This window comes from Citrobacter sp. CK206, from assembly GCF_030333125.1.
In the GTDB taxonomy this organism is placed as follows: Bacteria; Pseudomonadota; Gammaproteobacteria; order Enterobacterales; family Enterobacteriaceae; genus Citrobacter_B; species Citrobacter_B koseri.
This window is the reverse complement of sequence record NZ_JAOWGM010000026.1, coordinates 1-53,417: the sequence shown is the minus strand read 5'-3', so window position 1 is coordinate 53,417 and position 53,417 is coordinate 1. Positions and strand designations below refer to the sequence as shown.

69 protein-coding genes, 1 tRNA gene and 5 pseudogenes (1 of these 75 running past the window's edge) are annotated in these 53,417 nt (G+C 52.3%); 60 read left to right on the top strand and 15 right to left on the bottom strand.

What is annotated here, in order from left to right:
* From napA to OGX81_RS10380, 13 genes are all read left to right on the top strand, one after another.
* A protein-coding gene (gene napA, locus OGX81_RS10440) for a nitrate reductase catalytic subunit NapA (protein ID WP_012131548.1) crosses the window boundary here: on the top strand, positions 1 to 1,455 show its 3' portion. The gene continues 1,032 nt to the left of window position 1, outside the view; only the last 1,455 of its 2,487 coding nucleotides appear in the window; the start codon falls outside the window, past its left edge; the stop codon is at positions 1,453 to 1,455.
* A gap of 6 nt (positions 1,456 to 1,461) precedes the next feature.
* Complete coding sequence (gene napG, locus OGX81_RS10435) at positions 1,462 to 2,157, top strand: ferredoxin-type protein NapG (protein ID WP_058667724.1); 696 nt, start codon at positions 1,462 to 1,464, stop codon at positions 2,155 to 2,157.
* The gene (napH, locus tag OGX81_RS10430) at positions 2,144 to 3,007 is read left to right on the top strand and encodes a quinol dehydrogenase ferredoxin subunit NapH (RefSeq protein WP_047462425.1); all 864 of its coding nucleotides are present in this window, start codon (positions 2,144 to 2,146) and stop codon (positions 3,005 to 3,007) included. Before napG ends, napH begins: the two co-directional genes overlap by 14 nt.
* On the top strand, positions 3,004 to 3,453 hold the full coding sequence (napB, locus tag OGX81_RS10425) for a nitrate reductase cytochrome c-type subunit (protein WP_047462429.1): 450 nt from the start codon (positions 3,004 to 3,006) through the stop codon (positions 3,451 to 3,453). The genes napH and napB overlap by 4 nt, the downstream gene beginning before the upstream one ends.
* A gap of 9 nt (positions 3,454 to 3,462) precedes the next feature.
* Positions 3,463 to 4,065: a cytochrome c-type protein NapC gene (napC, locus tag OGX81_RS10420; protein WP_012131552.1), complete on the top strand. Its 603-nt coding sequence runs from the start codon at positions 3,463 to 3,465 to the stop codon at positions 4,063 to 4,065.
* 6 nt (positions 4,066 to 4,071) lie between these two features.
* Positions 4,072 to 4,698, top strand: coding sequence for a cytochrome c biogenesis heme-transporting ATPase CcmA (ccmA, locus tag OGX81_RS10415; protein WP_102949630.1), 627 nt, complete (start codon positions 4,072 to 4,074; stop codon positions 4,696 to 4,698).
* Complete coding sequence (gene ccmB, locus OGX81_RS10410; protein ID WP_012131555.1) at positions 4,695 to 5,354, top strand: heme exporter protein CcmB; 660 nt, start codon at positions 4,695 to 4,697, stop codon at positions 5,352 to 5,354. Before ccmA ends, ccmB begins: the two co-directional genes overlap by 4 nt.
* A gap of 144 nt (positions 5,355 to 5,498) precedes the next feature.
* Positions 5,499 to 6,236: a heme exporter protein CcmC gene (gene ccmC / locus OGX81_RS10405; protein WP_104868428.1), complete on the top strand. Its 738-nt coding sequence runs from the start codon at positions 5,499 to 5,501 to the stop codon at positions 6,234 to 6,236.
* Positions 6,233 to 6,445, top strand: a complete 213-nt coding sequence (ccmD, locus tag OGX81_RS10400; protein WP_012131557.1) for a heme exporter protein CcmD — start codon at positions 6,233 to 6,235, stop codon at positions 6,443 to 6,445. The genes ccmC and ccmD overlap by 4 nt, the downstream gene beginning before the upstream one ends.
* On the top strand, positions 6,442 to 6,921 hold the full coding sequence (ccmE, locus tag OGX81_RS10395) for a cytochrome c maturation protein CcmE (protein WP_012131559.1): 480 nt from the start codon (positions 6,442 to 6,444) through the stop codon (positions 6,919 to 6,921). The genes ccmD and ccmE overlap by 4 nt, the downstream gene beginning before the upstream one ends.
* Positions 6,918 to 8,861, top strand: a complete 1,944-nt coding sequence (locus OGX81_RS10390; RefSeq protein ID WP_104868429.1) for a heme lyase CcmF/NrfE family subunit — start codon at positions 6,918 to 6,920, stop codon at positions 8,859 to 8,861. Before ccmE ends, OGX81_RS10390 begins: the two co-directional genes overlap by 4 nt.
* Complete coding sequence (gene dsbE / locus OGX81_RS10385) at positions 8,858 to 9,415, top strand: thiol:disulfide interchange protein DsbE (protein WP_012131561.1); 558 nt, start codon at positions 8,858 to 8,860, stop codon at positions 9,413 to 9,415. Before OGX81_RS10390 ends, dsbE begins: the two co-directional genes overlap by 4 nt.
* Complete coding sequence (locus OGX81_RS10380; protein WP_104868430.1) at positions 9,412 to 10,461, top strand: cytochrome c-type biogenesis protein CcmH; 1,050 nt, start codon at positions 9,412 to 9,414, stop codon at positions 10,459 to 10,461. Before dsbE ends, OGX81_RS10380 begins: the two co-directional genes overlap by 4 nt.
* 78 nt (positions 10,462 to 10,539) lie before the next feature.
* On the opposite strand, the gene narP is transcribed toward OGX81_RS10380, so the two are convergent.
* The 6 genes and pseudogenes from narP to OGX81_RS10350 form a co-directional block, all read right to left on the bottom strand.
* On the bottom strand, positions 10,540 to 11,187 hold the full coding sequence (gene narP, locus OGX81_RS10375; RefSeq protein WP_012131563.1) for a nitrate/nitrite response regulator protein NarP: 648 nt from the start codon (positions 11,185 to 11,187) through the stop codon (positions 10,540 to 10,542).
* Between the two features lie 210 nt (positions 11,188 to 11,397).
* Positions 11,398 to 11,475, bottom strand: a tRNA-Pro gene (locus OGX81_RS10370).
* A gap of 100 nt (positions 11,476 to 11,575) precedes the next feature.
* Positions 11,576 to 12,754 carry a phage integrase Arm DNA-binding domain-containing protein gene (locus OGX81_RS10365; RefSeq protein WP_286487566.1) on the bottom strand — a complete coding sequence of 393 codons (1,179 nt, stop codon included), beginning with the start codon at positions 12,752 to 12,754 and terminating at the stop codon, positions 11,576 to 11,578.
* 2 nt (positions 12,755 to 12,756) lie between these two features.
* Entirely contained in the window at positions 12,757 to 12,966 is a 210-nt protein-coding gene (locus OGX81_RS10360) for a hypothetical protein (protein WP_058667717.1), read from the bottom strand.
* Between the two features lie 42 nt (positions 12,967 to 13,008).
* Positions 13,009 to 13,593 carry a hypothetical protein gene (locus OGX81_RS10355; RefSeq protein ID WP_286487565.1) on the bottom strand — a complete coding sequence of 195 codons (585 nt, stop codon included), beginning with the start codon at positions 13,591 to 13,593 and terminating at the stop codon, positions 13,009 to 13,011.
* Positions 13,594 to 13,599: 6 nt separating this feature from the next.
* Positions 13,600 to 13,872 (bottom strand): annotated as a pseudogene (locus OGX81_RS10350) (YfdP family phage-associated protein); the annotation flags it as partial.
* A gap of 1,180 nt (positions 13,873 to 15,052) precedes the next feature.
* Here OGX81_RS10350 and OGX81_RS10345 point away from each other — a divergent pair.
* A complete protein-coding gene (locus OGX81_RS10345; RefSeq protein WP_115609166.1) occupies positions 15,053 to 15,259 on the top strand; it encodes a hypothetical protein in 207 nt (68 codons plus the stop codon).
* Between the two features lie 27 nt (positions 15,260 to 15,286).
* Here the strand turns inward: OGX81_RS10345 and OGX81_RS10340 are convergent, their stop codons facing one another.
* The 5 genes from OGX81_RS10340 to OGX81_RS10320 all read right to left on the bottom strand — a co-directional run bounded on the left by OGX81_RS10340 (position 15,287) and on the right by OGX81_RS10320 (position 17,645).
* Complete coding sequence (locus tag OGX81_RS10340; protein ID WP_286487563.1) at positions 15,287 to 15,721, bottom strand: hypothetical protein; 435 nt, start codon at positions 15,719 to 15,721, stop codon at positions 15,287 to 15,289.
* A 2-nt stretch (positions 15,722 to 15,723) separates the two neighbouring features.
* Positions 15,724 to 16,359, bottom strand: a complete 636-nt coding sequence (locus tag OGX81_RS10335; protein WP_286487562.1) for a helix-turn-helix domain-containing protein — start codon at positions 16,357 to 16,359, stop codon at positions 15,724 to 15,726.
* Positions 16,356 to 16,640, bottom strand: a complete 285-nt coding sequence (locus tag OGX81_RS10330) for a type II toxin-antitoxin system HigB family toxin (RefSeq protein WP_200081062.1) — start codon at positions 16,638 to 16,640, stop codon at positions 16,356 to 16,358. Before OGX81_RS10330 ends, OGX81_RS10335 begins: the two co-directional genes overlap by 4 nt.
* 77 nt (positions 16,641 to 16,717) lie before the next feature.
* A complete protein-coding gene (locus OGX81_RS10325) occupies positions 16,718 to 16,873 on the bottom strand; it encodes a hypothetical protein (RefSeq protein ID WP_286487561.1) in 156 nt (51 codons plus the stop codon).
* Positions 16,874 to 16,883: 10 nt separating this feature from the next.
* Complete coding sequence (locus OGX81_RS10320; RefSeq protein ID WP_286487560.1) at positions 16,884 to 17,645, bottom strand: XRE family transcriptional regulator; 762 nt, start codon at positions 17,643 to 17,645, stop codon at positions 16,884 to 16,886.
* A gap of 49 nt (positions 17,646 to 17,694) precedes the next feature.
* Here OGX81_RS10320 and OGX81_RS10315 point away from each other — a divergent pair, with 49 nt between their 5' ends.
* The 18 genes and pseudogenes from OGX81_RS10315 to OGX81_RS10235 all read left to right on the top strand — a co-directional run bounded on the left by OGX81_RS10315 (position 17,695) and on the right by OGX81_RS10235 (position 28,845).
* Positions 17,695 to 17,958: a transcriptional regulator gene (locus OGX81_RS10315; protein ID WP_286487559.1), complete on the top strand. Its 264-nt coding sequence runs from the start codon at positions 17,695 to 17,697 to the stop codon at positions 17,956 to 17,958.
* 28 nt (positions 17,959 to 17,986) lie between these two features.
* Positions 17,987 to 18,538: pseudogene (locus tag OGX81_RS10310) on the top strand (YmfL family putative regulatory protein).
* 172 nt (positions 18,539 to 18,710) lie between these two features.
* Positions 18,711 to 18,890 carry a DUF4222 domain-containing protein gene (locus tag OGX81_RS10305; protein ID WP_174331056.1) on the top strand — a complete coding sequence of 60 codons (180 nt, stop codon included), beginning with the start codon at positions 18,711 to 18,713 and terminating at the stop codon, positions 18,888 to 18,890.
* Positions 18,880 to 19,746: a conserved phage C-terminal domain-containing protein gene (locus OGX81_RS10300; RefSeq protein ID WP_286487557.1), complete on the top strand. Its 867-nt coding sequence runs from the start codon at positions 18,880 to 18,882 to the stop codon at positions 19,744 to 19,746. The genes OGX81_RS10305 and OGX81_RS10300 overlap by 11 nt, the downstream gene beginning before the upstream one ends.
* Entirely contained in the window at positions 19,743 to 20,630 is an 888-nt protein-coding gene (locus tag OGX81_RS10295; RefSeq protein WP_286487556.1) for a phage N-6-adenine-methyltransferase, read from the top strand. Before OGX81_RS10300 ends, OGX81_RS10295 begins: the two co-directional genes overlap by 4 nt.
* Positions 20,623 to 22,557, top strand: a complete 1,935-nt coding sequence (locus OGX81_RS10290; RefSeq protein ID WP_286487555.1) for a DNA cytosine methyltransferase — start codon at positions 20,623 to 20,625, stop codon at positions 22,555 to 22,557. Before OGX81_RS10295 ends, OGX81_RS10290 begins: the two co-directional genes overlap by 8 nt.
* Positions 22,554 to 22,940: a RusA family crossover junction endodeoxyribonuclease gene (locus OGX81_RS10285; RefSeq protein WP_219936317.1), complete on the top strand. Its 387-nt coding sequence runs from the start codon at positions 22,554 to 22,556 to the stop codon at positions 22,938 to 22,940. The genes OGX81_RS10290 and OGX81_RS10285 overlap by 4 nt, the downstream gene beginning before the upstream one ends.
* A 13-nt stretch (positions 22,941 to 22,953) precedes the next feature.
* Positions 22,954 to 23,640, top strand: a complete 687-nt coding sequence (locus OGX81_RS10280; protein WP_286487554.1) for a phage antirepressor KilAC domain-containing protein — start codon at positions 22,954 to 22,956, stop codon at positions 23,638 to 23,640.
* Positions 23,637 to 24,632 carry a DUF968 domain-containing protein gene (locus OGX81_RS10275; protein ID WP_286487553.1) on the top strand — a complete coding sequence of 332 codons (996 nt, stop codon included), beginning with the start codon at positions 23,637 to 23,639 and terminating at the stop codon, positions 24,630 to 24,632. Before OGX81_RS10280 ends, OGX81_RS10275 begins: the two co-directional genes overlap by 4 nt.
* A gap of 21 nt (positions 24,633 to 24,653) precedes the next feature.
* Positions 24,654 to 25,343: a bacteriophage antitermination protein Q gene (locus OGX81_RS10270; protein WP_286487552.1), complete on the top strand. Its 690-nt coding sequence runs from the start codon at positions 24,654 to 24,656 to the stop codon at positions 25,341 to 25,343.
* 74 nt (positions 25,344 to 25,417) lie between these two features.
* A complete protein-coding gene (locus OGX81_RS10265; RefSeq protein WP_162720553.1) occupies positions 25,418 to 25,633 on the top strand; it encodes a hypothetical protein in 216 nt (71 codons plus the stop codon).
* Positions 25,584 to 25,775, top strand: a complete 192-nt coding sequence (locus OGX81_RS22060; RefSeq protein WP_353654433.1) for a TrmB family transcriptional regulator — start codon at positions 25,584 to 25,586, stop codon at positions 25,773 to 25,775. Before OGX81_RS10265 ends, OGX81_RS22060 begins: the two co-directional genes overlap by 50 nt.
* Before the next feature lie 150 nt (positions 25,776 to 25,925).
* Positions 25,926 to 26,978 (top strand): DNA-methyltransferase, encoded by a 1,053-nt coding sequence (locus tag OGX81_RS10260; RefSeq protein WP_286487550.1) that lies wholly within the window; start codon positions 25,926 to 25,928, stop codon positions 26,976 to 26,978.
* A gap of 146 nt (positions 26,979 to 27,124) precedes the next feature.
* Positions 27,125 to 27,517, top strand: coding sequence for a phage holin family protein (locus OGX81_RS10255; protein WP_200055805.1), 393 nt, complete (start codon positions 27,125 to 27,127; stop codon positions 27,515 to 27,517).
* On the top strand, positions 27,507 to 27,785 hold the full coding sequence (locus tag OGX81_RS10250) for a phage holin family protein (protein WP_286487549.1): 279 nt from the start codon (positions 27,507 to 27,509) through the stop codon (positions 27,783 to 27,785). Before OGX81_RS10255 ends, OGX81_RS10250 begins: the two co-directional genes overlap by 11 nt.
* Complete coding sequence (locus tag OGX81_RS10245) at positions 27,785 to 28,414, top strand: glycoside hydrolase family 19 protein (protein WP_286487548.1); 630 nt, start codon at positions 27,785 to 27,787, stop codon at positions 28,412 to 28,414. The genes OGX81_RS10250 and OGX81_RS10245 overlap by 1 nt, the downstream gene beginning before the upstream one ends.
* Before the next feature lie 7 nt (positions 28,415 to 28,421).
* A complete protein-coding gene (locus OGX81_RS10240; RefSeq protein WP_286462121.1) occupies positions 28,422 to 28,700 on the top strand; it encodes a hypothetical protein in 279 nt (92 codons plus the stop codon).
* Positions 28,648 to 28,845 (top strand): hypothetical protein, encoded by a 198-nt coding sequence (locus tag OGX81_RS10235; protein WP_286487547.1) that lies wholly within the window; start codon positions 28,648 to 28,650, stop codon positions 28,843 to 28,845. The genes OGX81_RS10240 and OGX81_RS10235 overlap by 53 nt, the downstream gene beginning before the upstream one ends.
* A 188-nt stretch (positions 28,846 to 29,033) precedes the next feature.
* Here OGX81_RS10235 and OGX81_RS10230 read toward each other — a convergent pair whose 3' ends face one another.
* Together OGX81_RS10230 and OGX81_RS10225 are read right to left on the bottom strand one after the other, a co-directional pair.
* Positions 29,034 to 29,246, bottom strand: coding sequence for a KTSC domain-containing protein (locus OGX81_RS10230; RefSeq protein WP_286462117.1), 213 nt, complete (start codon positions 29,244 to 29,246; stop codon positions 29,034 to 29,036).
* 190 nt (positions 29,247 to 29,436) lie between these two features.
* The gene (locus OGX81_RS10225) at positions 29,437 to 29,613 is read right to left on the bottom strand and encodes a YnfU family zinc-binding protein (protein ID WP_219936923.1); all 177 of its coding nucleotides are present in this window, start codon (positions 29,611 to 29,613) and stop codon (positions 29,437 to 29,439) included.
* Between the two features lie 548 nt (positions 29,614 to 30,161).
* Between OGX81_RS10225 and cspG the strand changes: the two genes are divergently transcribed.
* The 3 genes from cspG (at position 30,162) to OGX81_RS10210 (ending at position 30,875) form a co-directional block, all read left to right on the top strand.
* The gene (gene cspG / locus OGX81_RS10220) at positions 30,162 to 30,374 is read left to right on the top strand and encodes a cold shock protein CspG (RefSeq protein WP_286462115.1); all 213 of its coding nucleotides are present in this window, start codon (positions 30,162 to 30,164) and stop codon (positions 30,372 to 30,374) included.
* The gene (gene ymcF / locus OGX81_RS10215) at positions 30,358 to 30,573 is read left to right on the top strand and encodes a cold shock small protein YmcF (RefSeq protein ID WP_502873607.1); all 216 of its coding nucleotides are present in this window, start codon (positions 30,358 to 30,360) and stop codon (positions 30,571 to 30,573) included. The genes cspG and ymcF overlap by 17 nt, the downstream gene beginning before the upstream one ends.
* Positions 30,574 to 30,647: 74 nt before the next feature.
* Positions 30,648 to 30,875 carry a hypothetical protein gene (locus OGX81_RS10210; protein WP_275055781.1) on the top strand — a complete coding sequence of 76 codons (228 nt, stop codon included), beginning with the start codon at positions 30,648 to 30,650 and terminating at the stop codon, positions 30,873 to 30,875.
* Between the two features lie 638 nt (positions 30,876 to 31,513).
* Here the strand turns inward: OGX81_RS10210 and OGX81_RS22055 are convergent.
* A complete protein-coding gene (locus OGX81_RS22055; RefSeq protein WP_219936927.1) occupies positions 31,514 to 31,690 on the bottom strand; it encodes a YnfU family zinc-binding protein in 177 nt (58 codons plus the stop codon).
* 130 nt (positions 31,691 to 31,820) lie between these two features.
* On the opposite strand from OGX81_RS22055, the gene OGX81_RS22050 reads away from it, so the two are divergent.
* The 24 genes and pseudogenes from OGX81_RS22050 to OGX81_RS10095 all read left to right on the top strand — a co-directional run bounded on the left by OGX81_RS22050 (position 31,821) and on the right by OGX81_RS10095 (position 52,583).
* Complete coding sequence (locus OGX81_RS22050; RefSeq protein ID WP_219936929.1) at positions 31,821 to 31,985, top strand: YnfU family zinc-binding protein; 165 nt, start codon at positions 31,821 to 31,823, stop codon at positions 31,983 to 31,985.
* A gap of 317 nt (positions 31,986 to 32,302) precedes the next feature.
* Entirely contained in the window at positions 32,303 to 32,476 is a 174-nt protein-coding gene (locus OGX81_RS10205) for a GnsA/GnsB family addiction module toxin (RefSeq protein WP_114647475.1), read from the top strand.
* Between the two features lie 292 nt (positions 32,477 to 32,768).
* A complete protein-coding gene (locus OGX81_RS10200) occupies positions 32,769 to 33,314 on the top strand; it encodes a terminase small subunit (RefSeq protein WP_058667666.1) in 546 nt (181 codons plus the stop codon).
* Positions 33,289 to 35,211, top strand: coding sequence for a phage terminase large subunit family protein (locus OGX81_RS10195; protein WP_286487546.1), 1,923 nt, complete (start codon positions 33,289 to 33,291; stop codon positions 35,209 to 35,211). The genes OGX81_RS10200 and OGX81_RS10195 overlap by 26 nt, the downstream gene beginning before the upstream one ends.
* Positions 35,211 to 35,417, top strand: a complete 207-nt coding sequence (locus tag OGX81_RS10190; RefSeq protein WP_058667664.1) for a phage head-tail joining protein — start codon at positions 35,211 to 35,213, stop codon at positions 35,415 to 35,417. Before OGX81_RS10195 ends, OGX81_RS10190 begins: the two co-directional genes overlap by 1 nt.
* Positions 35,414 to 37,006, top strand: a complete 1,593-nt coding sequence (locus OGX81_RS10185; RefSeq protein ID WP_058667662.1) for a phage portal protein — start codon at positions 35,414 to 35,416, stop codon at positions 37,004 to 37,006. Before OGX81_RS10190 ends, OGX81_RS10185 begins: the two co-directional genes overlap by 4 nt.
* Positions 36,987 to 38,315 (top strand): S49 family peptidase, encoded by a 1,329-nt coding sequence (locus OGX81_RS10180; protein WP_286487545.1) that lies wholly within the window; start codon positions 36,987 to 36,989, stop codon positions 38,313 to 38,315. Before OGX81_RS10185 ends, OGX81_RS10180 begins: the two co-directional genes overlap by 20 nt.
* Positions 38,316 to 38,324: 9 nt before the next feature.
* Positions 38,325 to 38,657: a head decoration protein gene (locus OGX81_RS10175; protein ID WP_275055783.1), complete on the top strand. Its 333-nt coding sequence runs from the start codon at positions 38,325 to 38,327 to the stop codon at positions 38,655 to 38,657.
* A 67-nt stretch (positions 38,658 to 38,724) separates the two neighbouring features.
* The gene (locus OGX81_RS10170) at positions 38,725 to 39,750 is read left to right on the top strand and encodes a major capsid protein (protein ID WP_058667657.1); all 1,026 of its coding nucleotides are present in this window, start codon (positions 38,725 to 38,727) and stop codon (positions 39,748 to 39,750) included.
* A gap of 42 nt (positions 39,751 to 39,792) precedes the next feature.
* A complete protein-coding gene (gene gpFI / locus OGX81_RS10165) occupies positions 39,793 to 40,185 on the top strand; it encodes a DNA-packaging protein FI (protein WP_275055784.1) in 393 nt (130 codons plus the stop codon).
* A 10-nt stretch (positions 40,186 to 40,195) separates the two neighbouring features.
* On the top strand, positions 40,196 to 40,549 hold the full coding sequence (locus OGX81_RS10160) for a head-tail joining protein (RefSeq protein WP_275055785.1): 354 nt from the start codon (positions 40,196 to 40,198) through the stop codon (positions 40,547 to 40,549).
* A gap of 12 nt (positions 40,550 to 40,561) precedes the next feature.
* Positions 40,562 to 41,116 carry a phage tail protein gene (locus OGX81_RS10155; RefSeq protein WP_275055786.1) on the top strand — a complete coding sequence of 185 codons (555 nt, stop codon included), beginning with the start codon at positions 40,562 to 40,564 and terminating at the stop codon, positions 41,114 to 41,116.
* Positions 41,113 to 41,511 carry a phage minor tail U family protein gene (locus tag OGX81_RS10150; protein ID WP_275055787.1) on the top strand — a complete coding sequence of 133 codons (399 nt, stop codon included), beginning with the start codon at positions 41,113 to 41,115 and terminating at the stop codon, positions 41,509 to 41,511. Before OGX81_RS10155 ends, OGX81_RS10150 begins: the two co-directional genes overlap by 4 nt.
* Before the next feature lie 7 nt (positions 41,512 to 41,518).
* On the top strand, positions 41,519 to 42,256 hold the full coding sequence (locus OGX81_RS10145) for a phage tail protein (protein WP_275055788.1): 738 nt from the start codon (positions 41,519 to 41,521) through the stop codon (positions 42,254 to 42,256).
* 36 nt (positions 42,257 to 42,292) lie between these two features.
* Positions 42,293 to 42,706 carry a phage tail assembly chaperone G gene (gene gpG, locus OGX81_RS10140; RefSeq protein WP_275055789.1) on the top strand — a complete coding sequence of 138 codons (414 nt, stop codon included), beginning with the start codon at positions 42,293 to 42,295 and terminating at the stop codon, positions 42,704 to 42,706.
* A gap of 8 nt (positions 42,707 to 42,714) precedes the next feature.
* Positions 42,715 to 43,029, top strand: a pseudogene (locus OGX81_RS10135) (phage tail assembly protein T); the annotation flags it as partial.
* Positions 43,013 to 45,571, top strand: a pseudogene (locus OGX81_RS10130) (phage tail tape measure protein). The pseudogenes OGX81_RS10135 and OGX81_RS10130, both read left to right, overlap by 17 nt.
* Positions 45,572 to 45,573: 2 nt before the next feature.
* Positions 45,574 to 45,912 (top strand): phage tail protein, encoded by a 339-nt coding sequence (locus tag OGX81_RS10125; protein WP_219936296.1) that lies wholly within the window; start codon positions 45,574 to 45,576, stop codon positions 45,910 to 45,912.
* A gap of 55 nt (positions 45,913 to 45,967) precedes the next feature.
* A complete protein-coding gene (locus tag OGX81_RS10120; protein ID WP_275055791.1) occupies positions 45,968 to 46,705 on the top strand; it encodes a phage minor tail protein L in 738 nt (245 codons plus the stop codon).
* A 2-nt stretch (positions 46,706 to 46,707) separates the two neighbouring features.
* Positions 46,708 to 47,442 carry a C40 family peptidase gene (locus OGX81_RS10115; protein ID WP_275055888.1) on the top strand — a complete coding sequence of 245 codons (735 nt, stop codon included), beginning with the start codon at positions 46,708 to 46,710 and terminating at the stop codon, positions 47,440 to 47,442.
* Positions 47,420 to 48,037 (top strand): tail assembly protein, encoded by a 618-nt coding sequence (locus tag OGX81_RS10110; protein ID WP_275055792.1) that lies wholly within the window; start codon positions 47,420 to 47,422, stop codon positions 48,035 to 48,037. Before OGX81_RS10115 ends, OGX81_RS10110 begins: the two co-directional genes overlap by 23 nt.
* A 54-nt stretch (positions 48,038 to 48,091) precedes the next feature.
* Positions 48,092 to 51,574 carry a TipJ family phage tail tip protein gene (locus OGX81_RS10105; RefSeq protein ID WP_286487544.1) on the top strand — a complete coding sequence of 1,161 codons (3,483 nt, stop codon included), beginning with the start codon at positions 48,092 to 48,094 and terminating at the stop codon, positions 51,572 to 51,574.
* Positions 51,574 to 51,888: a hypothetical protein gene (locus OGX81_RS10100; protein WP_286487543.1), complete on the top strand. Its 315-nt coding sequence runs from the start codon at positions 51,574 to 51,576 to the stop codon at positions 51,886 to 51,888. The genes OGX81_RS10105 and OGX81_RS10100 overlap by 1 nt, the downstream gene beginning before the upstream one ends.
* Positions 51,888 to 52,583, top strand: a complete 696-nt coding sequence (locus tag OGX81_RS10095) for a DUF6453 family protein (protein ID WP_286487542.1) — start codon at positions 51,888 to 51,890, stop codon at positions 52,581 to 52,583. Before OGX81_RS10100 ends, OGX81_RS10095 begins: the two co-directional genes overlap by 1 nt.
* On the opposite strand, the gene cor is transcribed toward OGX81_RS10095, so the two are convergent.
* Positions 52,580 to 52,816, bottom strand: coding sequence for a phage exclusion lipoprotein Cor (gene cor, locus OGX81_RS10090; protein WP_219936288.1), 237 nt, complete (start codon positions 52,814 to 52,816; stop codon positions 52,580 to 52,582). The genes OGX81_RS10095 and cor overlap by 4 nt on opposite strands.
* Before the next feature lie 117 nt (positions 52,817 to 52,933).
* Between cor and OGX81_RS10085 the strand changes: the two are divergent.
* Positions 52,934 to 53,417 (top strand): annotated as a pseudogene (locus OGX81_RS10085) (phage tail fiber protein); the annotation flags it as partial.

Genomic DNA, 53,417 nt, shown 5'->3' with positions numbered 1-53,417 from the left:
ACCGGCGTGCCGAAAGATCAGCTGGAGCAGCTGGCGCAGCTGTATGCCGATCCGAAGAAAAAAGTGATCTCCTACTGGACGATGGGCTTTAACCAGCATACGCGTGGCGTATGGGCCAACAACCTGGTGTATAACCTGCACCTGTTGACCGGCAAGATCTCCCAGCCAGGCTGTGGTCCGTTCTCCCTGACCGGTCAGCCTTCCGCCTGTGGTACGGCGCGTGAAGTTGGGACATTCTCCCACCGCCTGCCTGCGGACATGGTGGTCACTAATGAAAAACACCGTGATATCTGCGAAAAACACTGGCAGATCCCAACGGGCACCATCCCGGCGAAAATCGGTCTGCACGCCGTAGCGCAGGATCGTGCGCTGAAAGACGGCAAGCTGAACGTCTACTGGGTGATGTGCAACAACAACATGCAGGCCGGGCCGAACATCAATGAAGAGCGTATGCCGGGCTGGCGCGATCCGCGTAACTTCGTCATCGTCTCCGATCCGTACCCGACCGTCAGCGCGCTGGCCGCTGACCTGATTCTGCCAACGGCGATGTGGGTGGAGAAAGAAGGGGCCTACGGTAACGCTGAGCGTCGTACCCAGTTCTGGCGTCAACAAATTAAAGCGCCGGGTGAAGCGAAATCAGACCTGTGGCAGCTGGTGCAGTTCGCTCGTCGTTTCAAAACGGAAGAGGTCTGGCCGGAAGATCTGCTGGCGCAAAAACCAGAACTGCGCGGCAAAACCCTCTACGACGTTCTGTTTGCCACGCCTGCGGTCAGCAAATTCCCTCTGACCGATCTGGCGGAAGACCAGCTGAACGATGAATCCCGTGAGCTGGGTTTCTACCTGCAAAAAGGGCTGTTTGAAGAGTACGCCTGGTTTGGTCGCGGACACGGCCACGATCTCGCGCCGTTCGATGATTATCACAAAGCGCGCGGTCTGCGCTGGCCGGTGGTTGATGGTAAAGAGACCCAGTGGCGTTACAGCGAAGGCCATGACCCGTATGTCAAAGCGGGAGAAGGCTACAAGTTTTACGGTAAGCCGGACGGCAAAGCGGTGATTTTCGCCCTGCCGTTTGAACCTGCCGCGGAAGCGCCGGATAAAGAGTATGACCTGTGGCTCTCTACCGGTCGCGTACTGGAGCACTGGCACACCGGCAGCATGACGCGCCGCGTGCCTGAGCTGCATCGCGCCTTCCCGGAAGCGGTGCTCTTTATTCATCCGCTGGACGCGAAAACGCGTGACCTGCGCCGTGGCGATAAGGTCAAAGTCATCTCCCGCCGTGGGGAAGTGATTTCGGTTGTTGAAACGCGCGGGCGTAACCGTCCGCCGCAGGGACTGGTGTACATGCCGTTCTTCGACGCCGCACAGCTGGTGAACAACCTGACGCTGGATGCGACGGACCCGCTCTCTAAAGAGACGGATTTCAAGAAGTGCGCCGTCAAACTGGCGAAGGTGTAACACACCATGTCCCGGTCAGCGAAACCCCAAAATGGCCGCCGCCGCTTTTTGCGCGATATGGTTCGCACGGCAGGCGGGCTGGCTGCCGTTGGCGTAGCGCTGGGGTTACAGCAGCAAACCGCTCGCGCAACGGGCGTGCGGTTGCGCCCGCCGGGGGCATTGGGTGAAGACGCGTTCGCCAGCGCCTGCGTGCGCTGCGGGCAGTGCGTTCAGGCATGTCCGTATGACACCCTGAAGCTGGCGACGCTGGCTTCGGGTTTGTCTGCCGGTACGCCTTACTTTGTCGCCCGCGATATTCCCTGCGAAATGTGTGAAGACATTCCATGCGCCAAAGTTTGCCCCAGCGGGGCGTTGGATCGAGAGATCGAATCTATTGACGATGCGCGCATGGGGCTGGCGGTTCTGCTGGACCAGGAGAACTGCCTTAACTTTCAGGGACTGCGCTGCGACGTTTGTTATCGCGAGTGCCCAAAAATCGATGAGGCGATCACGCTGGAGCTGGATCGCAATATGCGTACCGGCAAACATGCGCGCTTTCTTCCCACCGTTCACAGCGACGCCTGCACCGGCTGCGGTAAATGCGAAAAAGTCTGTGTGCTGGAACAACCGGCGATAAAAGTGTTGCCGCTGTCGCTGGCGAAAGGAGAGTTGGGGCACCACTACCGCTTCGGCTGGCTGGAGGGGAAAGATGGCAAATCGTAAACGCGATGCCGGGCGCGAAGCGCGAGCGAAAAAAGGCTGGTGGCGCAGCCATCGCTGGCTGGTTTTGCGGCGGATAAGTCAGTTTCTGGTGCTGGGAATGTTTCTCAGTGGCCCGTGGGCGGGCGTCTGGATTCTGCACGGTAACTACAGCAGTAGCTTGTTGCTGGATACCATTCCTTTAACCGACCCGCTGATAACGTTGCAAAGCCTTGCCAGCGGGCATTTACCTGCCGCCGTTGCGCTGACCGGCGCCGCCATTATTACGGTGCTGTATGCCCTGGCAGGAAAGCGATTATTTTGCAGTTGGGTCTGTCCGCTGAACCCAATTACCGATTTTGCGAACTGGCTACGCAGAAGGTTTGACCTGAATCAGTCCGCAACGATTCCGCGTCATATACGGTACGTCCTTCTGGTTGTCGTGCTGGTGGGATCGGCGCTAACCGGAACGCTACTGTGGGAATGGATAAACCCGGTTTCCCTGCTGGGGCGTAGCCTGGTGATGGGATTCGGTAGCGGCGCACTGCTGATTATCGCTCTGTTTTTATTTGATTTACTGGTCGTTGAACACGGCTGGTGCGGACATATCTGCCCTTTGGGCGCGTTGTATGGCGTGCTGGGAAGTAAAGGCGCGCTAACGGTGGCGGCGAAAGATCGCGAGAAATGTAACCGCTGTATGGATTGTTTTCATGTTTGCCCGGAACCGCACGTCCTGCGTGCGCCGGTGCTGGATGAGCAAAGCCCGGTGCAGGTCACCAGCCGCGATTGCATGACGTGCGGTCGCTGCGTGGATGTCTGTTCTGAGGACGTATTTACAATAACAACACGATGGAGTTCGGGAGCGAAATCATGAAAAGCCATGACCTGAAGAAAGCGCTGTGTCAATGGACGGCCCTGCTTGCCCTGGCGGTGAGTGGTGCGGTTTGGGCAGCAAACGGAGTGGATCTGAGCCAGTCGCCGGAAGTTTCGGGGACGCAGGAAGGGGCGATTCGCATGCCGAAAGAGCAGGAACGTATGCCGCTGAACTATGTTAATCAGCCGCCGATGATCCCGCATAGCGTTGAAGGTTATCAGGTAACGACCAATACCAACCGCTGCCTGCAATGTCATGGTGTGGAAAGCTACCGTACGACCGGCGCGCCGCGTATTAGCCCAACGCACTTTATGGACAGCGACGGCAAAGTTTTAGGCGAAGTCGCGCCGCGTCGTTACTTCTGTTTGCAGTGCCATGTGCCGCAGGCGGATGCCGCGCCGATCGTGGGTAATACCTTTACCCCGTCGAAAGGTTACGGGAAATAAGAGGTCACTATGGAAAATTCTAACCGTAAACCTGGCGTGATTAAGCGGGTCTGGCAATGGTGGCGTCGCCCCAGCCGCCTGGCGATCGGCACGTTGCTGTTAATCGGTTTTGTTGGCGGCATTATTTTCTGGGGCGGTTTCAACACCGGGATGGAAAAGGCCAACACCGAAGAGTTCTGTATCAGCTGCCACGAAATGCGCAACACCGTCTATCAGGAATACATGGAAACCGTGCACTACAACAACCGCAGCGGCGTTCGCGCCACCTGTCCTGACTGTCACGTTCCGCACGAGTGGGGCCCGAAAATGATCCGTAAGATCAAGGCCAGTAAAGAGCTGTACGGGAAGGTGTTCGGCATTATCGATACTCCGCAGAAGTTTGAAGATCACCGCCTGACAATGGCGCAGAGCGAGTGGCGACGGATGAAAGACACCAATTCGCGGGAGTGCCGTAACTGCCACAACTTCGAATTTATGGATCTCACCGCTCAGAAAGGCGTTGCCGCCAAAATGCACGACCAGGCAGTGAAAGAGGGGCAAACCTGTATCGACTGCCACAAAGGGATTGCGCATAAACTCCCGGATATGCGCGAAGTGAAACCGGGCTTTTAATAATGAGTGGGTATGCTTGAAGCCAGAGAACTGCTCTGCGAGCGGGATGACAGAATACTGTTCAGTGGGCTGTCGTTTCGCGTGAACGCAGGGGAATGGGTACAAATTACCGGGGGCAACGGCGCGGGGAAAACCACCCTTTTGCGGTTGCTCACCGGGCTGGCGCGCCCCGACGCAGGGGAAGTGTGCTGGCAAGAGCAGGCGTTGCACCGCGTGCGCGACAGCTACCATCAAAATCTGTTGTGGATTGGACATCAGCCGGGGATTAAAACCCGGCTTTCGGCGTTGGAGAACCTGCGCTTTTTCCACCATGACGGCGATACGGCGCAGTGTCTGGCCGCGCTGGCGCAGGCGGGGCTGGCCGGATACGAAGACATCCCCGTCAACCAGCTTTCCGCTGGACAGCAACGGCGCGTGGCACTGGCGCGTCTGTGGCTGACCCGCGCGACGCTCTGGATCCTCGACGAGCCGTTTACCGCCATTGATGTCAATGGCGTTGAGCGCCTGACACAGCGCATGGCTGAACATACACAGCAGGGCGGGATCGTCATCCTCACCACGCACCAGCCGCTGAATGTCGCGACTGACAAAATACGGCGCATCGCGCTGACCGGCGAGAGGGCAGCGCAATGATGTGGCAAATCTTTCGTCTTGAGCTGCGCGTGGCGTTTCGTCATAGCGCGGAAATCGCTAACCCGCTGTGGTTCTTTCTGATTGTTATCACGCTTTTCCCGCTGAGCATTGGCCCGGAGCCGCAGCTGCTGGCGCGTATTGTTCCCGGCATTATCTGGGTGGCGGCGTTGCTCTCTTCGCTGCTGGCGCTGGAACGTCTGTTTCGCGATGACTTACAGGACGGCAGCCTGGAGCAACTGATGCTCCTGCCGCTGCCGTTACCGGCGGTGGTGCTGGCGAAAGTGATGGCGCACTGGGTGGTGACCGGTCTGCCGTTGCTGATCCTCTCTCCGCTGGTGGCGTTATTGCTGGGAATGGATATGTACGGCTGGCAAATCATGGCGCTGACTCTGCTGCTTGGCACGCCGACCCTGAGTTTTCTTGGCGCGCCGGGCGTGGGGTTAACGGTGGGCCTGAAACGCGGCGGCGTATTGCTGAGCGTGCTGGTGCTGCCGCTGACCATTCCGTTACTGATTTTCGCCACTGCGGCGATGGATGCGGCCTCCATGCATTTGCCCGTTGAGGGATACATGGCGATTTTGGGCGCGTTGCTGGCGGGCAGCGCAACGTTAAGCCCTTTTGCTACGGCGGCAGCGTTACGTATCAGCATGCAGTAGCGCGGTCTTTGACTGGCGACAAACTGTAGGATGCCGGATGACGTTACGCTTATCAGGAAAGTCTGTAGGTCTGATAAGGCGTCTTTGCCATCATCCGGCATAACTGAAGTTTCATTCGTTTTGATTGAATCTGGTGACTGAACTATGTGGAAAACACTTCATCAACTGGCGATTCCCCCACGGCTTTATCAGATCTGTGGCTGGTTCATCCCGTGGCTGGCGATAGCCAGCGTGGTGGTGCTGGCGGTGGGCTGGGTCTGGGGGTTTGGCTTCGCGCCTGCGGATTATCAGCAGGGGCAAAGCTACCGCATCATCTACCTGCATGTCCCGGCGGCGATCTGGTCGATGGGGATTTACGCCTCGATGGCGGTCGCCGCATTCATCGGTCTGGTCTGGCAAATGAAAATGGCTAACCTGGCGGTGGCGGCGATGGCGCCTGTTGGCGCGGTGTTTACCTTTATCGCACTGGTTACTGGTTCCGCCTGGGGCAAACCGATGTGGGGAACCTGGTGGGTATGGGATGCGCGATTGACCTCTGAACTGGTGCTGCTGTTCCTGTACGTCGGGGCGATAGCGTTGTGGCACGCCTTTGACGATCGCCGCCTGGCGGGGCGCGCGGCGGGCATTCTGGTGCTGATTGGCGTCGTTAATTTGCCGATCATCCACTACTCGGTGGAGTGGTGGAATACGCTACATCAGGGATCAACTCGTATGCAGCAGAGCATTGACCCGGCGATGCGAGCGCCGCTGCGCCTGGCGATTATCGGTTATCTGCTGCTGTTTATCACGCTGGCGCTGATGCGGATGCGTAACCTGATTTTGTTAATGGAAAAACGTCGCCCGTGGGTGAGTGAACTGATTTTAAAAAGAGGCCGCCAATGACCAGCGCATTTGCATCCTGGAGTGATTTCTTTGCTATGGGCGGTTACGCCTTTTATGTCTGGCTGGCGGTTGTGATGACCGTGATCCCACTGGCGGCGCTGGTGGTGCATACCGCCATGCAGCACCGCGTGATTTTGCGCGGTGTGGCGCAGCAGCGAGCGCGTGAAGCGCGGATGCGTGCGGCGCAGGCGCAGCGGGAGGCGGCATGAATATCCGTCGTAAAAATCGTTTGTGGATAGCCTGCGCGGTGCTGGCCGGTTTGGCTCTGACTATCACGCTGGTACTTTATGCGCTGCGTTCCAATATCGACCTGTTCTATACGCCAGGCGAAATTCTCTACGGTAAACGCGAAACGCACCAACTGCCTGAAGTGGGGCAACGCCTGCGCGTCGGCGGCATGGTCATGCCCGGAAGCGTGAAGCGCGACCCGGATTCGCTGAAAGTGAATTTCAGCATCTACGACGCCGAAGGCGTGGTGGATGTGACGTACGAAGGCATTCTGCCGGATCTGTTCCGCGAAGGGCAGGGCGTGGTGGTGCAGGGGGAGCTGGGCGAGAAAAACCATGTGCAGGCGAAAGAGGTGCTCGCCAAACATGATGAAAACTATACCCCGCCGGAAGTTGAAAAAGCGATGCAGGAAAACCATCGTCGCCCGGAAAGCGTTTATAAGGATAAAGCATCATGATGCCTGAAATTGGCAACGCGCTGCTGTGTCTCGCACTCGGCGTGGCGCTGTTGCTGTCCGTTTATCCGCTGTGGGGCGTGGGGCGCGGCGATGTGCGCATGATGGCCTCGGCGAGGCCATTCTCCTGGCTGCTGTTTATCCTGGTGATGGGCGCGTTTCTGGTGCTGATCAATGCCTTCGTGGTGAATGATTTTACCGTTACCTATGTCGCCAGCAACTCCAACACGCAACTGCCGGTCTGGTATCGCGTCGCCGCGACCTGGGGAGCGCACGAAGGGTCGCTTCTGCTATGGGTATTGCTGATGAGCGGCTGGACGTTTGCCGTGGCCGTGTTCAGTCAGCGGATGCCGCTGGATATCGTCGCCCGCGTACTGGCGGTGATGGGGATGGTCAGCGTCGGTTTTCTGCTGTTTATTCTGTTCACCTCCAACCCGTTTTCCCGTACGTTGCCCAACTTTCCGATTGAAGGGCGCGACCTGAATCCGCTGTTGCAGGACCCGGGGCTGATCTTCCACCCGCCGCTGCTCTATATGGGCTATGTCGGTTTCTCGGTGGCGTTCGCGTTCGCGATCGCCGCGCTGATGAGTGGGCGTCTGGACAGCACCTTTGCCCGCTTTTCCCGTCCCTGGACGCTGGCCGCATGGGTATTCTTAACGCTGGGTATCGTGCTTGGCTCTGCCTGGGCCTATTACGAGCTGGGCTGGGGCGGCTGGTGGTTCTGGGACCCGGTGGAAAACGCCTCATTTATGCCGTGGCTGGTGGGCACCGCGTTGATGCACTCCCTGGCGGTGACTGAACAGCGCGCCAGCTTCAAAGCCTGGACGCTTCTGCTTTCAATATGCGCCTTCTCACTCTGCCTGCTCGGTACTTTCCTGGTGCGTTCTGGCGTGCTGGTGTCGGTGCATGCTTTTGCCTCCGATCCATCGCGCGGGATGTTTATTCTCGCCTTTATGGTACTGGTGATCGGCGGTTCGCTGCTGCTGTTCGCGACGCGCGGACACAAGGTTCGCTCGCGGGTGAATAATGCGCTCTGGTCGCGTGAGTCACTGCTGTTAGCCAATAACGTCCTGCTTATCGCCGCCATGCTGGTGGTGTTGCTGGGAACATTGCTGCCGCTGGTGCATAAACAGCTCGGTCTGGGCAGTATTTCAATCGGCGAACCGTTCTTTAATACCATGTTCACCTGGCTGATGGCGCCGTTCGCGCTGCTGCTGGGCATTGGGCCGCTGGTTCGCTGGGGACGTGACAGACCGCGCAAGTTGCAGCGGTTGTTGGTTATCGCGCTGGTGAGCACGTTAGTGCTGTCGATGCTGCTGCCGTGGCTGTTTGAAGACAAGATTGTCTCCATGACGGTGGTCGGGCTGGCGATGGCGTGCTGGGTATTTGTGCTGGCGGTAGCGGAAGTCGCGCAGCGCGTTTCGCGCGGTACAAAAATGACGCTCAGCTACTGGGGAATGGTCGCCGGGCACGTTGGGCTGGCGGTGACGATTGTCGGCATCGCGTTTAGCCAAAACTACAGCGTGGAACGTGATGTCCGCATGAAAGCGGGCGACAGCGTCAGCATCCACGACTATCAATTCACCTTCCGTGAAGTGAAGGAGATTACCGGCCCGAATTATCGCGGCGGGGTGGCGATTATCGGCGTGACGCGGGAAGGTAAAGCAGAAGCGACGCTGCATGCGGAAAAACGTTTTTATAACAGCACCAGCTCAATGATGACGGAAGCGGCGATCGATGGCGGGATCACCCGCGATCTGTATGCCGCTCTCGGCGAAGAGCTGGACAATGGCGCATGGGCGGTGCGCCTGTATTACAAACCGTTTATCCGTTGGATCTGGGCGGGAGGGCTGTTGATGGCGCTTGGCGGGTTGTTCTGCCTGTTTGATCCGCGCTATCGCCAGCGTTCATGCCCGCAAAAAACCGCGCCGGAGGCTGTATGAAGCGCAACGTACTGTTAATACCTTTCGTCATTTTTCTGGTTATTGCGGCGGCGTTGCTGTGGCAGCTGGCGCGTAATGCAGAAGGGGACGATCCGACGAATCTGGAATCGGCGCTGATTGGCAAACCGGTGCCGACCTTCCGTCTCGAATCGCTGGAAAATCCTGGTCAGCATTATCAGGCAGACGTGCTAACGCAGGGGAAACCGGTGCTGCTTAACGTGTGGGCGACCTGGTGCCCGACCTGCCGCGCTGAACATCAGTATCTGAATCAGCTGTCTGCGCAGGGAATTCGCGTGGTTGGCCTGAATTATAAAGACGATCGCCAGAAAGCGATTACCTGGCTGAAAGAGTTAGGGAATCCTTATGCGTTAAGCCTGTTTGATGGCGACGGTATGCTTGGGCTGGATCTGGGTGTTTACGGCGCGCCGGAAACCTTCCTGATCGACGGTAAAGGGATCATTCGTTATCGCCATGCAGGCGATCTGAACGCCAGGGTATGGGAAAGTGAAATAAAACCGCTCTGGGAGCAGTACAGCAAGGAGGCCGCGCAATGAGATTCTTACTGGGCGTGCTGATGCTGGTGATCTCCGGCTCGTCGCTGGCTGACATTGATGTTATGCAGTTCAAAGATGAAGCGCAGGAGCAGCAGTTCCGCCAGCTCACCGAGCAGCTGCGCTGCCCGAAATGCCAGAACAACAGCATCGCGGACTCTAACTCGATGATTGCCACCGACCTGCGTCAGAAGGTTTATGAACTGATGCAGGAAGGTAAAAGCAAGCAGGAGATCGTTGATTACATGGTGGCGCGCTACGGTAACTTCGTCACCTACGATCCGCCGCTGACGCCGCTTACCGTGCTGTTGTGGATCTTGCCGATTGCCGCTATTGGTGCTGGCGGCTGGATTATCTTCGCCCGTTCGCGGCGGCGCGTACGTGTAAAACAGGAAACCTTTTCTGATGAGGTGACGCCGAAGGGACGCCAGGCAGGATTATGGCTGTTTGCTCCCGGGGTTGTGATCGCGCTGATTGTCGGGGCGGTAAGTTACTACCAGACCGGTAACTATCAGCAGGTAAAAATCTGGCAACAGGCTACGGCGCAGACGCCAGCGCTGCTGGAGCGCGCGCTGGACCCTGATGCGCAGCCGCTGAATGAAGAAGAGATGACACGCCTGGCGCTTGGTTTGCGTACCCGACTGCAAAGCGATGCTGGCAATGTGGAAGGCTGGATTATGCTTGGGCGTATCGGCATGGTGCTGGGGAATGCCAGCACGGCGACGGAAGCGTATGCCAATGCGTACAGACTGGACCCCAAAAATAGCGATGCCGCATTAGGGTATGCGGAAGCGCTGACCCGTTCTTCCGATCCTGATGATAATCGTCGGGGAGGGGAGCTGTTGCGCCAGCTGGTGAGAAGCGATCATGCCAATATTCGGACGTTGAGTATGTATGCGTTTAATGCCTTCGAGCAGCAGCGTTTCGGCGAGGCGGTCGCAGCCTGGGAGATGATGCTGAAATTGCTGCCCGCCAATGATTCCCGCCGGGCAGTGATTGAACGCAGTATTAAGCAGGCATTAGCGCAGCTTTCGCCGCAGGCGGAATAAATGAGTGTGGCAAGGCCGGACGGTACTTGCCACGCGGCTTGTAGGCCCGATAAGCGTAGCGCCATCGGGCATATCTTGTTACTGCATTCCGCGTGTTTGTAAAAAGAGAATGGTCGCCGCGACGCGCGAGCGCACGTTCAGCTTTCGCAGTAAATTACGAATATGCACCTTAACCGTCTGCTCAGAAATATTCAGCACGGAGGCAATCTGTTTGTTCGACAGCCCCTGAGCCAGTTCGTGCAGCACGTCCAGTTCGCGTTCAGTGAGCACGCTAAAGGGATCTTCCTCTGCGCCAAACAGTTCCCGTTCGCGCAGGTATTCGCTGACGCGATCGCTGAATACCTTGCCGCCGTTGGCGCCAGCACGAATCGCTTCCAGCAGCACTTCCGGGTCGCTGTCTTTCAGTAAATAGCCGTCCGCTCCGGCATCAATCAGCGCGTACACGTCACTGGCAGAGTCGGAAACCGTCAGGATAATGATCTGTGCGGTGACGCCATCCCGACGCAGCGCATTCAGCGTATCAAGCCCGCTCAGGCCTTTCATATTCAGGTCAAGCAGGATCAGATCAAGATCGAGACGGCTTGCCAGATCGATAGCACTCGCCCCATCGCCAGCTTCGGCAACGACATTAAATGCGGTATCCAGTTCCAGTAATTGACGAATACCTCGTCGCATAAGTGGATGATCGTCCACAATAAGCACCTGAAAAGGCGTTGCTTCAGGCATACTATTCTCCTGAGTACATACTCGTATCATTATTGTTTTTAGCGCGAAAATCGTCCAGATTCATCGCGTTGATGAGAGAATAAATTTTACCCTATTTTGGGCATGGGTAAGTAGTAAAACCTTTTGATTATGCGGTGTTAGCACAGTACTGGAAGAGAACGGCAGGCATAAAAAAACCAACCGTAAGAGGTTGGTTTTTCTAAGGGATTTTGGTCGGCACGAGAGGATTTGAACCTCCGACCCCCGACACCCCATGACACCGCCTCAAAATACCTGAAAGCCGTACCGCGCCTGGTGTTGTATGTCGTTCGTATGTATAAACAAACAGTGCATTTTTAGCAAAATTCGCCCTATATACATCAAAGGGTTAAGTATGTGTTTCTCCCCGCTACCCCGCCTTAATTTCTCCGTGTGGAACCACAACCCAGTCGATATGGTTCTGGGTGTAAATCTTCGTCGACTTCGCATCGCTGTGGGCCATTCGGCCTTGCGGATCGATTCCCTGTTTATCAAAAAGGTGAGCGGCCAGTGCTCTGATTTCGTGAAACGTTGGCCTTTCATCCATCTTGAGGTGATCACATAGCCCGAGCCTGTCACGCAAAGATGAAAACGACCGGCTTAAATAGTCCGGGGCCACTTGCGTCGGATGAGATACCTCTTTACTCCGTTTAACCTGGCGGTCTGGTATTCTGTGGACAACGTAAGGGCTGGCTACATTATCCCTGCTGTCGTCTATTATCCGCTTTAGCTCTTCACCAATTGGGATCGCAACGTGTGACGCTTCTTTTTTCTGCACCTTCTGCCTGTGAATGTATAGCGTTCCATAAATGCCATTTTCTGGCTGTGGCAGCCAGACGCAGCCGCAAACACCGTTTTTTGGTTCCGAGATAGAGTAGCGTATTCTGGAAACTTCCAGCCTTGCGTGCGTCGTCTGTAATGCCAGATCCATTGCAGTTCTGAGCCACGGTTCAGCTGCTCGCCTGATTGCCGTAAACTGATCCAGAGATAAACGCTGTCTTTTTTTCTCTTCTATCCTGCGCATTTTTTTGCGTGTCGCCGGGTTTTCAAACATCAGTGATTCATCGACAGCATAAGAAAATAACTTTTTCAGAAAGCTAACTTTTCTGTTTTGTACGTTTGCCGACGCATCAGCATGATATTGATTGATGTATGCGTTTACGTGCTCCAGTTCGATATCACAAGCAGGGACATTAATAAAAAATTCTTTCACACGCAGGACATCATTATTCCAGTCATCAAGAGTGCTCTGTGATGGACATTCATCTTCAATAGTCCGCGCCATTATATGATCTACATGTTCGGCAAATGGTTTTGCTTCACCTGCAATTCCACCAGACTCTCTAATTAAATTTTCAATGGAAGGTGAGGTTGCTGGGCGCATTCTCAGGTTATATTCTCGGGCTATAGCAATCGCAATAGCCCTGTCTTTACCTATATTCTTTTTCTTTCCCGTAATCAGCGTAAATTTATAAACACCGCGATCTTTATCAAAAACCAGATAGTCTGGCAGATGACGGTATTCTCTTTTTCTTGGCCTTGCCGCCATGGTTAGCCCTCATTAATTAACTGGCGAACCGTGTGACTAACCATTGAGTCGACGCCCCATTTTTCTGTCTCGCAGACAAACACAGATCCATCCACGATCCTTCCCATGAGCAAACCATTTTCGACCCAACGCTTAATAGTTCGGTTGTCAGGAACAGAGTCTTTGGTAAATTCACGATTGCCCCATTGACTTGCTTTCATCAGCTTTGCCATGGCTATTTCTCCATAAAGCCCGGCTGCACCCGGGCGATAAAGTTAAATATCGTTGCTGGTGGTAGGGATGAGCTTCTGCTGGGCGGCTGCGAAATGCTCAACGCCTTTAGCCCAGATTTCTTTGATAGTTGTCCAGGTGACAGGTACTGTGATTTCAATTCTCCCGCTGCCGTCGCAGGTTTCGCACTCATCATCACCAAAACACTCAGGGCAGTTTATGAATTTCGTTTCTGAAAACTCACCGGACAGCACACTCTTTGCGCCGTTCTCAGCGGTTAGTTTCTTCGGGACCAGCACGTAACCATCCGGAGTTACCGGAGAGTTGCCAGACAGCGGGATGTATTTCACACCCCACACATCAGATGGGTCTATGCAGCCCAAAATGAAAATTGGCGCATCGCCCATTCTGCGATCGCTGTGGTAGTCAGATCGAATCCATCCAACAATATCAGGCAACTCATCACGATTACTTACAGGTTCATCGTTCTGAGCATCACGCAGAGCGTAAAAGACTTTTTTACGCAATTCGTTGAACTCTTCTGTGTGGGTGTCGCTGACTGCGTAGGGTGGCGTCAGCATGTTGAAAATCATGAAAAGCTCACGCTCTGATAACTGGATAGTTTTCACGATTTACCACATAGGGGTTTCGGTTGTGTCCTCTTCTGAGGCTTTACCGCGCGGTGTCGGGGTGCTGTAGTTCAGCTTGTGCTTGATCTTGACGCGCTTCTCTTCAACGGAATTACCCATACGCTCAAAATCAAAGGTGAGGACTACTTTGCCTTTATTGCCGTTGTTCAGAACGCCAAGCGCGGTGGTGTTAAGTGCTGCCGCGATTTTGTTCATGAACACGCCGGCATCCAGCTCGCCAAGGAAATCTGGCACTACGGTCATGCGGTCATTACTCATGGTTTTACCCTCGTTAAGGCGGCTGCAACCGCCGAACTTTCTCCATACACAACAGAGAAGGGCACCTGCATTTGTCGGCGACTGCAATCGCCTTCCTCCTGCCCGGGTGGGTTGGGTTATGAGCCCGTCGCCCGGTGATGCCCTTGTCTGTTGTGTAAAAAGGGCGGTACCGAGGTAGAACATTATCTTCGTCCCCCTTAAGGTTGAAGACCCTGGTACCGCCAAGACTACACACAGCAATACTGGAACTACGGTTATCACGGTCCTAAGCGTGATTTGGTTGTGGAGGCTGGCGCTAAGTCCAGCGCCCGGCGGTGCACGTTTATGTCTGCTTTGCCGGAACTTCACCACAACGAAGAGAGCACTGCCGGTGTCCGAATTGAACGGACCTTTTCGTTGCCCATCACCGCCATCTGTATAGCGGTGGCAGGGATTGAACCTGCCGTTATGCCTTGCTCGTCAATGCTCTCATCGTTGTGTGCTGGTCTTTCCCAGCTGTCAGCGGTCTACTTCCCGCCGTCACTGCCGTCGAGGGAGCTGGCATCTCTCCGTTTTCACAGTTGAACGTCTGCCGCTGTTGTCGGTGCTGGTGCCGCCACTGTCCAGGACATTTATAAGGACCGTCTCCAAGTGGTATCTTCCAGTCCCGGTAAGAACCCTGCGAGATGCTTACCGTGACAGGCCGTTATTCCCCGAAAAGGCTGGCGGTAGCCGGAAATACACGGGAAAACGCCGGGCCGCCAGAACAGGGATGTAATTCTTATTGCTTTAGCCTGCTTTTAACCACTTCAGGCGCTGTGGTAGGTATCTTCGGGCGGGGTGCCAGTGACTAGCTGGCAACCCTACGGTGTTCCATAGCTGGTGCCCGTGGGTTCGACGGGACCGTGTCCACCAGGTGAGCGCGCTGGATTGGTAGTCACTCCAAACCGCAACCCCTCCCGAAGATACCTGTCAGCGAATCATCCGGTCATTCATACGCCACCGGCGGCTACTTCGTTGGCGTCCTGCCTGTTCGCTGTTGATGAAATGATATTGCTACTTAAAGTAGTGAAAATCAACTACAAAAAGTAGAAAACATTATTGTACAGCCTGTTATTTTGTTAACTGAATGATTTTAATATGAATTTATTTTTAGGTATGGTGATGATATGATTAAAAAAACACCGATGGGGGAGTGGTAATGGAACGTGACGAACTGGAAGAAGACCGTGCAGCATTCATCGCCGGCGAGATTGGCGGCGTGGTTATTCAGTTAATTATTGATGGCGTTGAAATCAATCGGGACAACATCGTTGACTATCTGGAGGCCAAGCGCAGGGCGGTAGGGAATGTGATCCACAAGGGGATACTGCGCGATTCCGCTGCCATGGTGAGGAAAGGGCAATAAAAAACCCGGCGCTGTGGCCGGGTAAATTTATTCTTTATTTGTATCGATTTTTTCGCTTCCTATGGGACTTCCAATGAAGTCGAGATAAGGAAGGGGAACTCCACCGTAACCTGACATGTTTAAGATATTTTCGACATATGATTTCATGTACGGATAACAATAAGCTGGAACATCCGAACGAATTGTTAGAGATTTAGGTATACCGCTATCAACCTCCTCGTCAGACCTGAAATCAAAGTCATAAGTAAGATTTACTTCTACTTGGTGAGGTATTGTAACAAGCAGTTTATACCGAACTTTGAAAATCTTACTATCGTGAGTGTTAATATAAACTTCATTGTCGAAGTTTATAGTAGCATTGACCTCGTTTTCTGTTTTTTTTTGTTTCTTCTTCTGACTTTGCGGAGGCAAGGCCTTGAGATTAAAGTTAACTACTTTTCCTGATATTGGAGTAATTTTCATATTTACGCACGCTGGAATTCGTTAAGAGATAAAATATCGTCATTGGAAACAAAACTTTCCCCAATCTTAACTGATTTTGATAGATTATCACCCATCTGATATATATCAGTTTTAAATTGGAAACGAGTAAAAATTGTTGCAACCTCTTCATAATTGTTTGTTTTATCGGTGAATTGTGGTTGCGGTATTAATTTTTTACACGCATCACCAAAAGCAACCGCAAAGTTTTCAGCGCTGTATGCTAGTGGTGACCATTCGACGTTTTTGGTGTCTTGGATAAGTATGTCAGCAGGTATACCTAATCCTGCATGTAATCTCTTAATCATGGACAAACTTAGCGGTCTTTTGTAGTTTAAGACTTCAGACACTTTAGATGCAGAACCGATGTATTGCTTCATATCTGCTTGGGTTAGACCCTGCTGATCCATCCTGAACTTGATTGCCTCGATTGGATCTGGCTTATCCATAGGGAATTTTTTATCTTCATAATGCCCTATCAACAAACTTAAAAGCTCAAACTCTTCAAGGTCAGGGCTTCCTTCAACCAGCTCACTCTCAGCTAATTGTAATAAACGAGCCATGCCTTGTTCGTACTCTTCATGAGCCTTAAAAATTCGCCAAGCTTGTTTACCCATCATAGCCTCCATTTATCGTATTCGGCATGAGTTCCGACTCGATCAATTACAACTGTCCCTGCAACATAGATAACATGTACTACGAGACGAAAATGATTACCTTTAATGTTAAAAATAACCCGATTACCAGCAATAAAATCGGCACTGGCATACCTGTTCCGAATGTCTTGCGGCGTTTTCCACTCAGCTCGCACGACTTCGTCGTACCAAGCATCAATAGCTCCTTTAGCCTGAGAGTGCCTTAGGCAGAACTCATGAAGCTTCTCTCTACCTCTGACTATCATAATCGCAATTAGTTCCCTCTTTGGGAATTATAGTGATGTTTCCCAAAAAGGGAATCTGTTCATGTATACAGCTAACTTTAGAGTGAAAAACCAATCACGGAATTAACCACACTGGACGCCATAAACACGCCGCCAACGATGATGCTGGCCTGGTTCTTCCTGGTAGCGCCAAGAGTCAACAGAACCACTGAAAGGGCAAAGAAAGGTATCGCGATTATGCTGAACGTGTTCATGTATTTCGTCCTATAGGCGATTGTATCTAATGGACTCGTGTATCAACGCTTTACCCATTACATACAGCTGGTCTTGCGATTTTTCATCAATGTACCACTTCTCATAAGCTGGGTTATCAGAGAGAACGGCAAGGCGATCACCCTGCATCTGAAGGCGCTTGACGTGGAACGTTCTGCCGTACACGAAAGAGTAAACGCCATCAGTCTGGAAATGCCGGACTGATATATCGACGAACAGCCGATCCCCGGAAACGAGAGTAGGCGCCATGCTGTCACCATTAACAGTCATCACTTTCACGTCTTCATGAGAGCGATTTCCGAAGAGTGAGCGGGCATGCTCGGTGGTGAACTCGATTGCATACAGCACTTCAACATAGTCCGAAAGCATGTAGTTTCCGGGACCAGCACTGACCGTAAGATCGAGGACCTCTACTCGGTAGATATCGGAATTTGTTGGCAAACTCGCGCTCTCCACTCTTTTGCCTTTGTCTTTTTCACCAACCCCATACTCAAGGTAAGACGCTGACGATCCTAAGGCTCGGGCTAGCTTTTGCATAATTGCAACGCGAGGCTTTGCTGCACCGATCGTGTACCGGCGCACCATCTCGTATGTAACGCCTGTTAGCCCGGTGAGCTCAGTTACAGATATACCTCTGTCTGTCATTAGCTCATTCAGTCTCTTAGCGAAATCTGGGTGTTTTTGTTCTTCTACCATAGGTAGAAGATTACGCATATAACACGAAGTAGTCATTTCTATTTTAAGTAGTTGCATTCTGCTACTTTAAGTAGCATTATTCCTCTACACATTAGAGGAGTCCTATATGTCATCTCAAAATTTCACCGAGAAAGCTGTAAAGGCTGCTGGGAAATCTCTGTCTGAGGTAGCCCGGCGCTTTGGTTTCAGGTCAACACAATCAGTCGCTAATTGGGTGATCAACAATCAGGTTCCATCTGAAAGGGTTCTACAACTTTGTGAGTTAGGAAAGTGGGCTGTTACCCCTCATGAACTCCGTCCTGATATTTATCCAAACCCTGGTGATGGTCTTCCTGAAGAGACCACAAAAATTAGCGGAACCGCTGCGTAATAGTAACCACAGAGTCAAGGGGTTAACCGTGGGTAACGAACCTGAGTGGAAAGTGGAGCGTCAGCCAGGCTGGCTGGTGGCCGCAATTAAAAAGACCATCACCGAGCTTCCTGGCGGATATGCAGAAGCAGCGGAATGGCTGGGAGTGACAGAAAACTCTCTTTTCAATCGGCTACGCATTGAAGGAGACCAAATCTTCCCGCTTGGCTGGGCGTTAGTGTTACAGCGCGCTGGTGGCTCAAACCATATAGCTGACGCCGTAGCCCGCCATTCAAACGGTGTCTTTGTTCCACTGGCAGATGTTGATGATGTGGATAACGGGGATATCAATCAGCGCCTTATGGAGTCGATCGAATGGATTGGCAAACATTCTCACTACGTCCGTAAAGCCACTGCTGACGGAATCATTGATGAGGCAGAACGAGCTCAGATCGAGGAGAACAGTTACAAGGTCATGGCTAAGTGGCAGGAACACATCACGCTGCTGTATCGCGTTTTTTGTGTTTCTGAAAAAGAGTGACGCCCGCAGGTGTGCAGCCTCGGGCGTCTGGCGAACAACTCTTCGTGTATGGAGAAATAATCCGCATGAGCAATTTAATCGTAAATTCTCATTTACCGCAACTCAGGATGATCCCTGTTCCGGGTTCACCGTCGTTTCGGTATGAGCGCAGAGTATCAAACCGCTGGGTTACGTGTAACCACAGTCGTGCGACCGCAATTGTGGGGGTCTACAACCGGAGGGCAAAACGCCTGTGCGCGAACTTAACCGAAGGTTCAAAGACCACCGCGGAGTGCCAGTCCGTGTTATCCGCTGGGAGCCAGAAACACAGCGCGTTATCTACCTGCGTGATGGCTATCCACACGAATGCTTTAGCCCACTTGAGCATTTCAGGAAAAAGTTCAGGGAGATAACGGACGATCATGAGCACTAAATTAACCGGCTACGTATGGGATGGTTGCGCGGCGTCGGGCATGAAGTTGTCTAGTGTCGCGATCATGGCTCGTCTTGCTGATTTCAGCAGCGATGAGGGCGTGTGCTGGCCGTCCATTGAAACTATTGCTCGCCAGCTTGGCGCAGGGCCGAGCACTATCAGAACGGCAATCGCTAAGCTTGAAAAAGATGGCTGGCTCACGCGTACACAGCGCCGAAATGGTAACCGTAATGCTTCTAACGTGTACCGTCTGAATGTGGCGAAACTTCAGGCGGCCGCATTTTCTCAACTGTCAGATTCTGACACGTCAAAATCTGACGCATCAAAATTTGACGCCTCAAAAACTGACCCGTCGGAATCTGTCAAAAACGGCGGTTTTGACCCGTCAGAATCTGGCGGGGATCCGTCAGTAAAATCAAAACAAGATCCACAAGTAACTTCAAAACCCTCTTGTCCGGTTGCGGCGCAACCAGACCCTGAAGTTGTGATTACTGACCAGGCCAAAGCGGTTTTGTCATACCTGAACCAAGTCACAGGCTCACGTTACCAGGTATGCAGCACATCGCTGGAGAACATTCGCGCCCGTCTGCGGGAACGGTTCACTGTTGACGACCTGTGTCTGGTGGTGGATTACAAAACCGCCGATTGGCGTGATAGCGAGCAGGCGCAATACCTCCGCCCGGCAACCCTGTTTATTCCAAAAAATTTCCCCGGTTACCTGCAAAGCGCGACCAAATGGTCTGCTGCTGGGCGACCTGAACGCGTTAACGGTAAATGGGCGGCTAACTCAGCCAGCCGCGCAAACTTCCAGAATGTTGACTACTCACTGCCAGAAAATTCGGGGTTTCGCCAATGACGACAAATAAATATTGCCAGGTGCTGGCAGAACTGCGCAACTGCAGGGCGCATTATCTGAAAGATGTTGGTGATCAATGGCGATCTCCAGATTTACTTGTCTGGGGTATCAATGCCATGTTCGGTCCGCTGGTGCTGGATCTGTTTGCAGACGATGACAATACAAAGTGCCCGGCATGGTACACAGCCGAAGATAACGCGCTGACGCAGGACTGGTCAGATCGTCTTGCAGAACTCGGTGGCGCCGCATTTGCCAATCCACCTTACAGCCGCTCGCAATACCACGAAAAACAGGCGGTCACCGGCATGACCCATATCATGGCCCATACAATGGCTATGCGTGAAAAGGGTGGGCGCTATGTGTTCCTAATCAAAGCGGCGACAAGTGAAACATGGTGGCCGGAGGATGCTGATCACATTGTATTCATTCGCGGGCGTATTGGGTTCGATCTGCCTGTGTGGTTTGTCCCTGCCGACGATAAGCAGAAGCCCACAGGTGCTTTCTTCGCGGGTGCCATCGCTGTTTTCGATAAGTCATGGCGTGGCGAGCGGTTCAGCTATATCAGTCGTACGGAACTGGAAGCGAAAGGGCGGGCGTTTATGGCGCTGGCTCAATTTGCCGCGACAAAGGTGGCGCCGCCAGCGACGGCGGAAGAGGTTACTTCTGCTGTTGTGGATCTGCCAGAAGTAGAGTCGCGTATCTGGCCGCTGGAAGTTGGTCTGGTGTTCAATCAGGTTGAAGGTGCGGATTCTCTGGCGTTGGCCCAGCAGAACAAGCTGAAAGCGAACATCAATCAGCTTTGGCTTGAGCGTATGTCCACCAGCGAAATCATCACCGTGGCTGGTGGTCTGGTAAACAGCATGCAGGGAGCCGTCAATGCGTGAAATTATCGTTGATAACTTTGCTGGTGGCGGCGGCGCGAGTACCGGGATCGAACTGGCGATCGGGCGCAGCGTGGATATTGCGATCAACCACGACGAAAACGCCATTGCGATGCATAAGACGAACCACCCGGACACACTGCATTACTGTGAATCCGTATTTGACGTTGATCCGTTAGCCGCAACCGGCGGTAATCCTGTCGGCCTGGCATGGTTTAGCCCGGACTGCCGACACTTCTCGAAGGCCAAAGGCGCAAAGCCAGTGAAAAAAGAGATACGCGGTCTGGCGTGGGTAGTGGTGCGTTGGGCGCTGGCGAAACGCCCGCGCGTCATGATGCTGGAGAACGTGGAGGAGTTCAAAACGTGGGGGCCGTTGCTGGCAGACGAAATGCGCCCGGATCCATCCCGCGCTGGTGAAACATTCAATGCGTTTGTCGGCATGCTGTCTACTGGCATTCCTGCTGATCACCCGGCACTGGCTGAAGTTTGTGAGTTTCTGTCTATTGAAAAAGGTAGCGAACAGGCGCAAAAGCTGGTGGATGGGCTCGGATATGATGTTGATTATCGCGAATTGCGTGCATGCGACTATGGCGCGCCGACGATCCGCAAACGCTTCTTCATGGTTATGCGCTGTGATGGTTGTCCAATCCAGTGGCCTGCTGTTACTCATGGGGATCCTAAGTCTCTGGAGGTGCAGAGCGGCAGGCTGATGCCATGGCGTACCGCTGCTGAATGTATCGACTGGAATGTTCCGGCCCTGTCCATCTTCGACCGCAAAAAACCGCTGGCGGAAAACACTCTGAAGCGGATCGCGCGCGGCATACAGCGCTTTGTTATCGAAAGTGCGTCGCCGTTCATCGTGAAGTGCAACCACACGAGCTCTAAAAATGCGTATGACGCTTTTCGCGGGCAGTCGTTGAATGAGCCATTACAGACCATTACTAAAAAACTTGGCTACGCGTTAGCTGTTCCACACCTTACAAAATTCCGCACTGGCGCAACTGGGCAGCCCGTTACCGAACCTGTCCCGACGGTAACCGCTGGCACATCAAAACGTCCAGGTGGGAATGGGCATGCACTCGGGATTGTTGAGGCAGCACTGACACCATTCTTGGCGGGTAATGGTGGTAGTGAATACCAGGCTAAACCGCGCCCGCTGGATAAACCTGCTCACACCATTCTGAAGCAATCCCGCGCCTGTCTTGTTGCGCCAGTGATAGCCCGCCAGTTTGGGGCCAGCGTCGGCCACCGGGCAGACGAACCGAGCGCAACTATCACCGCTGGCGGTGGCGGCAAATCTCAACTGGTAACACCTACGTTGATCCAGATGGGTTATGGCGAACGTCCAGGACAAGAGCCGCGTGTGCTGCGACTGGATAACCCGCTGGGGACCGTTACAGCTGGTGGGAATAAATTCGCGACGGTGAGCGCGTTCCTGGCGAAACACTACGGCGGTAACTATACGGGGCCGGGTGTCAGTATGGATGAACCCGCGCACTCAGTGACCACTGTCGACCATCATGCAGTAGTTGCCTCCCATCTGGTGAAATTGCGTGGGACGTGCCGCGACGGGCAACGCCTTGATGTACCTATGCCGACAATCACCGCTGGTGGCCAGCACGTTGGTGAGGTACGCACATTTCTCGAGACTTATTGCGGGGAAAGTGACGATGAATGGTTGGTAATGATCGACGGGGTTAAATACCAGATCGTTGATATCGGAATGCGTATGTTGCAGCCGCATGAACTCTACAAAGCGCAGGGCTTCCCGGATGGCTACGTTATTGATCAGGACTACCGTGGAAATCGCTATGCAAAAGATAAGCAGGTAGCGCGCTGCGGTAATGCAGTACCACCACCATTCGCCCGGGCGCTGGTGGAGGCAAACCTTCCAGAACTGTGTGCAGTGCAACAGCAGGAGGTGGCATGAAACTTGTGCTCCCGTTCCCTCCGAGCGTGAACACTTACTGGCGCGCCCCTAACAAGGGGCCGCTGGCCGGCCGTCACCTCATCAGCGCTGATGGCCGCAAATACCAAAGCGCTGCCTGTGTGGCGATCATTGCGCAATTACGACGTCTCCCGAAGCCATCGACTGAACATGCAGCGGTAGAAATCACATTGTATCCGCCGGATGCGCGCCGCCGGGATATCGATAATTACAACAAAGCCCTGTTTGACGCGCTGACGCATGCGGGGGTCTGGGAAGACGACAGCCAGGTTAAACGCATGCTGGTGGAATGGGGGCCCGTTGTGCCGAAAGGTCGGGTAGAGATAACAATCAGCAGATATGAACCGGCGGGTGCAGCCGCCTGATATGGAGAAAAGTATGAGCCAGTTAATCGTGAATGGTGTTGTAACAATGTCCAGCCGTGATATTGCGGATCTGGTTCAGAGTAAACACAGTGACGTGAAACGCTCGGCTGAGCGTCTTGTTGCTGCGGGAATTTTAACCGCGCCGTTGGCGCAGTTCGATTTTGAGCATAACGGTAATGTGTACCAGGAGTATCGTTTTAACAAACGCGACTCTCTGGTGATTGTTGCCAGACTTTCACCTGAATTTACCGCCGCGGTTGTCGATCGCTGGCAGGAACTGGAAGAAGGGCAGAGTGTCAGTGTTCCCCGCTCATTGCCGGAAGCGCTTCGCCTGGCTGCTGATTTAGCCGAGCAGAAAGAGCAACTGACCATCCAGCTGGCAGCCGCGGCGCCAAAAGTGGAATTTGTTGATCGTTATTGCTCTGCAAAAGGTTCCATGTCATTCCGGCAGGTAGCCAAATTGCTCAACGCAAAAGAAACTGAGTTCTGCCTGTTCCTTATTGAACGCAATATCCTGTATCGCCTCGGCGGCACACTTACCCCTATGGCGCAGCACATTTCCGCGGGAAGATTTGAAGTTAAGACGGGAACATCGAGTGCATCTAATCACGCATTCAGCCAGACGCGTTTCACTGCCAAGGGGGTACGCTGGATTGGTGGTTTGTGGGCTGAACATATTGCAGGGGGACAGGCTGCGTGAGGGCTTTGTTAACTCCTGAAATCGCTCATCGTATGGGGGTTGTGTTGTTCCGTCCCGGTGCGGAACTGATGCATCTTTTCATGCGTGGTCGCGTACTGCTTGAGCCTGAACCAGAAGAAATGGCGTCATTGAGTACCGGGGCTGTTCCCGCAGCCATTCAGCCGCTGGCTGATGATCCGGTAATGCGGCAGGTGTTCGAGAATGAACGGGTTATTCAGCGAGCAGGCGGGCTTCCTTCCCTTGAGCAGTGGTTGAGTTCACGGTTTGAATGCCAGTGGCCACATTCATCGTGGCACGACAAGAACTTCACAACAATGCGGCACCAGCCAGGAAGCATTCGCCTGTGCTGGCATTGTGATCACACTTTGTCCGGGCAGCATACCGAACAGCTTGCAGGTATAGCGTCAGGAAACCTGGTATCCTGGATTCTGGAAGTCATTCGCCGTGATTCTGGTTTTCCCGAGTCGCATATCCTGACGCTACCGGAACTGTGCTGGTGGATGGTCAGGAATGATCTGGCTGATGTTATACCGGAAAGCGTCGCACACAAGGGGTTACGGCTTCCAGATGAGAAGATCCGCTCAGTCATGAGGGAAAGCGACATTGTGCCTTCCGCTTCAGCAGCCAGCCTCGTGCAGGAGAAGGCGAAGAAGATTCTCACGCTCTCTGTTGATCCAGAGTCGCCAGAATCTTTCATGCTCAGGCCAAAACGTCGCCGCTGGGTAAATGAGACGTACACCCGCTGGGTTAAAACACAACCCTGTGAGTGTTGCCGACGGCCAGCAGATGATCCGCACCATATCGTAGGGCACGGTATGGGGGGGACAGCAACAAAAGCCCATGACCTCTTCGTGATCCCTCTGTGCAGAGAGTGCCACGACGAGTTACACGCCGATGTACCGGCATTCGAGCAGAAGCATGGTACGCAGCTTGAGCTGCTACTGCGTTTTATGGATCGGGCGCTGGCGATCGGCGTAATTGCGAAAGCTTAAGTGTATGGAGCGCAAAGAAGTATGAATCCTCAGGAACTTAATTACATCAGAAATGAACTTCGCCGGGCGCTGCTGGACCTTTCCGGGGGAACGAAAGGACAGCTTGAGGCTTTTAGCGAACACCCTCCAGCGGATAAAAAGGCCACACCGCGCCGTTGCGTGAATCCAGTCGAACTGGATGATGAAAAGGGGAGCCGCTTTGTTAATTCACTGTCTGCCCCACTGTGTGTGATGGAGACACGCAGCCGCCGCAGGCCAATGCCGCCAATAAAGGACATGGAGTTTGCATACGCACCGTGGCGCCGCGCTGTTAATGCTCTCGACGATTACCAGCAGGCCTGGCTGCGTTACTGTTATGGCTTTGATTTGAGCTATAAACACCAGGTGATAATGTGCGAGCACGTCTGGAAAAACTATCAGGATTGCCTGGTTAAAAACCCGATGCAGTCCCGCGTGGTAAAAAAGCTTGTTGGACTGGTATGGCTGGCAGGTCAGGAGGTTGCCGCCGAAAGGAGCAATGAAACCTGTAAGGATTATGCTGGCGCGGCGCTGGCCCGTATGGTTAGCGTTGACCGTTCGACGTGGTTGCGTGTCTATTCAGGACACTGGGCTGGGTTAAAGGCCGCTTTTACCCAGCTTGATGAGTCTGCGCTGGCCATGGCTCTTGAATACTATGAGGATGAAGAAGCCCTCAAAGTGGCAGAAATGTGAAGTAAATTTCACTATCTCCTTCAAATGCGCTTGCAAAATGCAACAAAATAAGCCATATTTAAAGCATATTTGATATGTTGCCAAAGTTTTATAAACCCGCCGATGAGCGGGTTTTTTTATGGCAAATCAGCCATGCACGGCGCATAAAGGCGCTGGCGGTCGCAGAATGGAATTCTTCTCTTGCTGGTATCACCAACCAGAGTTATCTGTATGTCACGCAACTAATTTTAGGTAAAAGACATGCTAAATCAGGAAGATATGACAGAAACGGCAAAGGCTGTTTTCAATGAATTAAGCGATAAACCAGCAACGGCTGGGGAGATTGCACAGAATACCCACCTCAGCCGCGAACGTTGCCAGCTCATACTTACGCAGCTGGTGATTGCGGGGTTATCTGATTACCAGTTCGGATGTTATAAACGCCTCCAGTAATGGGGGCTTTCTGCTGTGGAAATGGGCGGCTGGTGGGTGTTAGCGCACCCGGCCAGCCATCAGCTCATGCTTTCAGGTCACAAGCTAACCAAGGCCCACTGCTTTAGCGCAAAAGCAACGTGAGCCTATCAGAGTTACGCTTACTGATCTATGAAAAATACTGTAAAAATAAACAGTGTTGAGTTAATCAACGCTGATAGCCTGCATTACGTCGCCACCCTCCCGGATAACTCTATTGATCTGATAGTTACGGATCCTCCGTACTTCAAAGTGAAGCCCAACGGCTGGGACAACCAATGGAAGGGGGACGAGGACTACTTACGCTGGCTTGATAGCTGCCTGGCTGAGTATGCTCGCGTTCTTAAACCTGCTGGCAGCATCTACCTGTTTTGCGGTCACCGACTGGCCTCAGACATAGAGATTATGATGCGTGCCCGGTTCAACGTTTTGAATCACATAATTTGGGCAAAACCATCGGGCCGCTGGAATGGTTGTAACAAAGAAAGCCTGCGCGCGTACTTTCCATCAACGGAACGGATTCTGTTTGCTGAGCACTATCTTGGGCCGTACACAGGTAAAGAGGATGTTTACGAAAGGAAAAGCACAGAGCTAAAGCAGCACATTATGACGCCGCTGATTGATTACTTCCGTAATGCCCGTGAATCACTGGGTGTCAGCTCGAAAGAAATAGCTGAGGCAACCGGAAAGAAAAACATGGCGTCACACTGGTTTGGCGCGAGCCAATGGCAACTACCAAATGAAGTGGACTATAGAAAATTGCAGGAACTGTTCACGCGGATCGCTATCGATAAGCACATTCAGCAGAAGCTTGGACATCCTCACCACCAACTGGTGGCTACCTATCAGTCATTAAACCGCAAGTATTCAGAATTGCTGGAGGAATATAAAAACCTCCGGCGCTGCTTCTCTGTTTCCGCTCTTGTTCCATATACCGACGTATGGACGCATAAGCCTGTTCAGTTTTACCCAGGTAAACATCCATGCGAAAAACCCGCCGACATGCTGAAGCAGATCATTAGCGCCAGCAGCAGACCGGGGGATATCGTTGCCGATTTCTTTATGGGCTCTGGTTCAACTGTGAAAGCTGCAATAGAACTTGGCCGTCGGGCGATCGGCGTAGAACTGGAAGCAGACAGGTTTATTCAGACCACCGAAGAGGTGGAAAAACTGAAAAAAACATAATGATCATCACGCCCCTGTGGATGTGGTGATTACCACCTTCAGGCACCGGGAATCATCCTTACTTTTATTTGAACAAAAGAGCCCGGTTGCCTGATTCCACATCCCCTCATTTCTGAGAGGAATCACAGCAATTAAGAGGGGGCTAAATGTCCGATCCTGTAACTGGCACCGGTGCTGTGCTCAGCGGAGGCCTGCTAGGCTCCGTTGCATATGGCGTATTTACTCACACCGATTTTGGCGTCGTTTTTGGCGCTTTTGGTGGCGCCGTATTTTACGTCGCAACTGCGGCTAACCTGACCCGAATTCGCCTCACCGCATATTTTTTGACGTCCTTTATCGTTGGGGTGCTCGGTGCGGGGTTACTGGGTTCGAAACTTTCAGCCTGGACGGGGTACAGTGACCGGCCACTTGATGCGCTTGGCGCCGTGATTATGTCTGCCATCACCATAAAAGTGCTGACGTTCATCAACGGCCAGGATCTGAACAGTTTGTTCGGTATGCTTTCGCGGCTTCGCGGAGGAGGGGGCAATGGTAAGTGATCCTTCTGCATTCTTTAATGCGTTAATTTGTGGGGTGATCGTGGTTGCGCTGATGTTCTACCAGCGCGGCAGCGCGAGACATCGCCCTCTGATATCGCTGGTGGCCTACTTCACAGTGCTGGTATATGCCAGCGTCCCATTCCGGTATCTGTTCGGACTCTATCAGGAATCACACTGGATGGTAGTCATCGTTAATTTGATCATCTGCGCCGCCGTGCTATGGGCTCGGGGAAACGTGGCGCGTCTCATAGATACTCTGAGGCACTAATGAACCAATCACAATTTCAGCAGGCGGCTGGTATAAGCGCCGGGTTAGCTGTGCGCTGGTTTCCGCATGTCGATGCTGCAATGAAGGAATTCGGCATCACTGCGCCGCTCGATCAGGCGATGTTCATCGCGCAGATGGGGCATGAGTCCGGCGGGTATGAAAAGCTGGTGGAAAGTCTGAACTACGCAGCCGATCGTCTTGTTCCCGTATTCGGCAAGCACCGTATCACGGCACAGCAGGCTGCCGCACTCGGCAGAACGGCAACGCAACCAGCTAATCAGAAAGCGATAGCCAATCTGGTTTACGGCGGCGAGTGGGGCAAAAAGAACCTGGGCAACCAGATTGCTGGTGACGGCTGGAAATATCGCGGGCGCGGGCTGAAGCAAATCACCGGGCTAAGCAACTATCGCAAATGCGGCATGGCGCTAAAACTGGATCTGGTCACACAGCCGGAATTGCTGGAACAGGACGAAAATGCAGCGCGTTCCGCAGCGTGGTTCTTTGCCACCAGCGGATGCCTTGTGTATTCCGGCGATGTGGAACGTATCACGATCATCATCAACGGCGGTAAAAACGGTCTTGATGACCGCCGTCGCCGTTTTAATCTGGCAAAAGCCGTGCTGGTGTGAGGCTGCTATGGGACTTGAAATGATTATCGGCCTGGCCGCAGCGGTGATTGCCGCTATCGCTGGTGCTTTTGGTTTCGGCCAGTTGCGCGGCACCAGTAAAGCGGAAGCCAAAGCAGACAAGCAGCGCACCGAAGAGAATGCCGCAGCGGTTGTGGCAGCGGCAGAACGCCGCATTGAAACGACAAAAGAGGCCAGCGATGTGCAAGAGGCTGTTAAGCGTATGGGTGATGACGATGTTGATCGCGAGCTGCGCGACAACTGGACCCGCCCCGGTGGTGGTCGTTGATACGGCTTGTGACTGGGTAAAGCCAATCTACGCGACATCGCATGACTGGGATGTACTGGACGGCGATACGAAGAAATACATCCTTGCGCACAACAAAGCAGTACAATTCAACTGCAAACAGGGAGCAAAAGAAATGAAGCACTAAAGCAGAGCAACCATAATTGGATGACGGCTGATTTCTGGCTGTTTGACTATTGTCTATATCCAGTCATATTCCCTCCGCGATGTAGTGAGGGCGAGAAAGTGTGAAGCATCCCGATGTACCGGTTTCTACCATTTTAACATGTAAGTAGAGATCGGGACGGTGATGCGGCAAGCATCCTTTGTGCTGGCTTATCCTGTTTTTCGGCAAAGATATTTGCTATTAATTACGCCATCAAAGAATCGATCTTTGGATTTTGCCGTTACAAAGGAATTGTAAGTTTTTTTCGACACCCTAATGTACTGATAAGTGCCTGAACCTATAAACGCTATCTCCAGGATTTTCTCTGAAGGATAGTAACCAATAGATTTTATTCTTGATGATATGACCTCATGGAAGTACATTTTATTTCCTTGTGGTTAACGATACTGGTCTTCCATGCTACACCAGTAAACAGTTGTCAGGGGAAATAACATAAACAAGTTGTTAATATTTTTGACTCAGGTGTTGGCGAGAATGTATGTTGTCCTGGCGCTGCCCCCCAGGCGGTGGGGCTAACTAACGTAAGAAAAGCGTTATCACCCAGGCAGGGTTTTACCGTGATAAAGAAGGAACTAAGGCTGACTGGAACAACGTGCTGCAGTATGGGCAGATGAGTTGTGTCCCTTTTTGAACTCTCATAAAGCTATGTTCTGAATCTTTTGAGCAGGCAGGACAGGAACATTTTACAAGGTGATTACGACGATTTTTTGTATCTTTACGTCCGGACATAGTTTGCTTCCTGTTTTTATAAGGCTGCAACCATACACGTTTCGATAAGAAATAGCTCGCCTTCATTTCCGGACATTTATCTTAGTATCACTATATGTATCATGGTTTGCACTGACTGGAGCGGTTGGCGAATGTGCTGATTTACGTCGATATTGACGTTATCTATTGATATGCTAACACTATTAGTGTCGTGATCTACACGGCTTAAAAAATTGACTCTTCCATGAGCCTAAATCCCTTGAAAACTTAGGGTGACAGATAAAGGTTTGGAGCAGCATGACAGAGTTTATTTATAAATCCAGTTATATTATTTTTACCATTCAAATGATGCAGAAAAGAGGCTATGAGTTTCTTTACAAAACTAATGCTTGCTAAGTATGGTTAACCATGCGTTAATGAATGTGCGGTTTGATACAAAATTATCTGAAGCAGTCATTGTAATACTTCTCATTCTTAGTCCCTCTTGAGATTCCTTTAGGTTTTTTTTCTCTCTGATAAATTTTATTCAGACCATCATGCCTAAGGGCTTACTCAAAAAGGTATTAATTATGTCAAATAAAATCACTGGTCTGGTCAAATGGTTTAATCCTGAAAAAGGTTTCGGATTTATTACACCGAAAGATGGCAGTAAGGATGTTTTTGTCCATTTTTCTGCGATTCAAAGTAATGATTTCCGTACCCTTAATGAAAATCAGGAAGTTGAATTTTCTGTAGAGCAAGGACCAAAAGGTCCATCTGCTGTAAATGTTGTGGCACTTTAAGGCGGCAGATATCTCTAATTATATTCATTTCAGGTGTCCGTGCTGTCATGGGTCACAATACAGAACATCAATGTTTGATGTTACTGATAGAAATCCGTCTGGAGCGAAATGTATTTTTTGTAAATCACCAATGATTACATTTGATAACATTGTTTCATACATCAATTCCGGACAGGCTACTCTGGATTTTCGGAAGTAAATTAAGGCTCCGCTACGGGGGCCTTTTTATCTTGTGTAATCAGCATGGTTTTTGCCACTAATCTGGATAACCTTATGAAAAAGGTAATAGTATTTTTTAATGCAGAACCTGCTGCTGTCGTAGAGGTTATGCCGGCCATAACAACAATATTGCGGGATTACCCTAATGGTGAAAAAGTGCATTTGACTGTTATGTCTGCGGGGTTCCCATCTCTGACTGGCGATCACCAAATTGTAAATGTGGCTACTGACCGTGAACTATCTTCTGAGGAGATACTGGAAGCAGCAAGGAAATTGATGTAACTGATTGTTCTGCTTATTCGCCTCTGTAAGATTATGGACAGAGGTGGTGTCGTGGTACAAGGAAAAGAGGTAACCCCGTATTTCACCTATAATGATAGTTAAGAAAGACATTTTATTGGGCTGAGATTGGTTATGACGATTTATCTACGAAGTTCTGTAACAGGAAAAGTTCTGACACAGGAAGAGTGGCAACAATCCTTAAGTGAGTGGGAGGACGAAGGTGGTTCACCGTCTCCGACCGAAGAGTTTATTGAGGTTGTGAAGGACAGCAAAGGAAACTGGGTTGAGAAAAATGATTCGTCCTATCCCTCCTGAAAGCGTCTTTTAGACTCAGTTTCACTAATGTATTCAAACGGAAGAAGCCTGATTTTTGTATTATGAATAGACCAGTATGACTTTTCTCGTCTGATGGATGCACCGGCAACAAAACAGACATTTCCTACACTGCGAATCAAAGCAAACTTACCATTAGTAAATTTCACCCGATGGATGCATACGGGATGTGATATCTCTCCACGGAGTAAAGTTTCAATCACATATCCTTCTATAATTTTTTCATTTTTGTGGCTCATAATCAGTTACTCATTTTAAAAAGCGTTTGCACTCTAAATGTTAATTTTCTCTTTCTAATTAGTCGGTTATCCACCTATGCAGGAACATTCAGATGGCAGGAAGATGTGTCCGCAGTAAGAGCATTTCAATGGCTTATCTCTGCGCAACTGTCTGGATTTCTGATTCGTTATGCGTGAACATTCCGGACATTTGACTTCGACTGGACGTTCTTTGAATTGCCTGAGCCCACTGGAGTATGTCATGAGTGGTAACTCCTTTTTTAGGGAGGGGATCACAACCATACACCTCCCGATGTTCAATAGCTCTTTGTTTGAGTGTTTTTTAGACAATTGATGATATGCTGAAACATATTCATTGGGGCAGGTATTTCCTATGTCATTCTTAAATAAAGTAATAAAATTATTCAGTAATTCATCAAATATCACTGTAATCTGTCCGGAGTGCGGACATAAATCTCGACAGTCAGTAGTAAAGATTAACCAAGGTAGAACATTAATCTGTCCTCGTTGTAAGGCACTGTTTGTTGCTTCTCGATAATTATCAGACCGACGGTTGTTGTGCACTGAATTGTTGTTGATGTGCAATAAAAATGAGACGTTTAAACTGAATCAGGTTATTGAAAAACAATAATTGAATATAGTTCTGGAATGAATTCATCATACATGATGTTCTAACTGTTTTGACAGGGTTCAGTGTATTCACTGAAAAGCTTTTATGTAGCTCTCATGCTCCTTTACACTTGAGAGAATGGCTGGAAAATAGATTATAATTTATAATAAGTTAGTGTTGAAAACTTATGCTATCAACCACTTTACTGGCATGTTCATACTTTTGAAAAACCAGAAGAGGTCAATATGAGTTTAGAGGAACAAAAGCTAAAAGCAGAAGCAGAAATTTCCGCCCTTATCTCTAAAAAGATTGCTGAATTGAGAAAAAAAACGGGCAAAGAAGTTTCTGAAATTGAGTTTACTCCCAGAGAAACCATGACTGGTCTCGAAGGTTACGCAGTTAAGATCAAACTCATATAAATTCGCCCTTACTCATCAGGTCGCTCAGGCGGCCTTTTTTATGTCTTACAATTGATAATCACTATCATTTGATGGGTCCTTTCCGGCGATCCGGCCTGTTACGGGGCGGCGTCCGCGCAGATTCTCGCTATTTATGAAAATTTTCGGGTTTTTGCCGTTTCCGTTCTTCTTCTCGCTAATTCATTGTTTTAACTGAAAACACCCCCTTAAAAGAAAGGAAGCGGTAGCCCCGGTTAATGGGGGATCAGCCTGCGGGTGTTTCCTTTCTCTGTTTTTGCGCACGGAGTGAGCTATGGAGGTCAGCAAAAAGCAGCTTTCTGAGATTTTTGGTGTCAGCGTGCGCACCATCCAGAACTGGCAGGATCAGGGGATGCCGGTTGCGCGTGGCGGCGGAAAGGGTAATGAAGTTTTGTACGATTCTGCCGCGGCTATCGAGTGGTATTCCGAGCGCGACGCGGCCATTGAGAATGAAAAATTACGGAAGGAGGTGGAGGAGCTGCGCATTGCATCAGAATCCGATCTCCAGCCCGGCACGATTGAATACGAGCGTCACCGGCTTACCCGGGCACAGGCTGACGCCCAAGAACTGAAAAATGCTAAAGAGTCCGCTGAAGTGGTGGAGACCGCATTCTGCACGTTCGTGCTGTCGCGGATAGCCGGGGAAATAGCCAGTATTCTCGATGGGATTCCTCTGTCGGTTCAGCGGCGTTTCCCGGAGCTGGAAAACCGACACATTGATTTCCTTAAGAAGGATGTCATCAAAGCCATGAACAAAGCAGCTGCGCTGGATGAAATAATACCGGGGTTGCTGAGTGAATATATCGAACAGTCAGGTTAAGGGGCTGCAGCACTCTGCGCGCGCGGGGCTTCGCTCGCTGTACCGGCCGGAGCCGCAGACAGCGGTTGAGTGGGCAGATAATCATTATTATCTTCCTAAAGAGTCTGCCTACCAGGAAGGACGCTGGCAAACGTTGCCCTTCCAGCGCGCGATAATGAATGCGATGGGAAACGACTATATCCGCGAGGTGAACGTCGTTAAATCCGCCCGTGTCGGCTATTCGAAAATGTTGCTCGGTGTCTATGCATACTTCATTGAGCATAAGCAGCGAAACTCCCTTATCTGGCTGCCAACTGACGGCGATGCTGAGAACTTCATGAAGTCTCACGTCGAGCCAACGATTCGCGATATTCCTTCATTACTGGCGCTGGCGCCGTGGTATGGCAAGAAGCATCGGGATAACACCCTCAGCATGAAGCGCTTTTCTAACGGACGCGGGTTCTGGTGCCTGGGGGGGAAAGCGGCTAAAAACTACCGTGAAAAATCGGTGGATGTTGCCGGTTATGACGAGCTGGCGGCGTTTGATGAGGATATTGAGAAAGAGGGGTCACCAACATTCCTCGGTGATAAACGTATCGAAGGTTCCGTCTGGCCCAAATCAATACGTGGCTCCACGCCAAAAGTAAAAGGGACCTGCCAGATCGAGCGCGCGGCCAAAGAGTCCGAGCATTTCATGCGTTTTCATGTTGCCTGTCCGCATTGTGGTGAGGAGCAATATCTTAAATTTGGCGATAAGGAAACACCTTTCGGGTTCAAGTGGACGCCGGGTGAACCTTCCAGCGTATTTTATCTCTGCGAGCATAACGGCTGCGTTATCAGACAACAGGAACTGGATTTCACCGATGCCCGGTACATCTGCGATACGACGGGGATCTGGACGCGTGATGGTTTGTCCTGGTTTTCATCAACCGGCACCGAAATCGACCCGCCGGACAGCGTGACGTTTCATATCTGGACCGCCTACAGCCCGTTCACCACATGGGTGCAGATCGTCAAGGACTGGATCAAAACGAAAGGGGATACCGGAAAGCGTAAAACCTTCGTGAACACTACGCTGGGAGAAACATGGGAGCCGAAAATCGGTGAACGGCCTGATGCCGATGTGATGGCTGAGCGCAAGGAACACTTTGATGCTTCAGTGCCGGAGCGGGTTGCTTATCTGACCGCCGGGATTGACTCCCAGCTTGACCGCTACGAAATGCGCGTCTGGGGATGGGGACCGGGTGAAGAGAGCTGGCTTATCGACAGACAAATCATCATGGGCCGCCATGATGATGAGGCGACGCTTCTCAGGGTGGATGAGGCAATCAACAAGACCTATACCCGGCGGAACGGCGTTGAAATGTCGATTTCCCGTATCTGCTGGGACATTGGTGGCATTGATCCCACGATTGTCTATAAACGCTCGAAAAAGCATGGTCTGTTCCGTGTGATCCCGATTAAAGGTGCTTCGGTTTACGGCAAGCCGGTGGCGAATATGCCGCGCAAGCGCAACAAGAACGGTGTGTATCTGACGGAAGTGGGTACTGATACCGCGAAAGAGCAGATTTACAACCGTTTCACACTGGTTGCAGAAGGCGATGACCCGTTACCTGGTGCAGTCCACTTTCCCAATAACCCGGAGATTTACGATCTGAGTGAGGCGCAGCAGCTGACCGCCGAAGAACAGGTCGAAAAATGGGTGGATGGCCGCAGGAAAATTGTCTGGGACAGCAAAAAACGCCGTAATGAGGCGCTGGATTGCTTTGTTTATGCACTTGCGGCACTGCGGATAAGTATCTCGCGCTGGCAGCTCAATCTTGATTCTCTTCTTGCCAGCCTGCTGGAGGAAGAGGACTCCCGTAAAAATAACAAAACCCTGGCGGATTACGCCCGGGCACTAGCCGGAGAAGAATAATGGCGACACAGGCCGAACTGGATGCCGCCCGCGCTGCGTTGCATGACCTTATGACAGGTAAGCGGGTGGCGACGGTGCAGAAAGACGGTCGCAGGGTGGAGTTTACGGCCACCTCTGTCAGCGACCTGAAAAAATATATTGCCGAGCTTGAATCACAGGTCGGCACCATTCAACGGCGCCGGGGACCGGCAGGGTTTTACGTATGAAAACACCAGCTTTATTAGGGCCGGATGGCAAAACCGCGCTGCGGGAATATGCCGGATATCACGGCGGTGCTGGTGGCTTTGGCGGCCAGTTGCGCGCCTGGAATCCCCCCAGCGAAAGTGCAGATGCTGCTCTGCTGCCTAACTTTTCCCGCGGAAATGCGCGCGCCGATGATCTGGTGAGAAACAATGGCTATGCGGCAAACGCCATCCAGCTTCACCAGGATCATATTGTCGGCTCGTTTTTCCGTCTGAGTCACCGACCGAGCTGGCGTTTCCTGGGGATTGGTGAAGCAGAGGCCCGCGCGTTCTCCCGTGAGGTGGAAGCCGCATGGAAAGAGTTCGCGGAAGACGACTGCTGTTGTATTGATGTGGAGCGTAAGCGCACGTTTACCATGATGATCAGGGAAGGCGTGGCGATGCATGCGTTTAACGGAGAGTTGTGCGCGCAGGCAACATGGGACAGTAGCGCATCGCGGCTTTTCCGCACCCAGTTCAAGATGGTCAGCCCGAAGCGCATCAGCAACCCGAATAATGCTGGCGATTCCCGTAACTGCCGCGCTGGCGTGAAGACAGATAACGGTGGTGCGGCACTGGGATACTACGTCAGTGAGGACGGTTATCCTGGCTGGATGCCGCAAAAGTGGACCTATATACCGCGTGAACTGCCCGGCGGTCGCCCCTCGTTTATTCACGTTTTTGAACCGATGGAGGACGGGCAGACCCGCGGCGCCAACGTGTTTTACAGCGTAATGGAGCAGATGAAAATGCTCGATACGCTACAGAACACACAATTGCAGAGTGCGATCGTCAAAGCCATGTATGCGGCTACCATTGAGAGCGAGCTGGATACGCAGACTGCGATGGACTTTATTCTCGGTTCGGACAACCAGGATCAGCAGAACAAGCTGACCGGCTGGATTGGGGAAATAGCCTCGTATTATTCTGCGGCGCCGGTGCGTCTCGGCGGCTCAAGGGTTCCGCATCTGATGCCCGGTGATTCGCTGAACCTCCAGTCAGCGCAGGACACAGATAACGGTTACTCGACGTTCGAACAGTCGTTGTTGCGCTATATAGCAGCAGGGCTTGGTGTGTCGTATGAGCAGCTTTCGCGCAACTATTCCCAGATGAGTTACTCCACTGCGCGGGCCAGCGCCAACGAATCGTGGGCCTTTTTCATGGGCCGCCGTAAATTTGTGGCTTCCCGCCAGGCCTGCCAGATGTTTATTTGCTGGCTGGAAGAAGCGATTGTCCGGCGGGTTGTGACGCTCCCGTCCCGGGCGCGGTTCAGTTTCCAGGAAGCCAGAAGCGCATGGGGGAACTGTGACTGGATCGGCTCCGGCCGGATGGCGATTGACGGGCTGAAGGAAGTGCAGGAAGCGGTCATGCTGATTGAGGCTGGCCTGAGCACATACGAAAAAGAGTGTGCGAAACGTGGTGAGGATTACCAGGAAATCTTTGCGCAGCAGGTACGTGAAACAATGGAGCGCCGCGCCGCCGGACTTAAACCGCCTGCATGGGCTGCCGCAGCGTTTGAATCAGGGTTGAGGAAATCGACAGAGGAGGAGAAAGATGACGCCCGAGCTGCGTAATCTCCCGCATATTGCCAGCATGGCTTTTAATGAACCGCTGATGCTTGAGCCCGCCTATGCGCGGGTTTTCTTTTGTGCGCTGGCGGGCCAGCTGGGTATCACCCGGCTGACAGACACCATTTCCGGCGTCAGCCTGGGGGCTGCACAGATGGCCGAACCACTGGCCCTGTTTGGTGATGAAGAACAGGAGCCGCGTCAGGCACGAAGTTACCAGGTAACCAACGGTATCGCTGTTCTTCCGGTATCCGGCACGCTGGTCGGAAAAACCCGTTCCCTGCAGCCGTATTCCGGCATGACCGGGTATAACGGTATTGTGGCCCGCCTGCAGCAGGCCATCAGCGATCCGGGTGTGGACGGTATTCTGCTGGATATGGATACGCCGGGCGGCATGGTGGCAGGGGCATTTGACTGTGCAGATATTATTGCCCGCGCCCGCGAAATCAAGCCTGTCTGGGCGCTGGCGAACGACATGAACTGTAGCGCCGGTCAGCTGATTGCGAGCGCAGCAACACGCAGGCTGGTTACGCAGACCGCCCGCACCGGCTCCATTGGTGTGATGATGGCGCACAGCAACTACGGGACGGCGCTCAAGACACAGGGCGTCGAAGTCACGCTTATTTACAGTGGCGATCACAAGGTTGATGGCAACCCTTACGGGAAACTTCCGCCCGGTGTCCGCGCTGATTTTCAGGCCCGAATTGATGCGACCCGGCAGATGTTTGCCGACAAGGTTGCCCTGTATACGGGCATGTCTGTCCAGGCGGTGCTGGATACCGAAGCTGCCGTATTCTCGGGCCAGGAGTCTATTGAACACGGGCTGGCCGATGAACTTGTCAATAATACCGACGCGCTCAGTGTGATGCGCGATGCACTTGATAAACGCAAAAAAATTACCCTCGGAGGAAATATGGAAGGTACTACTGCATCCGCAGCAACCACTCAACCCGCGGAAGGCGCATCTGCTGAAGCCATCAAGGCAGATAAGGCTCCGGTGACTGTTGCAGCCGCCGCACCGGCATCTGATGTGAGCGAACAGATTTCTGCCGCAATTGCCGCAGAAAACGGGCGCATCATGGGCATTCTCAACTGCGAAGAGGCAACCGGGCGCGAAGCGCAGGCACGCGCACTGGCCGAAACGCCGGGGATGACCGTTGACAGCGCCCGCCGTATTCTCGCCGCGGCACCGCAGAACGCACAGGTTCGCACGGAAACCGAACTTGATCGCCTGATGGAGACTTCCCCGGGCGCACTGGCAGCAGGCACCCCGGCATCTGATTCCGTCAATGACTTGATGAACACACCTGTATAAGAGGCTCTCATGGCTAATACCGAAGAATTCAAACACTACCAGCCACTCGGAAACAGCGACCCGGCACATACGGCCAGCGGGCCTGGTGAACTGACCGAAGCGACTCCGGCAATGACACCGCTGATGCTCGATGCCACTTCCGGCAAACTGACCGTCTGGAACGGAACAAACGCCGGAGAGGCAACGGGCATTCTGGCAATTTCTGCCGATCAGAGCAGTGCAGAATTGACTTTCTATAAAACCGGCACCTTCCGTTATGAAGATGTGCTCTGGCCAGAAGATGTCACTGATGAAAGCAAAAAACGTAATGCTTTCGCAGGCACGGCGATCAGCATTGTTTAACTCTTAACCTGACGGTTACCACTATCACAAAGGTCGCACATGCGGCCTTTTTTAACGGGAAAAATCTATGTCAATGTATACCACTGCCCAGTTGCTGGCGGTCAACGAGAAGAAATTCAAATTCGACCCGCTGTTCCTGCGTCTCTTTTTCCGCGAAAGTTACCCGTTCACCACTGAAAAGGTGTATCTCTCGCAGATCCCCGGCCTGGTGAATATGGCGCTGTATGTCTCCCCCGTCGTGGCCGGACAGGTCATCCGTACCCGCGGCGGTTCAACCTCTGAATTTACGCCGGGCTACGTGAAGCCGAAGCATGAAGTTAACCCGCAGATGACCCTGCGCCGCCTGCCTGATGAAGATCCGCAGAATCTTGCAGATCCTGACTACCGTCGCCGCCGTATCATTCTGCAGAACATGAAGGATGAAGAGCTGGCAATCGCGCAGGTCGAAGAAAAGCAGGCCGTTGCGGCGGTGCTTGGCGGGAAGTACACCATGACCGGCGAGGCGTTTGAGCCTGTCGAGGTGGACATGGGACGCAGTGCCGGAAACAACATCATTCAGGCGGGGGCCGCAGCATGGTCTTCCCGCGACAAGGAGACGTATGACCCGACTGACGATATTGAGTCGTACGCACTTAATGCCAGCGGTGCGGTAAATATCATCGTGTTCGATCCAAAAGGGTGGGCTCTTTTCCGCTCCTTTAAGGCGGTAAAAGAGAAACTGGATACCCGCCGCGGTTCTAACTCTGAACTGGAAACCGCTCTGAAAGATCTGGGTAAAGCCGTTTCGTATAAAGGGATGTATGGCGATGTGGCGATCGTTGTTTACTCCGGCCAGTTCGTTGAAGACGACGCCAAAAAGAACTACCTGCCAGATCTGACGATGGTGCTGGGCAATACACAGGCCCGCGGTCTGCGTACTTACGGCTGCATTCAGGATGTCGATGCCCAGCGAGAGGGGATTAACGCATCTGCCCGTTATCCAAAAAACTGGGTACAGACGGGCGACCCGGCGCGTGAGTTCACCATGATCCAGTCCGCCCCGCTGATGCTGCTGGCGGACCCGGATGAATTCGTGTCGGTACAACTGGCGTAATAACGGCCCTTCGGGGCCGTTTCCATTTATAAGGAAAACTCCATGACGAAAGACGAACTGATTGCGCGCCTGAAAATGCTGGGCGCTCAGCTTAATCGTGAGGTCAGCCTGGCAGGGTCGAAAGAAGATCTGGCATTACGGGTTGCGGAACTGGAAGAAGAGCTGGATGACGACGGCATCACCGTGGACGAAGACGGCGGTTCTGATACGGCTGAGGCTCCGTTGGCTGAAACGGAACAGTCCAGCGGCAGCCAGGGATTCGAAACGGGCGGGCTGGTGGCGGTGAAAACGCTGGCGACATTGCACATTGAAGCGCTGGACGCGGTGAAAGATGTGCCAGTGGGAATTGTTAAACCCGGCGTTGTTATTCGAGTGACAGCAGAAGAAGCCCGGGTACTGAGTGCATCGAAGCTGGTTGCTCTGACTTTCTCTTAGCGGAGTCGCTATGTCTGATTTCGACAATATCTTTGATGCTGCGATCTCCGGCGTCGATAACACCATCCTCGATGTGATGGGAACTGAAGCCAGTATCACTTCCGGCATCATGGCGGGGAGCAAGATTACAGGCGTTTTCGACGATCCTGAAAATATTGGTTACGCCGGGGCGGGAGTGCGCGTGGAAGGGACTTCACCATCGCTCTTTGTCAAATCAGCGTCTATCCGTCAGTTGCGTCGTATGGACACGCTGACCATCAACAGCGAAGCGTTCTGGGTTGATCGCATCAGCCAAGATGACTGCGGAAGTTGTTATGTCTGGCTGGGGCGGGGTTCACCTCCGGCAGCTAACCGGCGGCGTTAAAAGGAGGCGCAAATGTCCATAAAAGGTCTTGAGCAGGCTATTGCCAACCTGAACAGCATCAGTAAGACCGCTGTTCCGCGCGCATCGTCACAGGCGGTAAACAGAGTGGCAAATCGGGCAATCAGCCGCAGTGTCTCGGTCGTGTCGAAAGAAACGCGGGTTCCCCGCAAGCTGGTTAAAGGGCGCGCCCGACTGCGCAGGGCAACGGTGAAAAAGCCACGAGCCCTTATTCGCGTTAACCGGGGTAATCTTCCAGCCATCAAACTTGGTGTTGCCAGCGTTCGTTTATCACGGCGTAAACGGGACAAAAAAGGGGCAAACAGTGTGCTCCGGGTCGGCCCTTTCCGTTTTCCCGGTGCATTCATTCAGCAGCTTAAAAACGGGCGCTGGCATGTTATGCGCAGGACGGCGAAACCGCGCTATCCGATTGAAGTTGTCAGTATCCCGCTGGCGGCCCCCCTGACAACCACGTTTAAAAATGAGCTTCCGAAGCTTATGGAATCCGATATGCCCAACGAGTTACGGGCATCACTTAAAAACCAACTCAGGTTAATACTGACACGATGAAACACAAGGATATACGCCTTGCGATTATTGAGGCTCTTGAAAACAACCTCGGTGAGGATGCGACCTTTTTTGATGGTCGGCCGGTGGTGTTTGAAGAAGAGGATTTCCCTTCTGTTGCAGTTTATCTCACGGATGCCGTATGTACCGGGGAAGAGCTGGATACCGATACCTGGCAGGCCACGCTCCATATCGAAGTCTTTCTTCCGGCTCAGGTTCCTGACTCAGAGCTTGATGAATGGATGGAGTCCCGGATCTATCCGGTAATGGCGGACATACCTGCACTCGGTGATTTGATTACCGTCATGGCAACGGAAGGGTATGGCTACCAGCGGGACGACGATCTGGGGCTGTGGAGTTCCGCCGACCTGAAACATTCCATTACTTACGAAATGTGAGGATATTATGCCAACACCAAACCCTCTGGAACCTGTAAAAGGTGCCGGAACCACGCTCTGGCTTTATACCGGAACAGGCGATCCGTTCGGGAACCCTGCGTCAGATGTGGACTGGACGCGCCTGGCAAAAATCAAGGATTTGACGCCAGGCGAAATGACGGCTGAGTCGTACGATGATACCTATCTCGACGATGAAGACGCCGACTGGAGCGCGACGGCGCAGGGCGAAAAGACTGCGGGTGATACCTCTTTCACACTGGCGTGGAAACCGGGTGAAGAAGGGCAGAAAGACCTGGTCTCCTGGTTCAATAATGGCGCTGTTCGTGCCTACAAGATCAAGTTTCCGAATGGCACAGTGGATGTGTTTAAAGGCTGGTGCAGTAGCCTCGGCAAGGCCATTCCGGCGAAAGAAGTGATCACCAGAACGGCGAAGATCACGAATACCGGGAAACCGAATCTGGCGGAAGAGGACAATACGCCGCCGATTGCGGTTACGGGTGTCACCCTAGATAAAACAACGGATACCGTTGCGGTCAGCGATACCACAGTACTGACTGTCGCCGTGGTGCCTGCCAGCGCCTCGGACAAATCCTTCCGTGTTTCCACGTCCGATCCTGCTGTCGCAACGGTCACCGTCAGCGGCAACACGATTACCGTAACTGGCGTGGCCGCAGGTAGCTGCCAGATTATCGTCATGACCAATGATGGTCTTTTTGTCGCTGTCTGCGAAATCACTGTTTCGTGATAACCGGGGCTAAGGCCCCGCCTTCCGGAGTAAATCATGTTTTTAAAATCCGAGTTGTACGAGCGTAACGGTAAAAGCGTCACGCTCTTCGAATTGTCCGCACTACAGCGTATTGAACACCTCGAACACCTGAAAAAAATCGAAGCAATTGAAGAGGGAGATATTCAGGCCGCGATGACCACCACTGTTCGTGAGGGTGCGTTCATTGTGGCTATGTCGCTGTGGCATGGCCACGTCCTGAAAGGGACGCTGCCGGAGGGGGCCGTGCGGGAAGTCGAACAGATTCAGGAGGAGGTGCTTGCCACATGGCCGCTTGAAGCCGTTGCAGAAGCGGAATTCCGTATCAGGCTCCTGTCCGGCATGCTGCCACCTCCTGATGAAACAGGCGATCCTGATGCAGGCGAAGAACCCGGCCCGGTCACGGCGGAAAAGCCCTCGCCAGCGAGCTGACATTTGTCATGAAGCTGGCGCGTGAGTTCGGTCGCCCCGACTGGCGCACCATGCTCGCTGGCATGTCCTCAACGGAATATGGCGACTGGCATATTTTCTACCGGGACAATTTTTTTCATGACGTACAGCTTGACGCCCATTTCTCGGGGTTGCTCTACACCATTTCATCATTATTTTCCCTTAATCCGGATTTGACTCCTGACAGCTTCAGCATACTGACACCGGCTCCCGGCGATTTGCCGGTGGAAGAGCCGGATGATGACATGCTGATGGCGAAGGCGTCAGGAATGTCAGGAGGCGTTCGCTATGGCCCAGACGGCAGTGGGGGATCTGGTTGTTAATCTTGACGTTAACTCGTCAAAATTTAACGAGCAGATCACTCATATTAACCGGTAGTTTAAACGAACAGGTGATGCGGCTAATGATACGGAGTTACGTATCCGGCAGGCGTTCTCACGTCAGGAAATTGCGGCAAAAAAAGCTGGCCTTTCTGTGGGGCAGTACTCGAATGCGATGCGTATGCTGCCTGCACAGTTTACGGATGTCGCGACGCAGCTGGCGGGTGGGCAGAGTCCGTGGCTTATCCTTCTGCAACAGGGCGGGCAGGTTAAGGACTCATTTGGCGGGATTATTCCCACGTTCCGTGCGTTGCTGGGGTCCGTATCGCCTTTGATGGTTGGTGTCGGCGCGCTGTCCGCTGCTACCGGCGCACTTTTTTACGCGTGGTATCAGGGATCGTCCACACTTTCAGATTTCAATAAAACACTTGTTCTTTCCGGTAATTCGGCAGGGCTTACCGCTGACCGGATGCTGGTGCTGGCAAGGAACGGACAGAGCGCCGGGCTGACGTTTAACCAGACGAACGAGGCGCTGACGGAACTGATCAACGCAGGAGTGCGCGCCGGGGCGAATTTCGATGATATGAGTCAGTCCGTTGCCCGGTTTACCCAGGCGTCTGGCGTTCCTGTTGATAAAGTGGCGGCGGCATTCGGCAAGCTGACAAGTGACCCGACGTCCGGCCTCATCGCGATGGCGCAGCAGTTCCACAACGTTACAGCAGAGCAGATTGCGTATGTCGCGCAGTTGCAGCGCGCCGGGGATGAAGCCGCTGCGTTACAGGCGGCAAACGATGCAGCAACAAACGGGTTCAATGAGCAGACAAAATCCCTGCGCGACAATATGGGGACAATTGAGTCGGCTGCCGATTCACTTAAGCGTGCTTTTAAATCGATGTGGGACGCGGCACTGGATATCGGGCGCCCGGATACCGCACAGGAGATGGTCCGTAAGGCAGAGGCTGCGTTTAAACGCGCGGATGAGATCTGGAATCTGCGAAAAAATGACGGCTACGTTAATGATGAGGCGCGCGCCCGGTACTGGACTGACAGGGAGACAGCCCGGCTGGCGCTGGACATGGCGCAACAGCAGGCGGGCATTGCAAAAGCGAATGAGGAAAATGCTTCCCGTGAAGCTGCCGCGGAATCTGATCGGCAGAAATACGCCGCGCAGGCGCAGTCAAATTACGCCAGAACGCAGTCCGCGCTTGAGAAGTACACGGCCAGGCAAAACGAGCTTAATAAGGCGCTGAAAGAAGGGCGTATCCTCCAGGCTGACTACAACATCAATATGTCAGCCGCGAAAAAGGAGTACGAAGACTCCCTGAAAAAACCGCCAAAAACACCGGCGGTCAGAACACAGTCCGGAGTGAGGGCAACTGATACAGGCAATGCCCTGACGCTTGAGTTGCAGTCGCAACTGAAGACCCTTCAGGATCACAAAGGCATAAATGACACAATCAGCCAGCAGCGGCAGGATCTCTGGAAGCAACAGTCACGTTTTTCAGTGCTTGAGGAAGCATCCCGTCAACGCGCCCTCACTGCTGAGGAAAAATCCCTGCTCGCAAGCAAAGATGAAGTGCTGGCCCGTGCAGAAATTAACGCACGGCTTGGCGATCAGATTGTTGCACAGCAGCGCCTTAATACTCTTGCAGATCAGGCTGAAAAATTTTCTCAGCAACAGGCGGCACGGCAGGCAGGGATCGCCGCTCAGTCTCAGGGGCTCTCTGCACGTCAGGCTGAACGTGAGGTGGCGTTACAAAAACTGCGGGAGGCATACGGTACAAATCCGCAGGCTCTGCAGCAGGTGCTTACGGCGCAACAGGTCACTTATGATGCTGAAGATGCCCTGCGTTCAGACTGGCTTGCCGGGGCCAGGCAAGGCTGGGCTGAGTATCAGGATGCGGCCACGAACGTATTTTCTTCAGTGCAGCAGATATCTCAGTCCACCTTTGGCGGGCTTGCGAATCAGCTGACACAATGGCAGACCTCCGGGAAAGCAAGCATGAAAGAATTCACGTCATCGACGCTGAAAATGATTGCATCAGTCATTAATCAACTGATGGTGGCTTATGTCATTCAGAGTGCTATGGGCTGGGTTGGTGGTGGAACAAAAGCCCCCGCGTCAGGGCAGTCGTTCGCCGTACCTTCCTATCGTCCCGCGACTTTTGATGGCGGCGGCTTTACCGGGCATGGCGGTAAATATGATCCCGCTGGCATTGTGCATCGCGGGGAATTCGTCTTCACCAAAGAGTCTACCAGTCGCATTGGTGTCGCCAACCTTTATCGTTTTATGCGTGGGTATGCCACAGGCGGGCTCGTTGGTTCCGGTAATGTGCCGGTTCCTGCACCGGGTGGTATCAGCGTTTATGCCCCGGTCAGCATCAGTCAGCAGAACGCTGGTGGAGAAGTCAGCCAGGCCAGTACCGCCGGAACGGCACGCCAGCTTCAGGGGATTGTCCAGCAGGCTATCACTGATCGCCTGAAAAAGGAGATTAGTCCGGGTGGATTACTTTACTCCAGGGGGTAACGGTGACAGATACGTTTAACTGGCGTACGCGCAAAACGGCTCAGGGGACTGAAAATGTCCGTACGCTTCAGGCTCAGTTCGGCGACGGATATAAACAGATCGCCGGAATGGGGATCAATGATAAGTCCGAAACATGGAATCTTGACTGGACGGGTACGCGAAGTGATGCCGCGGTGCTACGTGCGTTTCTTATGTCCCATGTCACAACGTCTTTCTGGTGGACAAATCCCTGGGGGGAGAAAAAGCTCTACCGGGTGAAAGCTGATTCATTCAGTGTTTCGTTCCCTTCCGGGAAAAAAGCGACAGTGGCATTCACTTTCGAGCAGGCGTTTGCACCTTAATTTCTCCGTCTCCGGTTAACAGCTGCCTCAGGGCAGCTTTTTTTGTGGTGAATTTATGAGCTTTACCAGTGATATACAACAGCTTGAGCCCGGAAGTCTCATACAGCTTATTGAGATTGACGGTACTGATTTTGGTATGGATGAAATCCTTCGTTTTCATGCTCACAATATCCAGGAAGAGGGCTGGGCGTCGTTCGCTGCTGATAATCTTCCTGCCATCATCTGGCAGGGTAAGCAATATGACCCGTATCCGTATGAGCTTAAAGGTATGGAGCTTTCGAGTACGGGATCGCAGCCGACACCCACGCTTTCAGTCGGCAACGTCGGCAACTATGTGACAGCACTGTGTCTTGAGTATGACGACATGGTTAAGGCGAAAGTGAAGATCCACACCACGCTGGCAAAATACCTTGATGCGGCTAACTGGGTTAGCGGCAACCCGAATGCGAGCCCGGCTGACGAGCGGGTACAGCTTTTCTATGTGAATGCGAAAACGGCCGAAACACGCGTTCAGGTTGATTTTGAACTGTGTTCACCTTTCGACATTCAGAGCCTTCAGCTACCCACCAGGCAGATCACTCCGGTCTGCACCTGGTGTCTTCGTGGCTGGTATCGCAGCGGGACTGGTTGTGACTACAACGGGACGAAGTATTTTACCAAAGATGGTACGCCAACCGACGATCCGTCGAAAGATGTCTGCGGCGGACGGCGGCGGGATTGTCAGGATCGGCATGGTTCCGATGCCCCTTTGCCGTTCGGTGGCTTTCCGGCGGCTAACCTGCAGGGGAAATAATGATGCGTGAAAAACTGATGGATGCCATCCGGCAGCATGTCGCTGCGGAATATCCGAAAGAAGCCTGCGGGGTGATTATTCAGTCTGGTCGTGCGCAGACGTTTATCCCCTGTCGCAATATTGCCGACAACCCGGAAGAAATGTTTACGCTTTCTCCTGAAGACAGAATGGCTGCCGGGGAACTGGGCGACATCATTATGATTGTTCACTCACATCCTGACGTGGTGCAACTGGTGCCGTCAGAAATGGACCGAATTCAGTGTGACTGGTCCGGTATTGAGTGGGGGATCATGTCGTGGCCGGACGGTGATTTTTGCACAATCTCTCCGCGGGAAGAGCGGGATTACGTCGGGCGTCAGTGGGTGCTCGGCTATGCGGACTGCTGGTCGCTTATCCGGGAGTATTATCAGCGTGAGTTTACTCTCTCGCTGGGGGACTACTCGGTGCCGTACGCGTGGTGGGAAGGTGGAAAAGAACACCTGTACGACGATAACTGGCAGCAGGAGGGTTTTGTCGAGGTTGAGCCCCGTAATATGCGACCCGGCGATATTATCATGATGCGCGTTCAGGCGCCGGTCACTAACCACGCTGCGGTATATCTTGGCGACAACATCATTCTCCATCATATGTTCGGGCATCTGTCATCGCGTACGCCATATGGCAAATATTACCGCGACAGAACGGTGCGGGTGGTAAGGCATAAGGAGCTTACGGATGCTGAAAACGCTGATTCTTGACGGCAGGATGGCGAAGAAATTTGGCAAACGGCATCAGTATCACGTCGCTGATCTTCGTGAAATGCTGAGGGCGATGTGTTCACAGGTGCCGGGATTTAAAAAATACGTGTCAGAAGCGCATATGAAGGGGATTCGTTTCGCCTTTTTCAACGGGAAAAGCAATATCGGACTGGAAGAGTTCGATATGACGCGGGGCGGCGATACCTACCGCATCATGCCCATCATTGAGGGGGCAAAAAATGCCGGGGTGCTTCAGATAGTCATCGGTGCCGTAGCGCTGGTTGCTGCTTTTTTTACCGCCGGTGCCAGTCTTGCTGCGTGGGGGGCGGCAATGAGTGCGGGTGCAATAACCGCCACAACGGTACTGACCGGCATTGGCGTTTCAATGATGCTGGGTGGCGTGGTTCAGTTACTCACCCCGCAGCCATCGTTTAATACTGGTGCTTCTTCCAGTACGGATAATAAACCCAACTATGCGTTTGGCGCGCCGGTCAATACGGTGGCTATGGGTTATCCCGTTCCTGTTCTCTACGGGGAGCGCGAAATTGGCGGGGCCATTATCAGCGCCGGTATGTATTCAGGCGATCAACAATAAGTTGACATCTATCAACCTCCGGGCGCTTCTGGCGCCCTTTTTTGTGAGTGAAATATGCGACTCCTTGAAGGTGAAACCATTATCCACGGCGCTAAAGGCGGCGGCGGTAAAGCGCATACGCCAGTAGAGCAACCTGACGATCTGCTGTCGGTGGCAAAACTGAAAATGCTGGTGGCACTGTCAGAAGGTGAAATTCAGGGTGACCTGACTGCCCAGCAGATTTTCCTCAATGACACACCGCTGGCAAATGACAGCGGTGAATACAATTTCAAAGGCGTGAAATGGGAGTACCGTAAAGGCACTCAGGATCAGACCTACATCGCTGGCATGCCGGAAGTGGATAACGAGCTTGCCGTGGGCGTAACGGTCACCACCACTGCGCCGTGGACGAGGCAATTCACTAATCTGTCCCTTGATGCGATCCGCATAAAACTGAGTCTGCCCGTTCAGTATCTGTATAAAGATAATGGCGATATGGTAGGAACAGTCACGGAATACGCTATCGACTTATCAACGGACGGCGCGGCCTGGCAGACGGTCGTGAACGGCAAATTCGATGGTAAAACCACAACAGAATACCAGCGTGATCACCGCATAGACTTACCGGGCGCTGTAACCGGCTGGTCTGTCCGGGTAAGACGTATCACGGCAGATGCCAGCGGCTCTAACTCAAAACTGGTTAATGCCTTTAAAGTCTTTTCTTTTGCAGAGGTGATAGACAGTAAACTTCGCTATCCCAATACAGCGCTGTTATATGTTGAAGTGGACAGCAGCCAGTTTAACGGCAGCGCGCCGAAAGTCACCTGCAGGCCAAAGGGTAAGCTGATTAAGGTGCCGGATAATTATGATCCTGCAACGCGTACCTACTCCGGGTCGTGGTCCGGCGGTTTCAAAATGGCTTATTCAAATAACCCCGCATGGGTTTTCTATGATCTGGTGCTGGATGAAATCTATGGTATGGGTACGCGCGTTGACGCATCCATGGTGGATAAGTGGGAACTGTATTCTATTGCTCAGTATTGCGATGAAAAAGTTTCAGACGGAGCAGGGGGAACAGAGCCACGGTTTACCTGTAACGTGTTCATCCAGAACCAGCAGGATGCTTATCAGGTCCTGCGCGATCTGGCCGCTGTGTTTCGCGGGATCACCTTCTGGGGTAATGAAAAAGTTTACGTTCAGGCTGATGTCCCGCAAACTGATGTTGACTGGGTTTATAACGCCTCCAATGTCATTGATGGCCTGTTCACTTATGCTGGTGGGTCTTATAAGAACCGCTACAGCTCCTGTCTTGTTTCCTGGTCCGATCCGCAGAATCACTACAGCGATACTGTAGAAGGTGTCTACGATTCAGAGCTTGTTGAGCGGTATGATGTGCGGCAGACAACGCTGACCGCAATTGGCTGCACGTCACAGAGCGAAGCACACCGCCGCGGGCGCTGGGTTCTGCTTTCAAACGCGAAGGATGGCACGGTGTCGTTTGGCGTAGGACTCGACGGGTACATTCCGTTGCCTGCGGAAATCATTGGTGTGGCCGACCCGTTCCGCGCCGGTAAGCAAAATGGTGGTCGCATCAGTGCGGTGAATGATCGCCAGGTAACACTTGATCGCGCAATTGACTATGCAGTAAACGATCGGCTGGTTGTTAACCTGCCAGACGGTAAAGCACAGACCCGGACAATCAGTGCCGTGAGCGCGGATAAAAAGACAGTAACGGTTGCCACGGCATTCAGCCAGCCGCCTGCTGCTGGTGCTGTCTGGGCAATTGACAGCGATAACCTGGCTATCCAGTATTTCCGGGTCACATCGATCGCGGCCAATGACGACAGCAACGGTGGTTTCACCATCACTGCCGTACAGCACGACCCCAATAAATACCGTTACATTGACGATGGTGTGCGCATTGAATCGCCGCCGGTTACGGTCACCCCGATTAATGTACTGGAATCCCCGAAAAATATCGTGATTACCGAGAGTGATCATGTGTCTCAGGGGCTGTCTGTTGCAAGCCTGGATGTCTCATGGGGCAAAGTGGATGGCGCCATTCGATACATGGCGCAGTGGCGTAAGGATAATGGGGACTGGATTAATGTTCCGGTCACCAGCGCACAGGGATTCTCCGTTCAGGGCATTTATACGGGCAGTTATGATGTGCGTGTGCGGGCGCTGAACGCGCAGGAAACGTCCTCTCCATGGGGTTATGCTGATACAACATACCTTTCCGGTAAAGCCGGTAAGCCAGGAACACCGACTAACCTGATTGCATCCGATGATGTTGTCTGGAATATCGATCTGACCTGGGCCTTCCCGGACGGGGCCGGGGATACGGCGTACACTGAGTTGCAGCGTTCGACGACCGACGATCTCGCAAATCCAGAGTTGCTCACGCTGGTTCCTTATCCCGCTGCGCGCTATCAGCATGGGCCAATGCCTGCCGGTGTGCGCCAGTGGTATCGTGCGCGTCTTGTCGACCGAATCGGTAACACTGGTGACTGGACGGAATGGGTCATGGGGACATCCTCCATTGATGTCAGCGACATAGCCAATGACATTCTTGAGGACATGAAGGAATCAGACACGTTCAAAGACCTGATCGAGAGTGCCGTGGACAGCAATGAAAAAATTGCTGGCATGGCTGATGACATTCAACAGCAGGCCGATGAACTGGAGCGGCAGGCGACAGAGATTCAGGAGAATGCCGACGGGCTGGCGCAGGCTGCGGTGAAAATCGATGAGATGTCGGTATCTATGGACGGTATTACCGGCGGCGTCAAAAACTCATCCATTGCCGTTATACAGAACAGCATTGCGCAGGTAACAAGCAGACGTTCACAGACAGTGACGAATGTCGGTAACAGCGCCAGCATTGATCGTGTTGACACGACAATTGCCGATGCCAGCCAGGCCGTTGCCCGCGCTTTGACGACACTGGATTCATCTGCCGGGGGTAATGTATCCAATGTGACAGATCTGGCCGAAACGCTGGCGGATTTTTCGCAGGCGTCAGCAACGAAGATCAACTCCCTGACTGTGACAGTTAACGGGCAGACTGCGGCAATTAACCAGACTGCTCAGGCGGTAGCTGATGTAAATGGCAATCTTAGTGCGATGTATAACATTAAAGTTGCTGTTGATTCCAATGGTCGCCAGTACGCAGCGGGAATGGGGATTGGGGTTGAAAACACGCCTTCCGGCATGCAGTCACAGGTACTGTTCCTTGCAGATCGGTTTGCTGTTATGGCGCAGGCCGGTGGCACAGTATCGCTGCCGTTCGTTATCCAGAACGGCCAGACGTTCATCCGGGACACCTTTATTCAGGACGCCACGATCACCCGCGCAAAACTGGCTGAAACAATCAGTTCGGTTAACTACGTTCAGGGGCAGGCTGGCCTGTCAATAAACTTCAGAACCGGGACACTTGAAAACTATGGTTCTACTTCCGGTGAAGGGGCAATGAAGCAAACAAACCAGACGATCAGTGTGAAGGATGCAAATAACGTTCTTCGTGTGCAAATTGGTAGAATTACGGGGGGCTGGTAATGGCTATATACGGTGCTCAAACATGGGACGAACAAGGGGTATCCAATAATAAAGGGATTACTCCATTTAATGCGCAAATGCAGATTGCGCTTTCTGCAAATCAGACAGGGTCATGGACAATACAAAACCCTTACGGCGCACCGGTTGGATTTATATTTATTCCTACCGGAAGCAAAGAGCTTAATACTAATGAGGTGAACAGAAGCATTACAGTAAGTGGCAATACAGTTACCGTATCTTCAACTGGTGAAGCTTATGGGAACTACTCCAGCAGAGCAGGGACACTGTTTATTACATTGTTAGGGGGGGGTTAATGGCATATGGTGCATATTTTTACTCAGGATCGCTTGGATGGGTAACACCAGATATGACACCGATGCACTTTGACAAGAAAATAACAACCACTGTAATGATGGAAAGTGGGGCTATTGGTGCATGGGTTAGCACTGGAATTGCATCTTCTGTTGTTATGATTCCATTCGTACAGGTTGAGGGGGCTAACTCGAATGTAACCATAGAAACTGTCGTAAGAAACGGGGTCTGGCAAATAGAATTTGGTCGGGGATCTGGTACGACTCCGGTAGCAACTTTTACTGCAAGGATTTATATATTTAGGACAGTTGTTCCTCAACCACTTCCAGATTGGGGAATTGCGATTTTTAACTCATCCGGGCAATGTATACTAACGCATGAGACAAACCCACTTCGCATAACAGAAAGCCTGATTTTACAAAAAGGCGCACTTAATGTACCCGCACAAACCAAAACATACCAAAACAAGAGCATGGCTGTTTATCCCAGCTCCACTGGTTATACTGCGGGTACAATTAATTCTGGAGGAAGTGGACCACCGTTAGTAGTTCAGGCATGGAGTGCATATTGTGCTCAGAAAAAGGGTAACGACACACTTATTACTCCTGCATATGTTAAAGGCACATCAGGAGCAATAAATTATTATTTTTCTCCATCAATTATGACTTATGTTATTGACACCTCTTTTTATGATTAAAACTTACAATCTCCAGGGCTTAATTTACTGGCTGGAATGAACTTTCCTCCAAACGGTTCGCCTGCTCTGACGTATGTATTTCCGTTCTCTTTCTTAATTGAATAAACGATGACATTAACATAATTCCCAGCTCCCGTACTGGCTTTTGCAGTGCATAGTGGAGTTGAGGAATTAGAGCATCCTGACGTGAGAAAAATTGATGCTGCGGTGATTACGGATAACAGTTTTTTCATGTCAATTCCTTTTAGTTGTTGTGGTCGGATTGTAACCGATCGAAATCCCAATACTCAAATAAAAAGACCACTAGAAATGGTGGTCTTTTTTTCTGACACCAGAATAAAGAGGGAATTATGATTTATAACGTAGGAACCATTTATGTTAGCGGTAATAACGCCACCGGCACAGGCACGAACTGGACCGCGCCAGCCAGCCAGATTCGCGTGGGTCAGACTATCATTGTGCTGTCTAACCCTGTCCAGATGTTCCAGATTACGACAATTAATAGCGCCACTTCCCTGACGGTTACGCCAGCTGCGTCACCGGCACTCAGTGGGCAGAAATACGGTATTCTGGTATCAGACAATCTGTCTGTTGACGGGCTGGCGCAGAGTATTTCCCAGTTGATTAACGAATATGATGAGAATATCAGCGCATGGGAGGCTTTTGCTTTAACGAGCGCTAACCAGACGATCAATGTCACCATAAATGGCACACCTGTTTCTATTCCTGCCCTGGGTAAACTTGTACAGAAAGGGGGAAACGGTGCAGTTCCTGTTAATCAGGGTGGCACCGGCGCAACCACTGCTGAAGACGCTCGCACAAACCTCGGTTTAG

Bases quoted from the DNA above. Each gene is read 5' to 3' on its own strand.
- napG (WP_058667724.1), top strand. From the start codon at position 1,462: ATGTCCCGGTCAGCGAAACCCCAAAATGGCCGCCGCCGCTTTTTGCGC.
- napH (WP_047462425.1), top strand. From the start codon at position 2,144: ATGGCAAATCGTAAACGCGATGCCGGGCGCGAAGCGCGAGCGAAAAAA.
- napB (WP_047462429.1), top strand. From the start codon at position 3,004: ATGAAAAGCCATGACCTGAAGAAAGCGCTGTGTCAATGGACGGCCCTG.
- napC (WP_012131552.1), top strand. From the start codon at position 3,463: ATGGAAAATTCTAACCGTAAACCTGGCGTGATTAAGCGGGTCTGGCAA.
- ccmB (WP_012131555.1), top strand. From the start codon at position 4,695: ATGATGTGGCAAATCTTTCGTCTTGAGCTGCGCGTGGCGTTTCGTCAT.
- ccmC (WP_104868428.1), top strand. From the start codon at position 5,499: ATGTGGAAAACACTTCATCAACTGGCGATTCCCCCACGGCTTTATCAG.
- ccmD (WP_012131557.1), top strand. From the start codon at position 6,233: ATGACCAGCGCATTTGCATCCTGGAGTGATTTCTTTGCTATGGGCGGT.
- ccmE (WP_012131559.1), top strand. From the start codon at position 6,442: ATGAATATCCGTCGTAAAAATCGTTTGTGGATAGCCTGCGCGGTGCTG.
- OGX81_RS10390 (WP_104868429.1), top strand. From the start codon at position 6,918: ATGATGCCTGAAATTGGCAACGCGCTGCTGTGTCTCGCACTCGGCGTG.
- dsbE (WP_012131561.1), top strand. From the start codon at position 8,858: ATGAAGCGCAACGTACTGTTAATACCTTTCGTCATTTTTCTGGTTATT.
- OGX81_RS10380 (WP_104868430.1), top strand. From the start codon at position 9,412: ATGAGATTCTTACTGGGCGTGCTGATGCTGGTGATCTCCGGCTCGTCG.
- narP (WP_012131563.1), bottom strand. From the start codon at position 11,187: ATGCCTGAAGCAACGCCTTTTCAGGTGCTTATTGTGGACGATCATCCA.
- OGX81_RS10365 (WP_286487566.1), bottom strand. From the start codon at position 12,754: ATGGCGGCAAGGCCAAGAAAAAGAGAATACCGTCATCTGCCAGACTAT.
- OGX81_RS10360 (WP_058667717.1), bottom strand. From the start codon at position 12,966: ATGGCAAAGCTGATGAAAGCAAGTCAATGGGGCAATCGTGAATTTACC.
- OGX81_RS10345 (WP_115609166.1), top strand. From the start codon at position 15,053: ATGGAACGTGACGAACTGGAAGAAGACCGTGCAGCATTCATCGCCGGC.
- OGX81_RS10340 (WP_286487563.1), bottom strand. From the start codon at position 15,721: ATGAAAATTACTCCAATATCAGGAAAAGTAGTTAACTTTAATCTCAAG.
- OGX81_RS10335 (WP_286487562.1), bottom strand. From the start codon at position 16,359: ATGATGGGTAAACAAGCTTGGCGAATTTTTAAGGCTCATGAAGAGTAC.
- OGX81_RS10330 (WP_200081062.1), bottom strand. From the start codon at position 16,640: ATGATAGTCAGAGGTAGAGAGAAGCTTCATGAGTTCTGCCTAAGGCAC.
- OGX81_RS10325 (WP_286487561.1), bottom strand. From the start codon at position 16,873: ATGAACACGTTCAGCATAATCGCGATACCTTTCTTTGCCCTTTCAGTG.
- OGX81_RS10320 (WP_286487560.1), bottom strand. From the start codon at position 17,645: ATGCAACTACTTAAAATAGAAATGACTACTTCGTGTTATATGCGTAAT.
- OGX81_RS10315 (WP_286487559.1), top strand. From the start codon at position 17,695: ATGTCATCTCAAAATTTCACCGAGAAAGCTGTAAAGGCTGCTGGGAAA.
- OGX81_RS10300 (WP_286487557.1), top strand. From the start codon at position 18,880: ATGAGCACTAAATTAACCGGCTACGTATGGGATGGTTGCGCGGCGTCG.
- OGX81_RS10295 (WP_286487556.1), top strand. From the start codon at position 19,743: ATGACGACAAATAAATATTGCCAGGTGCTGGCAGAACTGCGCAACTGC.
- OGX81_RS10290 (WP_286487555.1), top strand. From the start codon at position 20,623: ATGCGTGAAATTATCGTTGATAACTTTGCTGGTGGCGGCGGCGCGAGT.
- OGX81_RS10285 (WP_219936317.1), top strand. From the start codon at position 22,554: ATGAAACTTGTGCTCCCGTTCCCTCCGAGCGTGAACACTTACTGGCGC.
- OGX81_RS10280 (WP_286487554.1), top strand. From the start codon at position 22,954: ATGAGCCAGTTAATCGTGAATGGTGTTGTAACAATGTCCAGCCGTGAT.
- OGX81_RS10270 (WP_286487552.1), top strand. From the start codon at position 24,654: ATGAATCCTCAGGAACTTAATTACATCAGAAATGAACTTCGCCGGGCG.
- OGX81_RS10265 (WP_162720553.1), top strand. From the start codon at position 25,418: ATGTTGCCAAAGTTTTATAAACCCGCCGATGAGCGGGTTTTTTTATGG.
- OGX81_RS22060 (WP_353654433.1), top strand. From the start codon at position 25,584: ATGCTAAATCAGGAAGATATGACAGAAACGGCAAAGGCTGTTTTCAAT.
- OGX81_RS10260 (WP_286487550.1), top strand. From the start codon at position 25,926: ATGAAAAATACTGTAAAAATAAACAGTGTTGAGTTAATCAACGCTGAT.
- OGX81_RS10255 (WP_200055805.1), top strand. From the start codon at position 27,125: ATGTCCGATCCTGTAACTGGCACCGGTGCTGTGCTCAGCGGAGGCCTG.
- OGX81_RS10250 (WP_286487549.1), top strand. From the start codon at position 27,507: ATGGTAAGTGATCCTTCTGCATTCTTTAATGCGTTAATTTGTGGGGTG.
- OGX81_RS10245 (WP_286487548.1), top strand. From the start codon at position 27,785: ATGAACCAATCACAATTTCAGCAGGCGGCTGGTATAAGCGCCGGGTTA.
- OGX81_RS10240 (WP_286462121.1), top strand. From the start codon at position 28,422: ATGGGACTTGAAATGATTATCGGCCTGGCCGCAGCGGTGATTGCCGCT.
- OGX81_RS10235 (WP_286487547.1), top strand. From the start codon at position 28,648: ATGTTGATCGCGAGCTGCGCGACAACTGGACCCGCCCCGGTGGTGGTC.
- OGX81_RS10230 (WP_286462117.1), bottom strand. From the start codon at position 29,246: ATGTACTTCCATGAGGTCATATCATCAAGAATAAAATCTATTGGTTAC.
- OGX81_RS10225 (WP_219936923.1), bottom strand. From the start codon at position 29,613: ATGTCCGGACGTAAAGATACAAAAAATCGTCGTAATCACCTTGTAAAA.
- cspG (WP_286462115.1), top strand. From the start codon at position 30,162: ATGTCAAATAAAATCACTGGTCTGGTCAAATGGTTTAATCCTGAAAAA.
- ymcF (WP_502873607.1), top strand. From the start codon at position 30,358: ATGTTGTGGCACTTTAAGGCGGCAGATATCTCTAATTATATTCATTTC.
- OGX81_RS10210 (WP_275055781.1), top strand. From the start codon at position 30,648: ATGAAAAAGGTAATAGTATTTTTTAATGCAGAACCTGCTGCTGTCGTA.
- OGX81_RS22055 (WP_219936927.1), bottom strand. From the start codon at position 31,690: ATGACATACTCCAGTGGGCTCAGGCAATTCAAAGAACGTCCAGTCGAA.
- OGX81_RS22050 (WP_219936929.1), top strand. From the start codon at position 31,821: ATGTCATTCTTAAATAAAGTAATAAAATTATTCAGTAATTCATCAAAT.
- OGX81_RS10205 (WP_114647475.1), top strand. From the start codon at position 32,303: ATGAGTTTAGAGGAACAAAAGCTAAAAGCAGAAGCAGAAATTTCCGCC.
- OGX81_RS10200 (WP_058667666.1), top strand. From the start codon at position 32,769: ATGGAGGTCAGCAAAAAGCAGCTTTCTGAGATTTTTGGTGTCAGCGTG.
- OGX81_RS10190 (WP_058667664.1), top strand. From the start codon at position 35,211: ATGGCGACACAGGCCGAACTGGATGCCGCCCGCGCTGCGTTGCATGAC.
- OGX81_RS10185 (WP_058667662.1), top strand. From the start codon at position 35,414: ATGAAAACACCAGCTTTATTAGGGCCGGATGGCAAAACCGCGCTGCGG.
- OGX81_RS10180 (WP_286487545.1), top strand. From the start codon at position 36,987: ATGACGCCCGAGCTGCGTAATCTCCCGCATATTGCCAGCATGGCTTTT.
- OGX81_RS10175 (WP_275055783.1), top strand. From the start codon at position 38,325: ATGGCTAATACCGAAGAATTCAAACACTACCAGCCACTCGGAAACAGC.
- OGX81_RS10170 (WP_058667657.1), top strand. From the start codon at position 38,725: ATGTCAATGTATACCACTGCCCAGTTGCTGGCGGTCAACGAGAAGAAA.
- gpFI (WP_275055784.1), top strand. From the start codon at position 39,793: ATGACGAAAGACGAACTGATTGCGCGCCTGAAAATGCTGGGCGCTCAG.
- OGX81_RS10160 (WP_275055785.1), top strand. From the start codon at position 40,196: ATGTCTGATTTCGACAATATCTTTGATGCTGCGATCTCCGGCGTCGAT.
- OGX81_RS10155 (WP_275055786.1), top strand. From the start codon at position 40,562: ATGTCCATAAAAGGTCTTGAGCAGGCTATTGCCAACCTGAACAGCATC.
- OGX81_RS10150 (WP_275055787.1), top strand. From the start codon at position 41,113: ATGAAACACAAGGATATACGCCTTGCGATTATTGAGGCTCTTGAAAAC.
- OGX81_RS10145 (WP_275055788.1), top strand. From the start codon at position 41,519: ATGCCAACACCAAACCCTCTGGAACCTGTAAAAGGTGCCGGAACCACG.
- gpG (WP_275055789.1), top strand. From the start codon at position 42,293: ATGTTTTTAAAATCCGAGTTGTACGAGCGTAACGGTAAAAGCGTCACG.
- OGX81_RS10120 (WP_275055791.1), top strand. From the start codon at position 45,968: ATGAGCTTTACCAGTGATATACAACAGCTTGAGCCCGGAAGTCTCATA.
- OGX81_RS10115 (WP_275055888.1), top strand. From the start codon at position 46,708: ATGCGTGAAAAACTGATGGATGCCATCCGGCAGCATGTCGCTGCGGAA.
- OGX81_RS10110 (WP_275055792.1), top strand. From the start codon at position 47,420: ATGCTGAAAACGCTGATTCTTGACGGCAGGATGGCGAAGAAATTTGGC.
- OGX81_RS10105 (WP_286487544.1), top strand. From the start codon at position 48,092: ATGCGACTCCTTGAAGGTGAAACCATTATCCACGGCGCTAAAGGCGGC.
- OGX81_RS10100 (WP_286487543.1), top strand. From the start codon at position 51,574: ATGGCTATATACGGTGCTCAAACATGGGACGAACAAGGGGTATCCAAT.
- OGX81_RS10095 (WP_286487542.1), top strand. From the start codon at position 51,888: ATGGCATATGGTGCATATTTTTACTCAGGATCGCTTGGATGGGTAACA.
- cor (WP_219936288.1), bottom strand. From the start codon at position 52,816: ATGAAAAAACTGTTATCCGTAATCACCGCAGCATCAATTTTTCTCACG.